Source organism: Planktotalea frisia (genome assembly GCF_001890925.1).
GTDB classification, from domain to species: Bacteria; Pseudomonadota; Alphaproteobacteria; order Rhodobacterales; family Rhodobacteraceae; genus Planktotalea; species Planktotalea frisia.
The window spans coordinates 1-52,269 of record NZ_MLCB01000064.1 but is presented as its reverse complement, the minus strand read 5'-3'; the positions used below and the strand labels follow the sequence as shown (position 1 = coordinate 52,269).

At 50.1% G+C, this 52,269-nt stretch carries 51 protein-coding genes and 1 tRNA gene; 32 read left to right on the top strand and 20 right to left on the bottom strand.

The genetic code is table 11. From position 1 onward, the window contains the following. Positions 1-136: 136 nt before the first annotated feature. Complete coding sequence (locus PFRI_RS03840) at positions 137-823, bottom strand: hypothetical protein (protein ID WP_072629421.1); 687 nt, start codon at positions 821-823, stop codon at positions 137-139. A 62-nt stretch (positions 824-885) separates the two neighbouring features. Beyond that, positions 886-3,189, bottom strand: a complete 2,304-nt coding sequence (locus PFRI_RS03835) for a DNA topoisomerase IV subunit A (RefSeq protein ID WP_072629420.1) — start codon at positions 3,187-3,189, stop codon at positions 886-888. A gap of 178 nt (positions 3,190-3,367) precedes the next feature. Here PFRI_RS03835 and PFRI_RS03830 point away from each other — a divergent pair, with 178 nt between their 5' ends. From PFRI_RS03830 to PFRI_RS03805, 6 genes are all read left to right on the top strand, one after another. After that, positions 3,368-3,904, top strand: coding sequence for an SH3 domain-containing protein (locus PFRI_RS03830; RefSeq protein ID WP_072629419.1), 537 nt, complete (start codon positions 3,368-3,370; stop codon positions 3,902-3,904). 58 nt (positions 3,905-3,962) lie between these two features. Next, entirely contained in the window at positions 3,963-4,805 is an 843-nt protein-coding gene (locus tag PFRI_RS03825) for an SDR family NAD(P)-dependent oxidoreductase (protein ID WP_072629418.1), read from the top strand. Between the two features lie 59 nt (positions 4,806-4,864). Then, on the top strand, positions 4,865-5,065 hold the full coding sequence (locus PFRI_RS03820; RefSeq protein WP_072629417.1) for a twin transmembrane helix small protein: 201 nt from the start codon (positions 4,865-4,867) through the stop codon (positions 5,063-5,065). A gap of 3 nt (positions 5,066-5,068) precedes the next feature. Then, positions 5,069-5,641 carry a cob(I)yrinic acid a,c-diamide adenosyltransferase gene (locus PFRI_RS03815; RefSeq protein WP_072629416.1) on the top strand — a complete coding sequence of 191 codons (573 nt, stop codon included), beginning with the start codon at positions 5,069-5,071 and terminating at the stop codon, positions 5,639-5,641. A gap of 170 nt (positions 5,642-5,811) precedes the next feature. Beyond that, positions 5,812-6,570, top strand: a complete 759-nt coding sequence (locus tag PFRI_RS03810; RefSeq protein WP_072629415.1) for an electron transfer flavoprotein subunit beta/FixA family protein — start codon at positions 5,812-5,814, stop codon at positions 6,568-6,570. Then, positions 6,570-7,496: an electron transfer flavoprotein subunit alpha/FixB family protein gene (locus PFRI_RS03805; protein WP_072629414.1), complete on the top strand. Its 927-nt coding sequence runs from the start codon at positions 6,570-6,572 to the stop codon at positions 7,494-7,496. Before PFRI_RS03810 ends, PFRI_RS03805 begins: the two co-directional genes overlap by 1 nt. A 58-nt stretch (positions 7,497-7,554) precedes the next feature. On the opposite strand, the gene PFRI_RS03800 is transcribed toward PFRI_RS03805, so the two are convergent. Further along, entirely contained in the window at positions 7,555-8,379 is an 825-nt protein-coding gene (locus PFRI_RS03800; RefSeq protein ID WP_072629413.1) for a DUF6473 family protein, read from the bottom strand. Between the two features lie 154 nt (positions 8,380-8,533). On the opposite strand from PFRI_RS03800, the gene PFRI_RS03795 reads away from it, so the two are divergent. After that, positions 8,534-9,409: a 3-hydroxybutyryl-CoA dehydrogenase gene (locus tag PFRI_RS03795; protein ID WP_072629412.1), complete on the top strand. Its 876-nt coding sequence runs from the start codon at positions 8,534-8,536 to the stop codon at positions 9,407-9,409. A gap of 6 nt (positions 9,410-9,415) precedes the next feature. Here the strand turns inward: PFRI_RS03795 and PFRI_RS03790 are convergent, their stop codons facing one another. The 7 genes from PFRI_RS03790 to PFRI_RS03760 all read right to left on the bottom strand — a co-directional run bounded on the left by PFRI_RS03790 (position 9,416) and on the right by PFRI_RS03760 (position 14,851). Next, positions 9,416-10,270, bottom strand: coding sequence for a lysophospholipid acyltransferase family protein (locus PFRI_RS03790; protein WP_111445456.1), 855 nt, complete (start codon positions 10,268-10,270; stop codon positions 9,416-9,418). Positions 10,271-10,352: 82 nt separating this feature from the next. Beyond that, positions 10,353-10,631 carry an HPr family phosphocarrier protein gene (locus tag PFRI_RS03785; protein ID WP_072629410.1) on the bottom strand — a complete coding sequence of 93 codons (279 nt, stop codon included), beginning with the start codon at positions 10,629-10,631 and terminating at the stop codon, positions 10,353-10,355. 18 nt (positions 10,632-10,649) lie between these two features. Then, entirely contained in the window at positions 10,650-11,042 is a 393-nt protein-coding gene (locus tag PFRI_RS03780; protein ID WP_072629409.1) for a PTS sugar transporter subunit IIA, read from the bottom strand. Positions 11,043-11,079: 37 nt separating this feature from the next. Continuing rightward, on the bottom strand, positions 11,080-11,976 hold the full coding sequence (gene rapZ / locus PFRI_RS03775) for an RNase adapter RapZ (RefSeq protein ID WP_072629408.1): 897 nt from the start codon (positions 11,974-11,976) through the stop codon (positions 11,080-11,082). 15 nt (positions 11,977-11,991) lie between these two features. Continuing rightward, positions 11,992-12,426 (bottom strand): HPr kinase/phosphorylase, encoded by a 435-nt coding sequence (locus tag PFRI_RS03770; RefSeq protein WP_072629407.1) that lies wholly within the window; start codon positions 12,424-12,426, stop codon positions 11,992-11,994. 5 nt (positions 12,427-12,431) lie between these two features. Continuing rightward, entirely contained in the window at positions 12,432-14,150 is a 1,719-nt protein-coding gene (locus PFRI_RS03765; protein WP_072629406.1) for a sensor histidine kinase, read from the bottom strand. After that, positions 14,150-14,851, bottom strand: a complete 702-nt coding sequence (locus tag PFRI_RS03760) for a response regulator transcription factor (protein ID WP_072629405.1) — start codon at positions 14,849-14,851, stop codon at positions 14,150-14,152. The genes PFRI_RS03765 and PFRI_RS03760 overlap by 1 nt, the downstream gene beginning before the upstream one ends. Before the next feature lie 373 nt (positions 14,852-15,224). Here PFRI_RS03760 and PFRI_RS03755 point away from each other — a divergent pair, with 373 nt between their 5' ends. From PFRI_RS03755 to selD, 3 genes are all read left to right on the top strand, one after another. Then, positions 15,225-16,823, top strand: coding sequence for a phosphoenolpyruvate carboxykinase (locus PFRI_RS03755; protein WP_072629404.1), 1,599 nt, complete (start codon positions 15,225-15,227; stop codon positions 16,821-16,823). 101 nt (positions 16,824-16,924) lie between these two features. Continuing rightward, positions 16,925-17,947 (top strand): lipocalin-like domain-containing protein, encoded by a 1,023-nt coding sequence (locus PFRI_RS03750; protein ID WP_245812246.1) that lies wholly within the window; start codon positions 16,925-16,927, stop codon positions 17,945-17,947. Between the two features lie 70 nt (positions 17,948-18,017). Next, positions 18,018-20,183, top strand: coding sequence for a slr1591 family oxidoreductase (gene selD / locus PFRI_RS03745; protein WP_072629402.1), 2,166 nt, complete (start codon positions 18,018-18,020; stop codon positions 20,181-20,183). Here the strand turns inward: selD and mnmH are convergent. Then, on the bottom strand, positions 20,166-21,218 hold the full coding sequence (gene mnmH, locus PFRI_RS03740) for a tRNA 2-selenouridine(34) synthase MnmH (protein WP_072629401.1): 1,053 nt from the start codon (positions 21,216-21,218) through the stop codon (positions 20,166-20,168). The genes selD and mnmH overlap by 18 nt on opposite strands. Positions 21,219-21,287: 69 nt before the next feature. Between mnmH and PFRI_RS03735 the strand changes: the two genes are divergently transcribed. The 6 genes from PFRI_RS03735 to PFRI_RS03710 all read left to right on the top strand — a co-directional run bounded on the left by PFRI_RS03735 (position 21,288) and on the right by PFRI_RS03710 (position 24,510). Next, the gene (locus PFRI_RS03735) at positions 21,288-22,190 is read left to right on the top strand and encodes a carbon-nitrogen hydrolase family protein (protein ID WP_072629400.1); all 903 of its coding nucleotides are present in this window, start codon (positions 21,288-21,290) and stop codon (positions 22,188-22,190) included. 82 nt (positions 22,191-22,272) lie between these two features. Beyond that, positions 22,273-22,491: a translation initiation factor IF-1 gene (gene infA, locus PFRI_RS03730; protein ID WP_009830821.1), complete on the top strand. Its 219-nt coding sequence runs from the start codon at positions 22,273-22,275 to the stop codon at positions 22,489-22,491. A 66-nt stretch (positions 22,492-22,557) separates the two neighbouring features. After that, a complete protein-coding gene (locus PFRI_RS03725) occupies positions 22,558-23,136 on the top strand; it encodes a Maf family protein (protein ID WP_072629399.1) in 579 nt (192 codons plus the stop codon). Then, entirely contained in the window at positions 23,133-24,155 is a 1,023-nt protein-coding gene (locus tag PFRI_RS03720; RefSeq protein WP_072629398.1) for a ribonuclease E/G, read from the top strand. Before PFRI_RS03725 ends, PFRI_RS03720 begins: the two co-directional genes overlap by 4 nt. Beyond that, positions 24,152-24,358, top strand: a complete 207-nt coding sequence (locus tag PFRI_RS03715; protein ID WP_072629397.1) for a DNA gyrase inhibitor YacG — start codon at positions 24,152-24,154, stop codon at positions 24,356-24,358. The genes PFRI_RS03720 and PFRI_RS03715 overlap by 4 nt, the downstream gene beginning before the upstream one ends. A gap of 77 nt (positions 24,359-24,435) precedes the next feature. After that, positions 24,436-24,510 (top strand) — tRNA-Phe (locus tag PFRI_RS03710). Between the two features lie 594 nt (positions 24,511-25,104). On the opposite strand, the gene PFRI_RS03705 is transcribed toward PFRI_RS03710, so the two are convergent. Then, positions 25,105-26,787 (bottom strand): RecQ family ATP-dependent DNA helicase, encoded by a 1,683-nt coding sequence (locus PFRI_RS03705; RefSeq protein ID WP_084649590.1) that lies wholly within the window; start codon positions 26,785-26,787, stop codon positions 25,105-25,107. 566 nt (positions 26,788-27,353) lie between these two features. Between PFRI_RS03705 and PFRI_RS03700 the strand changes: the two genes are divergently transcribed. Both PFRI_RS03700 and rpsU read left to right on the top strand, forming a co-directional pair. After that, positions 27,354-28,580, top strand: a complete 1,227-nt coding sequence (locus PFRI_RS03700; RefSeq protein ID WP_072629396.1) for a tyrosine-type recombinase/integrase — start codon at positions 27,354-27,356, stop codon at positions 28,578-28,580. A gap of 111 nt (positions 28,581-28,691) precedes the next feature. Next, positions 28,692-28,898: a 30S ribosomal protein S21 gene (gene rpsU / locus PFRI_RS03695; protein ID WP_072629395.1), complete on the top strand. Its 207-nt coding sequence runs from the start codon at positions 28,692-28,694 to the stop codon at positions 28,896-28,898. A gap of 22 nt (positions 28,899-28,920) precedes the next feature. Here the strand turns inward: rpsU and PFRI_RS03690 are convergent, their stop codons facing one another. The 8 genes from PFRI_RS03690 to PFRI_RS03655 all read right to left on the bottom strand — a co-directional run bounded on the left by PFRI_RS03690 (position 28,921) and on the right by PFRI_RS03655 (position 34,441). After that, entirely contained in the window at positions 28,921-29,487 is a 567-nt protein-coding gene (locus PFRI_RS03690) for a tyrosine-type recombinase/integrase (RefSeq protein WP_072629394.1), read from the bottom strand. 250 nt (positions 29,488-29,737) lie between these two features. Continuing rightward, entirely contained in the window at positions 29,738-30,244 is a 507-nt protein-coding gene (locus PFRI_RS03685) for a hypothetical protein (protein ID WP_072629393.1), read from the bottom strand. Positions 30,245-30,442: 198 nt separating this feature from the next. Then, complete coding sequence (locus PFRI_RS03680; protein WP_072629392.1) at positions 30,443-30,907, bottom strand: hypothetical protein; 465 nt, start codon at positions 30,905-30,907, stop codon at positions 30,443-30,445. Between the two features lie 413 nt (positions 30,908-31,320). After that, a complete protein-coding gene (locus tag PFRI_RS03675; protein ID WP_072629423.1) occupies positions 31,321-31,947 on the bottom strand; it encodes a hypothetical protein in 627 nt (208 codons plus the stop codon). 228 nt (positions 31,948-32,175) lie between these two features. Then, entirely contained in the window at positions 32,176-32,499 is a 324-nt protein-coding gene (locus tag PFRI_RS03670; protein ID WP_139292088.1) for a hypothetical protein, read from the bottom strand. Between the two features lie 63 nt (positions 32,500-32,562). After that, positions 32,563-32,853 (bottom strand): hypothetical protein, encoded by a 291-nt coding sequence (locus PFRI_RS03665; RefSeq protein WP_072629390.1) that lies wholly within the window; start codon positions 32,851-32,853, stop codon positions 32,563-32,565. Beyond that, the gene (locus tag PFRI_RS03660) at positions 32,853-33,563 is read right to left on the bottom strand and encodes an AAA family ATPase (protein WP_072629389.1); all 711 of its coding nucleotides are present in this window, start codon (positions 33,561-33,563) and stop codon (positions 32,853-32,855) included. The genes PFRI_RS03665 and PFRI_RS03660 overlap by 1 nt, the downstream gene beginning before the upstream one ends. 68 nt (positions 33,564-33,631) lie before the next feature. Then, entirely contained in the window at positions 33,632-34,441 is an 810-nt protein-coding gene (locus PFRI_RS03655) for a hypothetical protein (RefSeq protein ID WP_072629388.1), read from the bottom strand. 133 nt (positions 34,442-34,574) lie between these two features. Here PFRI_RS03655 and PFRI_RS03650 point away from each other — a divergent pair, with 133 nt between their 5' ends. The 14 genes from PFRI_RS03650 (at position 34,575) to PFRI_RS03585 (ending at position 51,793) form a co-directional block, all read left to right on the top strand. After that, positions 34,575-35,480 carry a hypothetical protein gene (locus PFRI_RS03650; RefSeq protein WP_072629387.1) on the top strand — a complete coding sequence of 302 codons (906 nt, stop codon included), beginning with the start codon at positions 34,575-34,577 and terminating at the stop codon, positions 35,478-35,480. A gap of 293 nt (positions 35,481-35,773) precedes the next feature. Further along, positions 35,774-36,100, top strand: coding sequence for a DUF6626 family protein (locus PFRI_RS21265; protein WP_072629386.1), 327 nt, complete (start codon positions 35,774-35,776; stop codon positions 36,098-36,100). Between the two features lie 123 nt (positions 36,101-36,223). Next, complete coding sequence (locus PFRI_RS03640) at positions 36,224-36,583, top strand: hypothetical protein (protein WP_072629385.1); 360 nt, start codon at positions 36,224-36,226, stop codon at positions 36,581-36,583. 218 nt (positions 36,584-36,801) lie between these two features. Next, the gene (locus PFRI_RS03635) at positions 36,802-37,230 is read left to right on the top strand and encodes a hypothetical protein (RefSeq protein WP_072629384.1); all 429 of its coding nucleotides are present in this window, start codon (positions 36,802-36,804) and stop codon (positions 37,228-37,230) included. Further along, on the top strand, positions 37,217-40,492 hold the full coding sequence (locus tag PFRI_RS03630) for a helicase-related protein (protein WP_072629383.1): 3,276 nt from the start codon (positions 37,217-37,219) through the stop codon (positions 40,490-40,492). Before PFRI_RS03635 ends, PFRI_RS03630 begins: the two co-directional genes overlap by 14 nt. Positions 40,493-40,495: 3 nt before the next feature. Further along, on the top strand, positions 40,496-41,170 hold the full coding sequence (locus PFRI_RS03625) for a DUF4391 domain-containing protein (protein ID WP_072629382.1): 675 nt from the start codon (positions 40,496-40,498) through the stop codon (positions 41,168-41,170). A gap of 13 nt (positions 41,171-41,183) precedes the next feature. Next, entirely contained in the window at positions 41,184-43,043 is a 1,860-nt protein-coding gene (locus PFRI_RS03620) for a site-specific DNA-methyltransferase (protein WP_072629381.1), read from the top strand. Between the two features lie 10 nt (positions 43,044-43,053). Further along, the gene (locus tag PFRI_RS03615) at positions 43,054-46,092 is read left to right on the top strand and encodes a type III restriction-modification system endonuclease (RefSeq protein ID WP_072629380.1); all 3,039 of its coding nucleotides are present in this window, start codon (positions 43,054-43,056) and stop codon (positions 46,090-46,092) included. After that, a complete protein-coding gene (locus tag PFRI_RS03610) occupies positions 46,092-47,435 on the top strand; it encodes an ADP-ribosylglycohydrolase family protein (RefSeq protein ID WP_084649587.1) in 1,344 nt (447 codons plus the stop codon). Before PFRI_RS03615 ends, PFRI_RS03610 begins: the two co-directional genes overlap by 1 nt. Before the next feature lie 176 nt (positions 47,436-47,611). Beyond that, entirely contained in the window at positions 47,612-48,013 is a 402-nt protein-coding gene (locus tag PFRI_RS03605) for a hypothetical protein (RefSeq protein ID WP_072629379.1), read from the top strand. Positions 48,014-48,053: 40 nt separating this feature from the next. Beyond that, positions 48,054-48,617 (top strand): hypothetical protein, encoded by a 564-nt coding sequence (locus tag PFRI_RS03600; protein ID WP_139292087.1) that lies wholly within the window; start codon positions 48,054-48,056, stop codon positions 48,615-48,617. Between the two features lie 350 nt (positions 48,618-48,967). Then, positions 48,968-49,258: a hypothetical protein gene (locus tag PFRI_RS03595; RefSeq protein WP_072629377.1), complete on the top strand. Its 291-nt coding sequence runs from the start codon at positions 48,968-48,970 to the stop codon at positions 49,256-49,258. Positions 49,259-49,295: 37 nt separating this feature from the next. Continuing rightward, the gene (locus tag PFRI_RS03590) at positions 49,296-50,906 is read left to right on the top strand and encodes a hypothetical protein (RefSeq protein WP_072629376.1); all 1,611 of its coding nucleotides are present in this window, start codon (positions 49,296-49,298) and stop codon (positions 50,904-50,906) included. A 32-nt stretch (positions 50,907-50,938) separates the two neighbouring features. Continuing rightward, a complete protein-coding gene (locus PFRI_RS03585) occupies positions 50,939-51,793 on the top strand; it encodes an HIRAN domain-containing protein (protein WP_072629375.1) in 855 nt (284 codons plus the stop codon). The last annotated feature ends 476 nt before the right edge of the window (positions 51,794-52,269 follow it).

Here is a 52,269-nt window from a genome sequence, read left to right as displayed (position 1 = left end):
GTGCCGATGTTGACGTGCGGTTTATTGCGTTCAAACTTTTCCTTGCCCATGGTGGAGCCTCACAGATTAGGGGGTTCAAAGCGAACCCGTATTACTCTGCCGCGCACATATTGGCTTCGTGAAAAGAAATCAAGCGTCAGTTCGTCGCCACTTCGTCCACTGCGGTTTCGAGGGTCTCTTCGACGACTGCCTTTGTCTCTTCCACTGTTTCTTCTACGTCCGCGACACTTTCTTCGCTCGTCTCTTCTGGCGTTTCCTCAGCGATTGCAGGCGTTGTATCACCACGTTGTTTAAACCACTTTTCCTGACGATGTTGACGCGTGATCCAACGCTGAATCAGCTTTGCAGCGTTCTCAGACAGTGCCAGCATTTGCTCGTCCGCCGTTTTCGTAAGACCAGAGCCAATCACAGAATCGCCATCGAGATTTTCCAACACAGTAATCTGCTCTGGCTCTTCGTTAAGTTTTACGCCCGCCGCATCGTCCCAAACTGTCAGCTTTAAGATCAACGCAGATTTTGGAGACAGAAGTATAGGGATACCCGGTTGAGCAAGAACGTATCCTTCTAGTGAAACACCAAAATGATAGAGCTGTTCGCCCTCATACCGCGAAAAGCGGTCGCCAATTGCTTTGGTAACTGACGCGATCCAATCCTCATCAGAAGCTTCTCGTGATGCAGGACCCATAACCAGATTGGGTGCAACAACGACGTTATGACCAAGTGCAAATTCACCAATCGGCGCTGGCTTGCCAGAGATATCGTCGATGTTCTCGCAAGCGGCTAGAAACGCAGCAGCGAGCAGAATGATAAAGAATCGAAACATGAAGAACCCCTTTGGCAGCCGCGCAGTGCTAGCGCAGCGCGCACGCAAGTTCAATCAATCCGCTAATTAAAGCGATTGTCGCGCGGGAAACCGCGTGGTGCCATGCGGCCAGAGCCAGCACGCTTGCCCAGCCATTCGGCCAATTCCAGCTCTGTGCGCGTACGACCTGCAGGATCGAGCCACGACAAACCCTCTGCCATTGTGAAAGTCGTCACATCCGACATGCCGCCATCTTTGTACTTTTGCAAACGCACGCCCTTGCCCCGACCCATTTCAGGCAGCTCATCCAGCAGGAATACAAGAACTTTTCGATTCTCACCCACGACAGCCACACTATCGCCACCAACCGGTTTACAGACCCGCGCACGCGTGTCGCCGCGTACGTTCAGCACCTGTTTGCCAGAGCGCGTTTGCGCAACGACATCATCCTCAGGCACCACAAAGCCGTCCCCCGCAGAGGAGGCAACAAGCAGCTTGCGGCCCGCTTTGTGGATAAAGAGATCGACAATCTCGGCCTCATTGGGCAGATCAACAATCAAGCGAAGCGGTTCGCCCATGCCGCGCCCACCAGGAAGGTTGGCCGCGGAAACGGTGTAGAAACGTCCATTTGAGCCGAATGCGAGCAAGCGATCTGTGGTTTCCGCATGAAACACAAAACGCGGACCATCGCCGTCTTTGAACTTCAATTCGCGCGTCAAATCAATGTGACCCGTCATCGCGCGGATCCAGCCCATTTCAGAGCAAACAACTGTGATCGGCTCACGATCTATCATTGCCTCTAACGGAACCTCTTCGACTTCGCCGGCTTCGGCGAAGACAGAGCGGCGCGCGCCAGCGGGATGATCTTTACCAAACTGCTTTTTGGTTTCGCGGATTTGCTCTGCAATGCGGTTCCACTGCAGATCACCGCTGTTCAGCAAGTCGTCGAGACCTGCGCGCTCTTCCATCAGCGCATCGCGCTCGCGCTTCAGCTCCATCTCTTCAAGGCGACGCAAAGAGCGCAGGCGCATGTTGAGAATGGCTTCCGCTTGAACTTCCGTCAGCTCACCTTCGCCTTCAGGCGGGCCAACGTAGTCTTTCTCGCTCATCGCGCGCACAAATGTACGGCCCCAATCTTCACGCATTAGCGCAGCTTTGGGATCGTCATCATAGCGGATGATATCAATCACGCGGTCCAGATTGAGGAAGGCAATAATCAAGCCCTCTAAGACCTCAAGACGGTGGTCAATCTTTTCCATGCGGTAGGTGGAACGGCGGATCAACACATCGCGGCGATGATCAAGGAAGGCACGCAGCACTTCCTTCATTGAGCAAACTTTTGGCGTTAAACCGTCGATCAGCACGTTCATGTTAAGAGAGAAACGCACTTCAAGATCGGAACTGCGATAAAGCATGTTCATCAAAATCTCGGGCTCAACATTCTTGGAGCGTGGTTCAAGCACAATGCGCACATCTTCCGCACTCTCGTCGCGGATATCGCCAAGGATCGGGATTTTCTTGTTCTGGATCAGCTCCGCGATCTTTTCGATCAGCTTGGATTTCTGAACCTGATAGGGAATTTCGGTGACAACAACCTGCCATTGTCCACGCCCAAGGTCTTCAACCTCATACTTACAGCGAAGACGGAACGAGCCGCGACCTGTGCGATAGGCTTCGACGATATTTTCCCTAGGCTCAACAATTGTACCGCCCGTCGGAAAGTCTGGACCCGGAACAAAGTTCATCAACGTCTCATCGCGCGCATCGGGCGTTTTGATCAAATGCAGGCACGCGTCACACAGCTCGGCAATGTTATGCGGCGGGATGTTCGTCGCCATACCCACAGCGATACCGCTAGAGCCATTTGCCAATAGGTTCGGGAAGCTCGCAGGCATGACCACAGGCTCTGTAAGCGTGCCATCATAATTTTCGCGAAAATCAACAGCATTTTCAGCGAGACCTTCGATCAACGCTTCGGCGGCAGACGTCATGCGCGCTTCAGTGTAGCGCGCAGCCGCAGGGTTATCGCCGTCGATGTTGCCGAAGTTACCCTGCCCGTCCACAAGCGGATATCGAACGTTGAAGTCCTGCGCGAGACGCGCCATCGCATCGTAGATGGCAGCATCACCATGCGGGTGATAATTGCCCATCACGTCGCCAGAAATCTTCGCGGACTTACGAAACCCACCAGTTGAAGAGAGTTTGAGCTCGCGCATCGCAAAAAGAATGCGGCGATGAACAGGTTTCAAACCGTCGCGCGCATCGGGCAAAGCACGGTGCATAATCGTTGAGAGCGCGTAGGTCAGATAGCGGTCACCAAGAGCGCGGCGCAAAGGCTCACTCAGGTCTGGGACCAACGGATCAATGTTTTTGGTATCGTCGCTCATAGAAGTGCTTCTAGCCGTCCCGATTCACAGCGGCAAGATGCGAAGCGCTTCAAGAATGTGGATTTGTATTCGTGCAACGGGGAAACAATTTATTTTTTAACCCCTCACACGGGTTTGGAATCAGGTATAAGGATACCCAACAGGCGTGTGAAGCGCCGGGTATGTTTCCGGGGGGATCATGGGTAAGATCATTGTCATCACATTCGCATTTATGGCGTTTGCGTTTTATGAGTTAAGTGGCGGCTGCGAATTCGTTGCTATTGCAGATGAAAAGCGCGCAGCGCTCGCGATTGAACAGGCCGAAGAACAACGGCTGATTGCACAGACCAAAGCCGAGCGTCTCAAGACGCAGCCAGAAGCACAAGTCGTGCTTGCCAGTGCAACAGTTTCAACTTCGGGTACAGTTGTTCAAGAGAACGCTGCCACAACCCCTTTAGTTGAAGAAGAAAAAATCGAAGCTGTGACCGAGGTCGCCGCAGTCTTGGAGACCGTGGTCGAAGAAGAACCCGCCGCAGATATGCGCAAGGTCACAGCCGCACGCGTGAACATGCGTCAGGGTCCGGGCCAGAACTTTAGCGTCGTCGCAAAGCTGAACAACGGCGATGAAGTCGAAATTTTACAAGATCCCGGCGATGGTTGGGTCAAGTTGAAAGTCATGGATAGTGGCCGTATCGGCTGGATGGCTGATTTCTTGCTCACGGCATCAAACATCTAATTTGCGAACCTCGTTTCGCGTGATAAGCCCGCCCTGATCTTCAGCGGCGGGTTTTTTCATGCAAAAGACAAACACACAGAAAACCATCCTCATCACAGGGTGTTCCAGCGGTATCGGCTATGACGCTGCGCATGGCATGCGCAAAGCCGGATGGCGCGTTTTCGCGTCTTGCCGCAAGCAAGAGGATTGCGCGCGTTTGCAAAGCGAAGGGTTCGAATGCCCGTTGATCGATTACTCCGACGCCGAAACAATCACTTCCGGCCTTGCAAGCGTTCTTGAAGCGACGGGCGGCACACTTGATGCGGTTTTTAACAATGGGGCCTACGCCCTGCCCGGTGCGGTGGAGGATTTGCCGCGTGATGGCCTTCGCGAGATTTTCGAATGCAATCTGTTTGGTGTTCATGATCTAACACGCGCGGTAATCCCAGTGATGCGGGCGCAGGGGCATGGGCGGATAATCAATTGTTCGTCTGTATTAGGCATCGTCACCATGAAGTGGCGCGGAGCTTATTCTGCGACGAAATTCGCAATGGAAGGTCTTAGCGATACTTTGCGCATAGAAATGCGCGATACGGACATTGAGATCATTTTGATCGAACCTGGCCCAGTGACGTCCGACATTCGCGTCAATTCCATCCCGCATTTTGAACGTTGGATCGACTGGAAGAACTCCGCACGCCGCGACCAGTATGAAAGCGCGCTCATCGACCGCCTCTATACCAGTTCCGGCCCTGATCCGTTTGAACTGCCCGCAAGTGCGGTCACGCAAAAACTGCTCCATGCTTGCATCGCCGCGCGTCCTAAGCCACGCTATTATGTGACCAAAGCGACCTATATCATGGGTACCCTCAGACGTCTGTTCAGCACACGTATGCTCGATTGGTTCGTTTCAAAAGCATAAAGCACTCGCTTTTTGCGGCTACACCCCTAGATAGACATCAAAGCCAGTGAGGACTGAATATGGCAAGTGATCCGCTCTTTATTATCATGATCATCGCAATGCTCGCGGTTGTCGGCATTCTTATGGTCGGCATCGGTGGATTTGCGAAAGGCGGCGAATTTAATCGCAAGCACGCCAACCGCATCATGCGGTACCGCATCTACGCGCAATTCGTGGCGGTTATTCTGATCCTCGCAGTCGTATACTTTACAAGGGGTTAAACCATGGTCGTTCTCAATAAAATCTACACAAAGACTGGCGATGCTGGTGAAACAGCGCTTGGCAATGGCGCGCGCGTCGCCAAGCATTCCATGCGCGTAAACGCCTATGGTACAGTGGATGAAACCAACGCCACCGTGGGCCTTGCGCGTCAGCACGCGAGCGGTGATATGGATGCAATGCTGGGTATGATCCAGAACGATCTATTCGATCTTGGTGCTGATCTGTGTCGCCCTGACATGGAGAAAGACAAAGACGCCGAATATGCGCCACTGCGGATGACAGACACACAGGTTGCCCGACTAGAAAGCGAGATCGACGTGATGAACGCCGATCTTGAGCCGCTGCGTAGCTTTATTTTGCCAGGTGGCTCTGCGCTGGCGGCACAAATGCATCTGTGCCGTACGGTCTCGCGCCGTGCAGAACGGTTGTCGGTCGAACTTGCCACGACGGAATCGGTCAACCCTGCGGCAGTGAAATATTTGAACCGGCTCTCTGATTGGTTCTTTGTCGCAGGTCGTGTTGTCAACAATGGCGGCAAAGACGACGTTCTTTGGGTTCCCGGGGCAAACCGTTAACCCGTTTTCGTCCTTACTGATTGACTTCATGAAAAAATCAGCCATTTTTTCACAAACGCGACGTCATGCCTTAAGAGCGCGTCGGTTTTGGTCTGTTGATTCTTCGCACACCTGCGTATTCAGGCCGTGTAATTTTGCGCCTCGGCGCATCCAAAAGGGAGCTTCCGCCAATGAAGGTCATCGTACCTGTCAAACGCGTGATTGATTATAACGTGAAAGTTCGCGTCAAAGCGGATGGAAGCGGTGTTGATCTCGCCAACGTGAAAATGTCCATGAACCCGTTCGACGAGATTGCTGTCGAACAGGCGATCCGCCTCAAAGAGGCTGGCAAAGCGGACGAAGTGATCGCAGTTTCTGTCGGCGTGAAGCAGGCGCAGGAAACTTTGCGCACTGCTTTGGCGATGGGCGCAGATCGCGCTATCCTCGTGATTGCATCAGATGACGTTCACACAGATATCGAGCCGCTTACAGTTGCGAAAATCCTCAAGGGGATTATCGACGAAGAGCAGCCGGGCCTCGTACTTTGCGGCAAGCAAGCGATCGACAATGACATGAACGCAACGGGCCAGATGCTCTCTGCTCTTATGGGTTGGTCACAAGCGACATTCGCCTCCGAGCTCGACATCGACGGCGACAGCGCAACAGTGACGCGCGAAGTTGACGGCGGCTTGCAGACAATCAAAGTAAACATGCCGACGGTTGTCACAGTTGATTTGCGTTTGAACGAGCCACGTTATGCATCCCTGCCAAACATCATGAAGGCTAAGAAAAAGCCTTTGGATGAAAAGACGGCAGCGGATTACGGCGTCGATGCATCGCCACGCTTGGAAATCGTAAACACGGTTGAGCCAGCGGCACGTGCAGCAGGCATTAAGGTCGGTTCTGTTGATGAACTGATCGAGAAACTCAAAGAAGCGGGAGCTGTATAATGGCTGTTCTCTTACTTGCAGAAGTGACCGACGGCGAATTGGCGCTGGACGCGACGGCGAAAGCGGTAACAGCGGCAGGGGCGTTGGGCGATGTAACTGTGCTTGCCACAGGCGCAACCTGCGCTGATGCAGCAGCAGAAGCGGCAAAGATTGACGGCGTTGCAAAAGTGCTCTGCGCCGAAGATCCAATCTACGGCAAGCGTTTGGCAGAGCCGGTCGCAGACTTGATCGTATCGCTTGCGGGCGATTATGAGCACATCGTGGCACCCGCGACGACAGATGCCAAAAACATCATGCCCCGCGTTGCGGCCTTGCTTGATGTGATGGTGATGTCTGATGTGACGGCTGTTGTTGACGGCTCCACGTTTGAGCGTCCAATCTACGCGGGCAACGCCATGCAAACGGTTAAATCATCTGACGCCAAGAAGGTTATTACCTTCCGTGGCGCGACGTTTGATGCGGCCGGCATGGGCGGTTCTGCGTCTGTCGAAAACATCGGTGCGGCGGCTGATCCAGCGCTTAGCTCTTGGGTCGAAGACAAGGTCGCAACATCTGATCGTCCAGAACTCACATCTGCGGGTGTGGTTGTCTCTGGTGGTCGCGGTGTTGGCTCTGAGGATGATTTCAAAATCATCGAAGCGCTAGCTGACAAGCTGAACGCAGCCGTTGGCGCATCACGCGCGGCGGTTGATAGCGGTTACGCACCAAACGACTGGCAGGTTGGTCAAACTGGCAAAGTCGTGGCCCCTGATCTTTATGTGGCTGTTGGTATATCCGGTGCGATCCAGCACTTGGCAGGTATGAAAGACTCAAAGATCATCGTTGCGATCAACAAAGACGAAGAAGCGCCAATCTTCCAAGTCGCTGACTTTGGTCTTGTTGCTGATCTCTTCGATGCAGTTCCAGATCTGACGTCTAAGCTCTGAGCTTTTGATCTCTGAAAATAGCGAAGGCCCGCGAATCCCACGCGGGCCTTTTGCGTTTCTACCGCATCATTTGTTCACTGATCTCTTGCAACGCTTGCGCCGCTTGCGCATGTGCGATGGGCCCCATGACTTGCTGAATTGCCTCCGGGCTCATCAAAGTGCCGCGCAATGCATTGGCATCCCTCTCTACCGCCTGAGGACCCGGCACACATTCTACATAAGCTGACGCTTTACCGCGCAACTGCGCAATCATTTTTGCGTCAATCAACATAGGATCTTTCGGATTGCGTACAGCGTTCTTTGGTGGGCGAACCGAGCCGAACCAAAGCAAAATCGTCTTTTCGCCAAGTTGTTCAAGCAGCTCTGCCATGCTTGTCAGCCACTTCTTTTGCAGCTCATCACACAACATTCGATAGCGCTTTTTTGAACATCCATGCAGCGCTGTGAGCATCGCCTTGGTGAAATGAAACTCCGCAAAATCGATCTCTGGGAACATCCGTTTCAACGGCTCACGCGGGGCAACAAAGCGATCATTGCGACGCGGGTGGACTTTGAAATAATGATTCGTCTGATTAAGAGCGCCTATCACTTGGACAATGCGCAAATCTGCTTTTTTCGCTGTTTCCATAACGAATTTATCGCCAAGAATTGCATCAACACCCCCGTTGATCATCCCCAAATTCATCGGTTTTGCAGGCAAAAACTCTGCCAACAGCTTGGGAAATGGGTCTTCAACGAATTTCCCAAATGTTTCCGTCGCACCCAAAAACGCAATGTAGCGCTGTCCAATATCCGTTTTCGGTCCACGAAATGTAATGCGCGATCCATCATAGTTGCATAGCTCATAGTCTATACGATTGAGGCCTTTGCTATCATAGCTCATGCCAATCACCCCTTTATTCACCCAAAGTTAAAATCGCTCAAATCCCTAAACAAATTACTAAACAGTAAACTTAAGACAAACTGGAACGAGTGACCCTTGCGGACGTCTTAACCAAAAGCCTACTATCACCCTATAATTCGCGCAGGAGTGGCACATGGATATCAAACACATAGGAGTCGTTGGCGCAGGCCAGATGGGCAACGGGATCGCACATGTGATGGCCCTCGCAGGCTACGACGTTTTACTCAATGATATCAATGGTGAAGCCCTCGAAGCAGCAATTGCGCGCATCGACAAAAACATAGAACGCCAGGTTTCAAAAGGCGCCGTTAGCGTCCTCGAAAAAGCCGAAGCAATGGCGCGCATCAGCACAACAGTCACGTTAACCGACCTAGGCCCGTGCGATTTAATCATCGAAGCGGCGACAGAGCGCGAAGAAATAAAGCATCAAATTTTCGCAACTCTTTTGCCCCATCTGGCTGAGCATACGATTCTGACGTCGAATACATCTTCGATCTCCATCACACGACTCGCAGCCAAGACCGACCGCCCTGAGCGCTTTATGGGTTTCCACTTCATGAACCCCGTCCCTTTGATGCAGCTCGTTGAGCTTATTCGCGGGATTGCGACGGACCAGCCGACCTATGATGCCTGTCTCGCGGTGGTTGAACGCCTGAACAAAACTGCGGCCTCAGCTGAAGATTTCCCAGCTTTCATCGTTAATCGCATCTTGATGCCGATGATCAACGAAGCGGTCTACACGCTTTATGAAGGCGTGGGCTCCGTTCATTCCATCGACCAATCCTTAAAACTTGGTGCAAATCACCCGATGGGTCCGCTCGAATTGGCCGATTTTATTGGGCTCGATACCTGCCTCGCGATCATGAACGTTTTGCATGACGGCTTGGCTGACACCAAATACCGCCCATGCCCTTTGCTCACCAAATACGTAGAAGCAGGCTGGCTAGGGCGCAAAACGAAGCGCGGGTTTTATGATTATCGCGGTGATGTGCCTGTTCCAACACGTTAATCGCGGCTACTTCTTACCAAGGCTCATCGTTTGCTCACGCAGCCACGCCATGAAGCCACGTGGATTGCCGGACCATTTTTTGATCTCGTCAGCATCAAAGGGCGCGCCAACAACAGGCTTTTGCGGCTTACCGCAAGCGTGCATCACCTCATGAATGAGCAAACCTTGACGCAAGGTCGCAGAAAGGCGGTTGGCAATCTGGTAGGTCCGACTGTTTTGACCAGGGAAGTGGACTGGCACCACAGTCGCACCTGAACGGTGTATCATCTTCGCAGTAAACGGGTTCCACTGCTTTTCAATCGCGGGACCAAACCAAGTTTGCGAACATGCAACAACACCAGATGGAAACAGCACCAGCACACCATCATTGGCAAGATGATCCATCGCAAGGCGACGCATCTCAAGGCTTTGCTCGCGCGCGTCTTCTTCGTGCGGAAATGGCACTGGGATCATAAATTCTTCGATCTCGCTCACACCCGTCAAAAGCGAGCGTGTGAGAATGCGATAATCCGTACGTACGCGACCAATCAGTTCGGCCAAAATCATGCCATCCACCAGACCATGCGGGTGGTTCGCCACAATAATCACAGGGCCAGTCTTGGGAATATGCGCAATTTGTTCATCTGGTGTGAGCAGCTCAATCCCCATATGATAGAGCGCCTGAGACCAGAACACTTGACCCTCTGCAGCACCATCTCGCTCAAAACGGCGGACCAAACGAATGAGAGGGATTTTTCCGGTCAACCACTCCATCACGCGGATCGTGTTAGCTTTACATGGGTTTGTGAACGTATTTGCGTAGGACAGCTTGCGCTTGTCATAGGTCGCAGGTTCGCTCGCTCCGGCGTCGGGCGTCGTCATTACTGCGGGTCTCTGCGCTCTCTCAACCATAGCTTTGGCCAGTTCCTTGTCATTTCAATCCCAGCAGAACTCTCCGTTTCTACTACACGTCTTCGCCGAATCTGTCCGACACCAACGCTTCCAATGCATCAGCCAATGCGATCGCGTCAGGTCCACGCGTCTCTACGTTGATACTTGTTCCTTTGGAAGCTGCCAACATCAAAAGCCCCATAATACTGTCACCCGTTGCGTTCATCCCCTCGCGACTGACATCTGCGCTTGCTTCAAACCCTTCCGTCACTTCAACAAATTTGGCCGACGCACGCGCGTGCAAGCCCTTTTCATTGATGATATTTAGAGTGCGTTGAACGGTCTCAGACATGAAAATAATACCTTTAATTCAAACGTTTGAATAGTTTTGACTATCAATATATTTGCGCCCCGCATCTAGAGACAAACGCACAGCTTCAGCAAGCGGCAGGTCTCTGGACTTAGCGAGTTTCACCAACATCGGCAGATTTGCGCCATAAAGAATACGTCGCCCACTCACACGGCAAGCCCGCAAAGACAAGTTCGAGGGCGAGCCACCAAAAAGATCAGTGACCATGACAACACCTGCGCCAGCATCCACCGATTCCGCCGCCGCACAGATTTCGGCCTCTTTCACAGTGCGATCGTGATCTGGCAAAATAGCAATCGCTTCGATGCCGCTTTGCGCGCCCACCACATGCTCAATCGCTGCGCGATACTCCCGCGCAAGCCCACCATGAGCAACGATCACAATTCCAATCACTGAAGCACCTTGCCGATCTTTCCTAGTTGCAAGTGAGTCATAGAGCACTGCCAAATTCGCGCTGCAATTCCCTATGCCTACATGACACTTGCCACCCCGTTTGTGCAAGCATCTGCGACGTTGCTTCCGTTAAGGTAACTGAGCGATGCCGCCCGCCGGTGCATCCGAATGCAATCGTGAAATGCGACTTACCTTCTTCTTGGTAAGCAGGCAGCAGCGTGTCACAGAGATCTTTGATGTGCTGAAAAAAGGCGGGGTAGCGCAGGTCTTGGGACACATATTCGGCAACAGCCGGATCAAGACCGGTCATTAGGCGCAGCTCTGGCTCCCAATGCGGATTACGCAAAAAACGGCAATCCAGCACCATATCGGCAGAGCGCGGCAGACCCCGTTTATAAGAAAAGGAATGCAGCGAAACCGAGAGTTTTTGCTCAATTTCGAGCGAGAAAAGCCGTGATACTTCAGCGCGCATGTCGTGTGGACTAAGTTCAGTGCTATCAATCAATATGCTCGCACGCTGACGTATGCTTTCCAACATCTGCTTTTCGCGCGCTATGCCACGCAAGGGATCATCCGCGCCAGCCATAGGATGCCGGCGACGTGTTTCAGAGAAGCGGCGCAGCAAAACGTTGTCCGAGCAGTCAATGAAAAGCACATCAAAATCATATGCTCTGCGCGCGCTCAATTCTTCAATCGCGTCCATTAACGCAGCAGTTGAAAACTCTCGATTGCGCGTATCTAACCCCAATGCGAGAGGTTTTTCATGAGCAGGCCCCTGCATCAAACGCGGCAAAAGCGACAACGGTAGGTTATCGATTGCCTCATAACCAAGGTCTTCCAGCGCATTGATCGCAGTAGAGCGACCCGCGCCAGAGGGCCCGGTCACAAGAATGAGCCGTTGTTTTACAGGGCTAATCGATAGGTCTGCGCTCATTAAATGGGATCTCACTCAAACTCGAAGCAGCTTTGAACCTTTAAGGTATTGCAAAAGGGCGAAAGGCAAAACACCAATGTCGGCTTTGTGAAAAAAAGGGAGCGTGACACCGCAAAGCGTAGTTGTTTTATGTTCCGGCAGGCGCTTTTGTTCTGTCTGGTCTAGGTCCACGACACAAACAATCACAGCGTTTACGATAAATGGTGTCTGCAAAATTCCAAATCCACGCGCTTCGATTTGGCCTTGGATCGCTAAGGGGCAACGTGCGACGAGTTGATCCCCTTGCTTGTGCAATTCAGTGCGATCGTCGGCGACAAGATCGCAACCAAGCGCCATCAAATGTAACGCCAGACTAGTTTTACCTGACCCCGGTTTGCCAATAATCATGACGCCGCTACCAGCCCATGCAACTACTGTTGCATGGTGCTGAATTTTTGCGTCATCAAGCATTAGGTTTAGATAGGAAGGCCAACAACGAAACGCGCACCAAGTGGCTCAGACGTTACGTCAGCGGCTGTCGGGCGGATATTTTCAGCCCAAATGACACCGCCATGCGCTTCAACGATTTGCTTAGAAATCGCGAGGCCAAGGCCGGAATTATTGCCAAATTGTCCCTCTGGACGCTCAGAATAAAACCGCTTGAACACTTTGCTCAAAGCCTGCTCTGGAATGCCCGGCCCTGTGTCTTCGACAACGACGAGCACACGGTTTTCCCGCTGGCGCGCCCAAACGCGGATTGCATCACCTTCTTCACAGAAACTCGTCGCGTTCGTGATCAGATTGACAAAGACCTGCGCAAGACGTCCTTCCAGACCAGAAATCATGATCGGCTCAGAAGGCAAATCAGCGATAAATTCGATGCCGTCGTCACTGGCTTGCTGACCCAAATACTCTGTCAAATTGCCAACCATATGGAGCAAATCAAAGCGTTCTTCTTCTTCTTTCACCAACTCACTATCAAGACGCGACGCATTGGATATGTCGCTCACGAGGCGGTCCAAACGACGCACGTCATGTTCAATCACTTGCAACAGTTTTTCGCGTTGATCTTCGCGCTTGGCAACACGCATCGTTCCGACAGCGGACCGTAAAGACGCCAAAGGGTTTTTGATTTCGTGCGCAACATCTGCTGCAAACTGTTCGTTGCTATCGATGCGATCATAAAGCGCTGCAACCATGCCCCTGAGCGCACCAGAAAGACGGCCAATTTCGTCGGGACGTGCCGTCAAATCGGGAATACGGATCCGGGATGGGCTCACTTTGCCACTATGATTGCGGCGCCCAACTTCAGCAGCCATCGCGAGGTCAGAGAGCGGGTTAGAAATTGTCGACGCAAGGACCAAGCTCAATCCGATAGAGACAAGAGTAGCGATAAGGAACATTTGCAGGACGCGCTCGCGCTCGCTTTTCACCAACATGTCAATTTCGCCTGACGCACTTGCAAGCGCCACCACACCAACGCTTTGACCCGCAGTCATAATCGGGGTCGTTACAATGAAAATTGCGCCGCCTTCGGGGTTCAACCCTTTACCAACGACTGTTTCACCGCTGGCAGATTTGCCCACAAGATCACGTAACTGTTCTTCTAGCGGGGGAATTTGAACAGGTGTGTCACTTATGAATGGCGATGTAGTAAGAGACCAAAACTTTGACAACGCATCGACGATGAGCGTTTTACTCTGACTTTCACCCAGTTCCGTACCTAGGTTCGCAGTGCTGCCAGTTGCATTCGCAACGAGCCCGCCTTCAGAGCCAAAAACAAAAACTTGGACAGAATTTCGTAAATCGAGCGCTGCCAAGGTCGCTGAAATCTGCTCGTCTGCAGCAGCCAAGGTTTGGCCATCGCTCATTTCTATTTGTGCTTCGAAAACATCTGCGACCAGCTCTACTTCGCCAACCAATGAGGCTGCGCGCTGTGAAGCAAGACTGTCACGCGATGAGTTCAGGTAGAGGATACCTGCCACCAAGATATTCAAAGCTATCAGGTTAAAGGTAATGATTTTCCGCGTCAGCGCACTCCGCTTGAGCGAAAAAAACCCACGGCGATTACGCTGGTCACGCACCTCTTTGTCAACGGTGCTGTCCGGAGAGACCCAATCGTCGCCCAGAACTACATCGACTTCTTGACGTGCGCGTGGCGCGCGCGCCGACGTTATGCGTTCTGCGAGGGCCATTACTCTTCGTTGTACCTGTAACCGATGCCGTAGAGCGTTTCGATTGCCGAAAACTCTGTGTCTACGGTACGCATCTTTTTGCGCAGACGCTTGATGTGGCTATCGATGGTGCGGTCATCCACGTAAACTTGATCGTCATAAGCGACATCCATCAACTGATCGCGGCTTTTCACAAAACCAGGGCGTTGAGCAAGCGCTTGGAGCAACAAGAATTCTGTCACGGTCAACGTAACATCCTTGCCCTTCCACTTCACTACATGGCGCAATGGATCCATCGTCAGATCACCGCGCTCAATGACTTTGTTTTCGTCAGTTTCCGCAACAACGACACCTGCTTCTGCATCTTGGCGACGCAACAAGGCACGAATACGCTCGACCAGCAAACGTTGAGAGAAAGGCTTTTTGACGTAGTCATCTGCACCCATACGCAGACCCAAGACTTCGTCAATCTCATCATCTTTGGAGGTCAGAAAGATAACCGGCATTGACGTTTTCTGGCGCAAGCGTTGAAGCAAGTCCATTCCATCCATGCGCGGCATTTTGATATCAAGAACGGCCATATCAGGCAGCTTGCGATTGAACGCATCTAGCGCTGATTGACCGTCGTTATAGGTTTCAACCTCAAAGCCTTCGGCCTCGAGAGTCATAAAGACCGACGTCAGGATATTCCTGTCGTCGTCCACCAATGCGATTTTGGACATGCCTGCTTCCTTATACTGCTCAATTGCCAGTTTATTTTTTTCACTATGACTCGCGTGTTTCTCGTTTCAGATCAATCCCCAACTGCGAATCAGCTACAGATGCGTGACTTATTTGGCACCTAAAACCCTTATTTTCTGCTGAACAACATAGATTTTGTATCTTCAATTTTAAGCAACCCCACCAGATGTAGACATGATTGCGCTAAACTCATGTTGGTTGCGCTAACTGTGCCAAAGCGTCCTGTTCACGCGTGAAATCATCATGTTAAGAGGAAATACCACGACATGTTTCGATCGTGATCAGCCGTCCACCGCGCAAGTGGCAGGCTGCAAACTAAAATAGGCCGCAAACGCATGGCCACAGGAGTTTAATATGACAACTGGACGGGTGAACCCTTCTTTCAAGCTCGAAGATCAAGGCATCACGGAGCTTGGGTCAGTCTATTATAATCTGATGGAGCCTGCGTTAATCCAAGCCGCCCTTGAAAAGGGCGAAGGTGAGCTCGGCAATGGCGGTGCGTTTCTTGTAACCACAGGCAAGTTCACAGGCCGCTCTCCAAAAGACAAACACGTGGTTAAAACACCCGATGTTGTCGACACGATCTGGTGGGAAAACAACGCAGAGATGAGCCCTGAAGGTTTCGAAGCGCTGCACGCGGATATGCTAAAGCACATGAAGGGTCGCGACTATTTCGTACAAGACCTTGTTGGCGGCGCCGATCCAAAGCACGCGATTGATGTGCGTGTTGTGACCGAACTTGCTTGGCACGGTTTGTTCATCCGCACGATGCTGCGCCGTCCTGAGCGCGACGCGCTTGATGATTTCACCGCTGATTTCACCGTCATCAACTGCCCAAGCTTCCTCGCAGATCCCAAGCGTCATAATTGTCGCTCTGAGACGGTGATCGCGATGAACTTCGAGAAGAAACTCATCCTGATCGGCGGCACGGAATACGCGGGCGAGAACAAAAAATCTGTCTTCTCGTTGCTAAACTACTTGCTGCCGGACAAAGGCATCATGCCGATGCATTGCTCTGCGAACCACGCCAATGGCAACCCGGTTGATACGGCAGTTTTCTTTGGCCTATCCGGGACAGGCAAAACGACGCTTTCCGCTGATCCTGCGCGCACGCTGATCGGCGATGACGAGCATGGCTGGTCTGATCGTGGCACGTTCAACTTTGAGGGCGGTTGCTACGCCAAAACTATCAACCTTAGCCCAGAGGCCGAACCGGAAATCTACGAAACCACAACGAAGTTCGGCACAGTGATCGAGAACATGGTCTATGACCCAGAAACCAAAGAGCTGGATTTCGAGGACGATAGCCTGACTGCGAACATGCGCTGCGCGTATCCGCTGCACTACATCTCTAACGCGTCCAAGACAGCGCTTGGCGGCCACCCCAAGAACATCATCATGCTGACCTGCGATGCATTCGGTGTTTTGCCCCCCATTTCGCGTCTCACACCTGCGCAGGCGATGTATCACTTCTTGTCTGGTTTCACCTCCAAAGTTGCAGGCACAGAGCGCGGCGTGACCGAGCCTGAGCCGACGTTCTCCACTTGCTTTGGTGCGCCCTTCATGCCGCGTCGCCCAGAAGTCTATGGCAACCTGCTCAAAGAAAAGATCGCAGAGCACGGTGCAACGTGCTGGCTTGTGAACACAGGCTGGACAGGCGGCGCATATGGCACAGGATCGCGCATGCCGATCCGTGCGACACGTGCTTTGTTAACAGCTGCACTTGATGGCTCTTTGGCTGATGCGACCTTCCGCAAGGATGCAAACTTTGGGTTTGACGTACCAGTCGCAGCCCCCGGTGTCGCAGAGGTTCTTTTGGATCCGCGCCGCACATGGGACAATCCAGAAGCCTATGATCGCCAAGCCACAAAGCTTGTGAACATGTTTGCGGAAAACTTCCAGCAATACCTTCCCTACATTGATGCGGACGTGAAAGCGGCAGCGATCAGCTAAACCCCTTTCAAATGATCAAAAGCAACGCCTCTGATAACCTCAGGGGCGTTTCTTTTTGTCCAATGCGCATTAAGTAACGTCTTATGAAATGGCTTCTTCTCATGTTATTACTGCCCAGCGCTGCGATCGCGCAGGGATTCGCAGGTCTTGGCACCGATATCGACGGTTTTGCGACACCTGAGCGCGGTCAGGCCCTGACTTTCCCCAAAGACCACGGCGCGCATAATGACTACCGCATCGAATGGTGGTATTTGACCGCAAATCTTGAGGGGCCCGACGGCACGTCCTATGGCCTGCAATGGACATTGTTTCGAAGTGCTTTGACCCCGACTGAGGGCGAGGGCTGGAACAGCGCGCAGCTTTGGATGGGGCACGCCGCCATTACTACGCCCAGCGCGCATTACGTCACAGAGCGTTTAGGGCGCGGCGGAATCGGGCAAGCCGGTGTGAAGGTTGATGAACGTTTCGAGGCTTGGATCGACGACTGGTATTTACGCGGTTCAACTGATTTTAATGAGATGGAGTTGCGCGCTGTTGGGCCAGACTTCGGCTATGATATGACCCTCTCTGCGCAAGGCCCTTTGGTGTTACAAGGAGACGCGGGCTATTCGGTTAAATCAGCCGCTGGCCAAGCAAGCTATTACTACTCGCAACCATTCTATGACATCGCTGGAACCCTCGCCTTGCCAGAGGGGGACATCGCCGTAACGGGCCACGCGTGGTTAGATCGCGAGTGGTCCTCACAACCGCTTGCAAGCGATCAAACGGGATGGGATTGGTTCTCTCTCAGCTTTGACAGCGGCGCTAGGATGATGGGGTTTGTATTGCGCTCCAACGAAACAGCGCCCTACACATCTGCGACGTGGATAGACGCTGACGGCACTGCGACACCTATGCCAAATGGTGCGTTTCAAGCACAGGAAATTAATCGAACTGATGTTGCCGGGCGCAGCGTGCCAACCACTTGGGCCGTGCAACTGCCCGAAAAGGGCGTTGATCTGACTGTAAGTGCGCTCAATCCGCAGGCTTGGATGACCACCTCTGTGCCCTATTGGGAAGGACCGATTACCATCGAAGGGTCCCACGCGGGCACAGGGTATCTCGAAATGACAGGATACGAGTGACATAAACCCTCGCAAGACTGTGACGCTCTGTATGCTGGCCCTGCTCGCGCCTTGGGTGTAGCAAGCGCTCATGAATACTGCATTTCCCCTGACCCGCGACCTCGTCCTGATTGGCGGCGGTCACGCCCACGCACTCGTTTTGAAAATGTGGGCGATGAAGCCGCTTGCCGGCGCGCGCCTGACGGTCATCAATCCAGCACCGAGCGCGCCTTATAGCGGCATGCTTCCCGGCTTTGTGGCCGGACACTACACCAGCGACGAACTCTACATTGACCTCATCCGCATCGCCCGCGCGGCAGGTGCGCGGATTATTTTGGGCAAGGCAGCGCATATTGACCGCGCGAAAAAGCAAGTGATCGTGCCGGATCGTGCACCAATTGGTTATGATGTCTGCTCTATTGATATAGGTATCACCTCGGGCATGCCCGAGCTTGAGGGTTTCACCGAACACGCCGTACCCGCCAAGCCGCTCGATGATTTCGCGCGCATATGGGAAGGGTTTTGCCAAGAGACCGGCCCAGCGCAAGTGGCCGTTCTCGGCGCGGGCGTCGCTGGTGCAGAAGTGGCAATGGCTGCGGCGCATCGTTTGCAGCATTTGGGCCGCGCGGCGGACGTGACGCTGATTGATCGCTCTAAAGCGCTCAGTCGCTTGGGAACACAAGCGCGATCAAAAGTGCTCAAAAGCCTGAATGAGCTAAACGTGACATTGTTGGAGCACGCCAATGTCCTGCGCGTTGAGGCTGATCAAGTCGTCGTCGCGGACCGCGACCCAATCCCTGCGAAAATGACACTAGGTGCGGCAGGAACGCGTGCTTATGAGTGGCTCTCCAACATCGGCCTCGCGATGGAGCAAGGCTACATCAAGGTTTTGCCCTCGCTGCAAAGTGAAACCGACTCAGACATCTTTGCCGTCGGCGATTGCGCGCATCTGACCCACGCCCCCCGTCCTAAGGCTGGTGTGTTCGCCGTGCGCGAAGCGCCGATCCTTTTTCATAACCTGCGCGCCGCTTTGAGTGGCGGGGCGATGCAGAACTACCACCCCCAGTCAGATTACCTGAAGCTCGTCTCCCTTGGTGGAAAAATTGCTCTGGCAGAAAAGTTGGGCGTCGCAATTTCTGGTGGCGCTATGTGGAGATGGAAGGATCAGATAGACCGCAAATTCATGGATCAATTCGACGCTTTGAAACCAATGGGCGCGCTTGAATTACCTGAAGAGTTTGCCAGCGGCGTTGAAGCACACGCGGGTCCGATTTGCGCTGGATGCGGCTCGAAGGTTGGACGGGGTGCTTTGGCGCGTTCGGCTTTGCATCAAACAGGTGCACAGCGCGACGATGTTGTGACGTTGAAAGGCGACGATGCCGCTTTGTTGCAAATGGGCGATGTAAAACAGGTATTAAGCACAGATCATTTACGTGCATTTACGGATGATCCCGTTTTGATGACCCGTATCGCTGCCGTGCATGCGTTGGGCGACATTTGGTCAATGGGCGCAAAACCGCAAAGCGCAATGGTGAGCCTAATCCTGCCGCGCATGAGCACTGCGCTACAAGAACGCACGCTTGATGAAATCATGCATACTGCGAGTGACGTTATGGGGGAGGCAGGCGCGCAAATTATTGGTGGCCACACGAGTATGGGGGCCGAGTTCACGATTGGCTTTAGCGTCACGGGCCTTGCGAGCGATACCCCCATTACGCTCGGCGGCGCTCAAGTCGGCGATGTCCTAGTGCTTACGAAACCTATTGGAACAGGCGTTCTGCTTGCTGCTGAAATGCAGATCAAAGCACGCGGTGCGGATGTGGCGGCAGCGTATGCCAGCATGGCGCGCGGCGTAGCTATAGATGCTCTGAGTTTGAGCACAGCCCAAGCGATGACAGATGTGACAGGCTTTGGACTTGCGGGCCATCTCGCTAATATTTGTCGCGCTTCTGGCGTTGGCGCTGAGTTGAATGTTCGCGATGTGCCGCTATTGAACGGGGCCTTGGCAATGAGTGAAACAGGTGTGCAATCGAGTCTCTATCCCGACAACCTCTCCGACGCTTTGACGATGATGAACGCTCCGCAAACTGCGCGCGGTCGCTTAATGCTTGATCCTCAAACTGCGGGTGGCTTGCTCGCCGCACTGTCACAAGCGGATGCAAAAGTTGCCATAGCAACAATGAAAGAGCGTGGTATTGACGCCATTCAGATCGGCAAGATCGTTGACGGCCCAGTTGCGCTAAACCTGATCGAGTAGATCCCTTACGCGCGAAGCAAGTTGCACAATATTGGTGGGCTCAAGCCCATCAGTCTGCAACGTTGCAAGCACAGTGTTGTCGCGCCCTTCACGGGAACGCTCGTACCCGCGATCATAGTGGTGTTCCATCAATTCTGCCGCGAGTTGCTCATGCTTACCGACACGTAAATACTCTAGCCAGTGCTCAACCCGTTGGTGACTGCACAGCGCGCGCAATTTATCGAGCCGCTTCGCCATGCGAGCCGGATCTTCAAGCACGTCCGCATAGTCACGCGTCAGAAACTTCGCGCGCGCATCAAGGCTGGCTGCAATGTCAATCCGGGGCGCTGCGCGCATGGTTTTCCATACAGATGCAGGAATCAGACGTTCGCCAATCTTGCTGCTCTCTGCTTCCGCCACGATAGGTTTGGTTGGATCAAGCGGCATCAGTGCCTGCGCGAGGCGGGTTTCAAACATCTTCTGGCTTGGTTGTTCATCGCGCATCGCACCAAGCAACGACCCACGATGGTTCGCCAGCCCTTCCAGATCTAACATCTGCGCGCCTTGTTCTTTCAGCGCATGCAAAATCGCAGTTTTGCCCGACCCTGTATTCCCATCAAGCAACACAAACCGATGTGGCAAAGCATCCTCATAGAGCATTCGAACGACTTGGCTGCGATAACTGCGATAGCCACCCTCCAACACATCCGTGCGCCAGCCAATCTGAGAAAGGATCGACGCGAAACTGCCAGAACGCTGGCCCCCGCGCCAACAATAGACCAGCGGTTGCCAGCCACCCTCTTTGTCAGCCAACTCCGTCTCGATGTGCTTCGCAGCGTTACGCGCGACGATTGCAGCGCCGAGCTTGCGGGCGAGAAACGGGCTTTGCTGCACGTAGATCGTGCCGATCTTGGCACGCTCTTCATTGCTCATCACAGGGAGGTTGATCGCGCCCGACACATGATCCTCTGCGAACTCTGCGGGCGAGCGCACGTCGATCACCGTATCAAACGTTGAGAGCGCATCTTGGCGCAAATGATCGAGCGTAAATCCCATAGCGCTGCCTAACCTGCTTTGCATTTGGGCGAAAGGGCGGCAGAGTGTTGCAGCAAGAGGAGATCATCAATGAAGATTGCAACTGCTGCTTACCCGCTCGATTGGTTTGATGACTGGGCTGCGTTCGAGAGCAAAGCGCGCGCTTGGGTAAGCAATGCAGCCGATCAGGGTGCCGAGTTGTTGGTTTTCCCCGAATACGGCGCAATGGAATTAAGCACGCTCGCGGGGCGCAATGTCTCAATGGACTTGGAGCAATCTTTGCATGCCGTGTCCGAGCGTGTGCCACAATCGGATGCGTTTTACACCAAACTCGCTGCTGAATTCGGCGTTCATATTCTGACCCCTTCTGCCCCTGTCTTTGATACTGATGTGCACCCTGACCGGCCGGTCAACCGCACACGGTTGATTGCGCCCAATGGCAAAAGCGCAGTGCAGGACAAACAGATTATGACGATGTTCGAGCGTGACCCATGGGACGTTGCTACAGGCAGCGCGCCTTTGACGCTGTTTGATACAGACCTCGGCAAGATCGGCGTACTCATATGCTATGACAGCGAGTTCCCCTTGCTTGGTCGCGCGCTTGTCGAAGCCGGTGTTGAATATCTGCTCATGCCGTCCTGTACAGAAGCACTCGCTGGCTATTGGCGCGTGCGCCTTGGTGCCATGTCGCGCGCCCTAGAGGGCCAATGCGTGAGCGTCATGGCCTCGCTTGTTGGCAGCGTCGATTGGTCCACCTCTGTGACAGAGACAACTGGCATGGGCGGCATTTACGGCCCTCCTGACACTGGCTTCCCAAGCGACGGCGTCATTGCGACAGGCGAAATCGGCAAAGCCGGCTGGACATTTGCGGACGTCCCGCGCGAGACAATTGCGCATGTGCGTGCCGATGGTGTGGTGCGAAATGCGACCCATTGGAGCGAAAAAGAGGGCAACAGCAGTGCCCTGCCCGTCACATATTGCGATCTGCGTTGAATACACCTTGAAATCTTGGAAAAATGGCTCCATTTAAGCGCCAATTCCGCAGACTCGCGGATCAGGTAACAATGGAGATACCATGGCCAAGGAAGATACGCTCGAATTTCCCGGTGTCGTAAAGGAACTCCTGCCGAACGCGACATTCTTGGTCGAGCTAGAAAATGGCCATACGATCATCGCGCACACGGCAGGCAAGATGCGCAAGAACCGCATCCGTGTTCTGGCAGGCGACAAGGTTCAGGTCGAAATGACCCCTTATGACCTCTCGAAAGGTCGTATTAACTATCGCTTCAAGTAACTTGAACGCGACGACGATCAGACGAATGAAACCGGTCCTTTGGGCCGGTTTTGCTTTGAGGGACCTATGAAACTTATTCTTGGAAGCGGATCACCACGGCGGCTGGAATTGCTCGCGCAGATCGGTCTAACCCCCGACGAAATCCGCGCACCTGACATTGACGAAACCCCGACAAAAGCGGAACAGCCCCGCCCTTACTGCGCGCGCATGGCACGTGAAAAGGTGGCAGCGGTGCCAATCAAACACGGTGAGATTGTGCTTTGCGCTGACACCACCGTCGCATTGGGTCGCCGCATTATGGGCAAACCCGCTGATGCGGGGCAAGCGGCTGAATTTCTGCTCGCCCTCTCTGGTCGTCGTCACCGCGTGATCACGGCAGTCGCTATCAAAAAGGGCGATCAGGTGTGGGAGCGCGATGTTGTCACCAACGTCAAAATGAAGCGTCTCTCGGACGTGGAACTCAACAGCTACCTCGCAACAAACGACTGGCAGGGCAAAGCAGGCGGCTATGCTATCCAAGGCCCCGCTTCCGCCTTTATCCCATGGATCAGCGGCAGCTTTAGCGCTGTTGTGGGCCTACCTCTCGCCGAAAGCGCGGCGTTGCTCGCCGCCGCCGGATACCCTATTTACGGAGACCGCTCATGAAGGGTCGCTCAATTATACTTGATCACATCAACGGCCGCGAAGCAGCGGCGCTGATGGTGGATGGTCAGCTTGATGACATCCTTATCGCCTCTGACGCCCCTGCCCCTGGCACAATCTACCGCGCCATCGCGGATCGCCCTGTCAAAGGGCAAGGTGGCATGTTCCTCAAGACCCCCGATGGCAACGCATTCTTGCGCCTGATCAAGGGCATGGCCCCGGGTGATGAGTTGCTTGTGCAGGTCACGGGCTATTCCGAGGACGGCAAAGCAATCCCCGTGACCCACCGCGTATTGTTCAAATCGCGCTATGTGATCGTCACTCCGAACGCGCCCGGCATCAATGTGTCGCGCTCTATCCGCGATGAAGAACGCCGCGAAGAGATCCTCGCCGTCGTGCACGACACCGTCGAAGATGTGCCCCATGGAATTATCCTGCGATCCTCCTGCGCGGAGGCGAGTGACGAAGACATTGCTGAAGATTTGCTCTCTATGCTGACCCTCGCCGATCAGGTTTTGAACGACTCTGGCACAGGTGCAGAAACACTGACCGAAGGGGATGGCCCGCATTTGCTTGCATGGCGCGATTGGGTCGAGCCCGCCGATGTGATCACCGATGAAGGAAGCTTTGAAACACACGGCGTCATGGATGCGCTTGAGGCCTTAGAAAGTCCCCGCACAGAACTTGGCGGCGGTGCCTACGCCTACGTTGAGCCCACGCGCGCCCTTGTGGCCGTCGACGTGAACACAGGCAATGACACCTCTATGACTGCTGGTACCAAAGCAAATTTCGCACTCGCCAAAGCCCTACCACGCGCCTTGCGTGTACGTGGATTGGGTGGGCAGATCGTGCTTGATCTCGCACCGATGCCTAAGAAAGATCGCCGTGGATTTGAAAGTGCTCTCAAAGCGGCTCTGCGTGCGGATGGTATCGAGACGAACCTTGTCGGCTGGACCCCTCTGGGGCACGTAGAACTACAACGCAAACGCGCGCGCCTGACTTTGTCGGAGCTGCTGGAATGAGCTGCCCTGTTTGTGAAAAAGAGACCGTCGCTGCTTACAAGCCCTTTTGTTCCAAACGTTGCGCAGATGTAGATTTAGCGAAATGGCTGAACGGCTCTTATGCGCTGCCGTCGAGTGACCCTGACGATGCAGAGGCCTTGTTTGAAGCAATGGAACAGGCTCATTCGCAGCCTGATGACCCTTTGGACGAAAAACTGCATTAATAGATGCGGTTAGGTCTGGACAGTCCCTCCCGCGCGTCCTAAAACGCCCGCACCCAAGCGATGTTTTCGCGTCCCGTGCCCGGGTAGCTCAGGGGTAGAGCAGTGGATTGAAAATCCTCGTGTCGGTGGTTCGATTCCGCCCCTGGGCACCATTTTTAACAACAAAAACAATGGTTTAGCCGAGTGCAATACGCGCTTAAGTTGTGTAATTCAAAAACACACCTTAAACACACTTTTTGCCGTGTTGCTGACTATTTTTAGGGCGGATTCGCTGTGTTGAACACGGTGTTGGCTAGTGCTGTGTTGCAAACACTGTGTTGGCAGAGTTTTGGGCGGACATGGCTGGGAACACACAGACGATGCATTCTTTGGCGCACCCTGCCGTAGCGTTGAAATTTAAATTACCACATAACAAATTCTAAGAACGATGCTTCTAATCCGACAGCCACCTTACTAAATTACTTCTTCAACAGCTAATTAACCAAATATTCACTGCTCGCTACAGTAAGGATAATCTGGGCAACTGCCAACGGCTCCGACATATGGGCCAGCCAACACAAGCCACGCAAATACACAAATAGCAAGAAAGGTAACTATAACGAGAGTGAACAGTATTTTGTAGATAAGCTGCATCTCTTGTGATGCTCTACGCATAAATCTAAACATTTAGTACTTTCTATGCACTGTGATAATTTGCAGTCGAAGTGACCCTAAAACTAGCCTAAGCAATGTGGAGTGGTTCAATTCTAAAGTTCAGCACCCATCTTGTTTACAACATCTCTCGCAAAATTTGTTGCAGAGCTACTGTGTCTTTTCCTCCAGCATCCGTCACAACAAAAGTGACGCTGTTCACGTTTTTGCCGCGTAGAAAACGCTAGGTTCAAGAAGAATTTACTAAGACGCGGGATTGGTTTTTGTGCTGATCCAAGTTCTTCGAGCAAAAGTTGATTGAAACAGCGATCACGCTGATTAGAAAATATCTTTATCTTTTCTATAGAATTTTTTGCCTTTCTCAATGCTACAATTTTTGATTGCTCATGAATTTTGCTACTTTCTACAGATTTTTCAGCCATGAATTTTAGGAGTTTGTCATCATCTTTTTTGGTAAGCACTATAGCGAGGCTTTGCTTGCCATCCCTTCCTGCACGGCCAAACTCTTGCGCATAATCCTCAACGCTGGATGGGTGATGCCAATGGATAACTATCCTAACATCAGGAATATCCATCCCCATGCCAAAAGCGTTGGTACAGATTACGCAGCTGCTTCTATCGCCATGCTCATCATGCAGTCCTTGGGTAATCAATTCGCGTTCCATGGGAGCCAGCTTGCCATGGAAAAATTTTACTTCAATTTCTTGTTTTGTTAGAAGTTCGCGTACTTCTTGTCCAAGCTTAATAGTCGGAACGAACACGAGAGTCTTTCCTGAAGATCTATGCCGCATTTCTCTGTGCAGTTCAGCAATTAGCTTAGCTCGCTTAGCGTTATCATGCATCTGGAGCCGAGCTAAAGCTATATTCTTTCGATCTAAGTCTTCGACAAATACCTTAGCATTCTCTGCGTTCAATGATCGCAGAATTTCTTTTCGTGTTTCTGAATTGGCAGTAGCGGTAAATGCTAAAACTTGAGGGTTGCCAAGTTGCTCACGATATATGCCTAAATTACCGTATTCCGTTCGAAATGCAGAACCCCATTTATCGATGCAATGAGCCTCGTCAATTATCAAATACTTGGGTGGGTTATCCAAAAGGATTTTCAGTTCATCCTTACGCTTACGGCTCGGCGCAAATCGTTCAGGTGCGAGGTAAATAAGTTTAAATATCCCTTTGCCGAGAAGCGATAGGCGCTTCCGCATTTCGTCGTTAGAAATATCACTGTTTAGGAAAGTAGCTGGAAAACTATGGCGCAATAAACTAATGACCTGATCCGCCATTAACGCTTTTAAAGGTGAGACGACGATTGAGTGGGAACGAGCAAGAAGCGCCGGAACTTGGAAACACAAACTTTTTCCGCTTCCCGTTGGGCTGATCAAGAGCACGTCTTCACCACTCAAAGCTGCGACAATTGGTTCTAGTTGGTTCGGGCGCAAACGTTTCACCCCCATATATCGCAGGGCGACACCTAGCCGATCAGAGTTAAATCTCTTCAGATCGTCTCCACCAAATAATTTTGCTAGCTTAACTGCGGTCGCTTGAAGAAACTTCGTACTAAGGCCAACGTGCAAGTTTGCATGCTTGGTTGCATGGCATGCGCTGCACAATGAGATTAGATTTTCATCAATATCCTGACCACCAAGGGCCCTTGGTAGTTTGTGATGAACATGCGCATTTCGACCACTGATATCCTTACTGCACTCACAGCACTTCCATTTATCTCTGCCTAATATTGCAAGGCGTATCCTTCTCCATTCTGGTCTGAAATAATATGACATCTCTCTGGGCTAGTTCATCTCGCATGTGATTGCAGCAATAACTTTTGGGCCCCTAACCAAAGCGATTCCACTGCTACCACAGAAAGATTCCCAATATTCTCCTGGACTATCAAATTCCCAAATTTCGTCCAAAGATGTTATTTGGTCGTTAAACAATGACCATTCAGTTCCGAGATTGAAGAAGCCTGATCCCAGTTCCACTATCAAAGCCTGCCGAGCCGCTTCTGACAAATCACAGGATGCTCTTGGCACCACACACTCAGTTAGCCAATCCACTGGTAGCATTATGTATCCATTGCCATTTGAACATTCCAAAAGGTGCTGCTGCGTTAAGATTTGAGTTTGTATTGGTCCTTCATCTCTTGCAAGGCTTGGGTGCCAATCTGTAGATTCAAGAGCCGCGTAAGCCATAATCTGATGAGTGTTAACCTCCAATCGTTCCGAGGACTTTGCCCCAATCCTTGGCCGTGTGTACAGCTCGCAGTATTTGGTGAAGCTCAATTAAAAACACACTTTGGTAGACTTGTCCGTGCACCCTGCCGTAGTGTTGTAGTGAGGAGCATGACATGCGGCAGCTGCGTGAAGACACACATCTGATACTAGACGGCGAGGTGCGTGTGTATCAGCGTGAGCGCAGCAAGCGTTGGCAGGCATCGTTTAATATCGATGGACACACTATTCGCATCAGCACTGGCAAGCGTGATTTGGCTGAGGCCAAAGAGTATGCCCGTGACACGTTTCTTGAGTACAAGTTCCGACACAAAAACGATCTGCCCATTGTCACCAAGAAGTTCTCTGATGTGGCTAAGCTGGCCATTGCCGATATGCACAAGCAGCTGGACGCTGGTTTAGGGCGTAAGGTGTTCGCAGATTACATCGTGTGTATTGAGCGCTACCTAATCCCCTTCTTTGGGGCGCAGTTCGTGACCACCATCGATTATGAGAAGGTGCAGCAGTTCTATGAGTGGCGTCGCGAGAAGATGGGCCGTGAGCCAAAGGCTAGTACGCTCAACACGCATAACTCAGCCATGAACCGTGTGTTTGAAGAAGCTGTGGCGCGAGGGTTTCTGGCACATAAGAATGTACCGCTGCTGGTGAACAAGGGTGAGAAAAGCGAACGGCGCCCTGACTTTACCCGTGAAGAATACGCGACATTGATCCGCAAGATGCCAAGCTGGATCACCAAGGGTAAAACCGGCAAGCCCACAGACATGCGCCATTTGATGCGCGACTACGTATTGATCATGGCCAATACGGGCATGCGGCACGGCACAGAGGCGCTGAACCTACAGTGGAAGCATGTGACCCTGTTTGAAGAAAAAGACCTGCAATACTTAGAGATGAGCGTGTCAGGTAAAACTGGGCGCAGGGATATCATCTGCCGCAGTGGCACCATCAACTATCTCAAGCGCATCCATGAGCGCAGTGAAGATATACGACACATACAATTTGAAGACTTGCTCAAGCAACGTGTGGATCTGCCTGTGTTCAGGCTGCCTGATGGCACTGTCTCTAAGAACATCCACCAGACCTTCCGCAAGTTCCTCACCGATACAGAGCTGATCACATGCCCGCGTACAGGACAGAACAGGACGCTGTATAGCCTACGTCACACCTATGCGACCTTTGCCCTACTCAACGATGGCATGGATATCCACGCGCTTGCTGTGCAGATGGGCACGTCGATTGGCATGATTGAGCGGCACTACAGTCATTTGACGCCCCGTTTGAAAAAAGACATGCTCACAGGCAAGCGGTATGAGCTATCGCGGGATGAGTTTGAGGAGAAGTAAGTGCTATAAATCTTGCCTTTAGCGCTCTTTATCTTGCGAATAATCTGTTTGATCTGACCTAAATTTACTGCAATGTCGTCCAATCAATTTTCCAACTAATGCAGAGATCAAATGGAAGTCAGTGTACGCGACAACAACGTCGATCAAGCTTTACGGGCGCTCAAAAAGAAACTTCAGCGCGAGGGCGTCTTTCGCGAGATTAAACTCAAGCAACATTTTGAAAAGCCATCAGAACGCAAGGCACGTGAGAAAAAGGAAGGCATTAGCCGTCAGCGCAAGCTTGCTCGGAAAAAAGCGCAGCGCGAAGGAATGTTGTAATATTTAAAGTAGAGGCGGGTCTTTACAACAACTCTACCGCCTCACTCAACTGCTCAGCGTTTACGTCAATGTAGCGCTGAGTGGTGCTGATATGCGAATGCCCCGCCAGTTCAGCTAATAGCCTCACCCCTACCCCCTTATTTGCCAGCCGTGTGATGTAAGTGCGGCGACCGCTGTGGCTTGATGCATCTTTGAGCCCAACTGCTTTGTAGATGTCGAGGAACAGCTGACACATGGTGTTGGCTGAGAAGTGTCCACCCTTTTGGCTCTCAAACAATGCATGATGCGGCTTGGCTGTGCGGATCGACGCGCTGTACTCCAGCAGTGCTTTTCGCAAGCGCTGATTGAGATACACCGTGCGTGTGTGCCCACCTTTGCTTTGCTCCGCTGACAGGATGAACTGTGTGCGTACGTTGCCTGCTTCATCAAACACATTGCCCACGGTCAGCGCGGCAATCTCCTTGGCCCGCAGCCCTGCGTAAAAGCTCACCAGTATGATGGTCTCGTCGCGTGTTGGATGACGACGGCTGCGGCAGTACTGTATAACCCGGCGCAGCTGAGCCTCGTTCAATGTCTGTGCTTGGCGCATGTGCTAATCCCCTCAAAACCTAAGCCTTTGTGTGCTTTGAGTATAAAGTCTGAGATATTGGTTGGACGACCGGAAATGGCACCAAATGGTCTGTCAATGAATTCAATGGCTTAAGCAAAAACCTCATACAATGCTGATTGTATGAGGTTTCAATAGTTCAGTTCAGATCGCATAATTGAGTTCGGCCGGGAAGCTCTTAACCTAATGTCGCATCGAGTTGGGCATGTGCTTATAGAGTTTTTATGGAAGATTAATCCATTTCGTCCCCATCTCCAAAGGGATTTGGTCCTAGTCCCATATCGTAAAGGAACTCGCTCCAATTTGAATTATCGGATGGCTCAAAGTTAGGGCCATCATCAAATGCACCCTGTCCCGTATCTTCAAAAAACATGGCTACAGGGATGCGGTCATGCGGATCGTCAGCAATACAATCCTTATTGACTGCCCAAATTACATCAATCTTTATATTTGCCTCTGCCTGCATGTGTAGGAGTAGTTTGGTGTGAAAGAGATTATGCTCCGCAATATCCAACGCCCAGGGATCTACTAGAGAAGCTAGAATATTCAAATCTTCTTCAGCTGTGATATTATATTCAGATATTACTTGAATTCTGCATCTAGCGCCGAATTCAAGCTCAAGCTGCTTGGTTAGAGGAAAGCCAGGGGATAAAGTATCAGTTATCTCATCACGAAAATCTTCATAATCGTCGTCATCGTATAGGTTTGGTCGTTTGAGAAGTTCCGGGTAACTTGTCATTCCTGTGCGCCCTGCAAGTTGATCATTCAGTGGCAAAGGTTAGAAGGCCGCTACCACAAATGTCCAGACATTGTAGCTTTTCAATTAAGGCTCTTTAAGTATTTGTAGTAAATTCCTCATGTGGCCGCACGCGCGGCAAGGGTATGAGCATGCTGTGCGGATCTTAAACTTAAGACTCAGAGGTCGTTTAACTTTGGGTCAATTTGGAAGTCTGGTGGACGCCCGCGCCGCCCCTGGCTTTAGGCGTGGTTGCCGCTCTGCTACTCGAGTGATGGCTGTGTCTAGTTCCCCTGCCGCCGCTGCATTGAGGAAGACATCAAGCACACCAGCCACCTCAGCCAATGACTTCACAAACACCGCATTGTTGGTGCCATCAGCTGTGATAACACGCGCGCCATAACGGCACTGCACATACCAGCCGCCATCTTGTTCAAAGAACCATGGACGTATGCGACGATGAGTTTTGACCAGCACACGTTCACCCATGTCATTGGTCATCCACTTTTGTCGTTCAACGCGGTGGTCTTCTTTCTTGAGTGCGGCTGCATGTACCAGCTTTTGTTCTTTGAGGCCTGCTATGAGTTTGTCACGTCGCGCTATAATGGGATCGCGCTTGGTGCTGCGATCCACTGTCTTGAATGTAAGCTTTGAGAGATGTGTCATGTGCGCTCCTTGCTGTCTGTTTACAGCTTAAGCGTATGTTCAAATGAGACACTGGACGACCGAAAATACAGTCAAGTATCTGATTTTATGTGATAATATTAGATTACAGGTGATTGCGCATATACGTGCAGCATTAGTCACATATGTTTGTGCTCAATGATCGGCATATAGAGAGCAGCGTACACACCGAAGCTACGCCCATAAAAAAAGCGTCTAACGGTTTGCTCCGCTGACGCTGTGTATGTTGTAATACTTCAACTGTGTTTGACCCTCTTCGTTTAAGCGTTTGTTGATGTTCTGTGTTTGAACCTTTGTTAGTTCGAACAACAGCTCGTTAACAAGGATGTGCCAAGACCTGTGTCTTTGGCATCTGTGTTGTTCAAACTGCTCAAGTATTTGCTGTGCGAAGGGGCTTAGCCACGCTCCACGATCTGCAAATCACCGCTTGCCTCATATCGTGCCTTTTGTGTCCATAATGCCTGTTGTGCTTGCCTAAGCCAGAGTGGGCTGGCTGCCCGTGTAATGCGATATGTCTGTTGTGCATGTGCATACTGCACCATCGTATCGGACAATGTTTTGTCCCAACACAATTCGTCTAGCAGTGTCTCGCTGCCTATGCGCCAATACTCGTGGGTGACGTAACTGGCCACAGCTGCACGGTCTTGTGCTGGCATGATCCAGTTCTTAGCCAGCGGCGCTGTTTGACCATGATGCTGCGCCCACACTGCATTTAGTAAACAACACATGTGTTCTGTGTCCTGCAATGGGCTCGGCATTACGAAGTGAACATGGAAGTTCTCGTTGTCTGATCCCTCATGCGCAAAGCACCACCGTGGTACCCGCAGGTTCTGACGCTCAGCGCCTTTGCCGTAGATAATGCGGTCGACTTTATTCCAGTAGCTGCGAAGGAGCTTATTGGCAGTCTCACGGCCAATAGTCCTGCCGTTCACAAACTTAAGCGTGCCGAACACATTCCAGTTTTGGGCCAGAAGGTGCTCGCTAAGTGCCTGTCGTTCCTGTTTGCGCTGTTCAAATCCCATTGTGGTTCTCCGCATGTATTTATCAACGAAGAAGGAAAAGGCGGCGAAACAGGAACAACACTTGGTTCCCATAACCAAGCTCGTGTTGTGTTCACACAGCAAGTGCCGACACTGTGTTACCGACTATGTTCGAGACACAGTGTTGGAAGAGTTTTGGATAAACACAGTTGGGAACATAAAAAAGCCGCCAGCACGAATGCTGACGGCGATGTCGCTAAAGCAATGAGCCTAGGCGTCAAAATCTCTGTCGCGCTCTGGATCGGGCAGACCCGCAAGTTCACAAAGATATTTGCGCTGCTGATCTGGCTCCAACTGCGACCACTGCCATCGGAACGCAGAATATTCTTGATCTGACATTTGCGCGAGAGCACTGCTTTCGACGGCATGTTTCAATTCTGCTTCAGCAAGTTCATGCAGCATCGGAAACGGGCTAAAGCCATCGTACCAATCTTGCAGCTGATCGATCTGTTCTTGCCGTTCCAACGCCCTCACAACACGCTCGTTAGCCAGCTGATCAACGTTAAACAAACGCAACATAGTGTCCCTATACATGGTTTTCTCCTGATGATTTGAAAGTGGGATAGTGCCGCCGCGTTAAGGCCGCGACACTTGTGATCAGCAGCGCTCAGATATCATGAGAACAAGGTTCATTTGCTGCTCTGGCTTAAGGCTTTGCCAAACTGCTTTGAAACGATCTGACTTCGCGTCAGATAGATATTCATCAGACTTACGCATGATCAAATCTGATATGACTGTCATTGGTGGTGTGATGCCGCTTACATCGAGCTCAAAGACCGAAGCGCAATCTTCTAACATGTCCCAGCAGTAGAATTGCTTTAACACACGAGAAACTTCATCATCCATCAGCTGCTGGATGTACCCAATTTCAACTTCTAACGTTTCCATTACTGCTCTCCTGCATTGCTAGTGATTTGCGGCGAGGATTGCACAGGCATTGATGGCAGTGTTGTGAGCTGTGCCATCATCCGTTTAAGGCGCAGCACATAGTCCTCTATCCAATCGTCAAGTGTGCGGCCACTGCCCTCAAAACCTTGCAACAACCCTAGAGCTTGCGTTGGAGTAACGGGAATACCCTCAGCACCTAGCACGGCGACCACACGCGGCACCCATTGCTGCACACTTGGATACTCAACGAACAGCGGCCGAAACCGATCTTTAAGGGGTCCATCTACTAAGTGGAGATTGTTGGTCGTCGCAATAACCATGCCCATTTCAAACCGATCAATGAACGCGCGGAGCTTGTGCTGCATTGGCAGGGTAAACTGGTCGATTTCATCGAAGACAGAACAGCCAGAGTTTGCGCCCATTGATAGCTGCCAATTCCACTGGGTTAGAACAGGCTCAAAAGTGTTGTGCGCAGCTTGATAGGCCTTGGCGTTCCAAATGTCGGTCAAGCCCGTTTGTCCCAAGATTGCCATGCGTTGGTTGAGGACAAGCTGAGCAGACACCGACTTGCCAGTGCCTCTTGGGCCATGCAGCAAGAGGTGCTTGTCGCGCTGATTATGTGCATAGTCATTCAGTGTTTGCTCTACCGCAGCGTCTGCGTAAACCACATCTGCAAGGGTTTGAGGGCGATGTTTTTTATCGAACTTCATCGTCGTTCCTTTCATAAATTTGGGGGAATGCGTAGGCAGCAACCATGCTGCCTACTTGCTGCCAGTGGTTAAGCGGGAGCCATTTCTGTCATGGGTGCAGCGACATGCGCTTGTGGCTGAAAGCCTGTGTTGAGCAGCTCTTGTGCGAGACTTTCTGCATTCTCAGCACGCTGTTCTGCGTCGTGCTTTGTGACGCTCTGCTCTGCAGTCTGTGCAGCACGGTCTTTGAGTGCTTTGCCAGCAATTGTGAGTACCGTATTTACGGCTGTGACATTGCTTGTGCCAAACACAATAGAGCCTGAGCCATCCTCGTTTTTGCGTACAAGTGCCAAGCTGTAGCGAGCACCATCGACAGGCTGAAGAGTGTCAGACATGATCACGTCACTAATCGCCGTCTCGCCCACTAGTGCTGCATCAGCATAATCACGAGCACGTTTAGCCTTGTCTGCGCCTGTCTCGCCGTCTTTGTTTTGCCGACGCAGCTCGTCAATACCGTGATTGTCAGCGATAAACTGGGGTAGCTGTTCTCCAGTGATACCCCCTTCCGCAGCAACTGTGAGAACACGAGCGTAAGTATATGCTCGATTTTCGATCTTCTTCTCGCGCCCCTTGCCCACGAACACGAGCCGCACAATCTTCAGCGCCAAGCTTGTGCTGCTGTTGTGCTGAATACTGTAAGTGTCCAACAGGTCTGTAACGGCTTTGCTAAGTCCAACGTTGCTGCGAACTTTTAGAAACAGCTCCAATGTGTTGCCAAGTAATGTGTAGAGCTCCGCATTGCTTGCAGCGTAAGTGCCTTGTTCCCATTTTTGGCGCTGAGCGATCAGCTCGTCGACGATGTTGCTGAGTTTGAACTTGTTTTCTGTAGCGTTGGTCATGTGAATATCTCCTGTGTTGACCGCGACTGGCTTGATTGCCGTGTCGATGATTAAGTTTTACCATTGCTCAACTCATTGGGATATTTACTGCGCATAATTGACATTTAGCGGATAATGTTGTTCCAATTTATCCATGCAAAATGAACGCAAACACTATGACAGCCCACGCTCCACAGACTTTCGCAAGGATGGCGTATGGGCTGCGAACCTCGGTTTCTATCTTTTGTGGATGGAATACTTGGCAATCAGCCCAAGCTATGAACTGGCGCGGCGGTTTCGTGCGAACAACTTGAGTGAACAAGAGCTGGACACACTGCCTGCTGACTTTGAGGACGTACTGGCGGTCTATGACGACTTAGGCGACGTGCAACGGGTTCGCTTCTTAGATTGGTGGAGCGAGCGAGCATTGCCTGTGTTTGGTTACAAAGGCAGCAAGCCGCGTGTGCGCAAAGTCGATGTGCTGCGCAGCGACAGACACCGTAAAGCTGCATCCCGCCTACAAGACTTCATTGAAGATGATTGGACAGAGCAAGGTCAGCCCAATGCCATGGTAGTGAGTATCCCCGTTGGCCTGAGCAAGGCGCAGATCACACGACAGCTGAGCAAACTTATCGATAACTCGCTCAAGGAGCGCCGTGTTTTACCAGAACCAGTTGCAAAATACCCTTTGCTGGGCACACGACAGCGCAAGGATACGCTGTTTCGGTATCTGTATGTTGTGTGGGTACGCAGTGCTATGCCGCGTCAATCCCTGTGGCGTGTTGGAGCACGGGCAAAGGTCAGCGATACCTATAGCCGTGAACTAGACCCAAAAGTACGGATACCACGCGGTGAACTTACATATGATCGCTCAGTATTATCCGCACTCACAAGCCGTGCTTGGAGCAGAGGTATTGCGCTGGCAGAGAATGCTGCACGGGGACGGTTTCCCAGTTATGACAAAGTGGAGCATGGATTGGAGCCAAACCTAAATGACAGCTGGACGCTGATCTCTAGCCGTCGTCGCTGGAAGAAAAAGCTTGGGCGCAGCGAGCGCTAGGAACTGCGTTACGACATTAGGCACACACAATTGTGTTGGAACCACTGTGTTGTCGGTTTGTGGTTGCAACATAGTGGTTGTCCCACAGTCCCTAAAAAATTCCCACAACACAGTCTTGTACCGAAGTATCGCAAGACGTTTCCAAAACACAGTCTCTCGCCACAGTGTCGCAAGAACTTGTCACAACACAGCTTCAGGCTTGTGTGTTGAGCGACACTATCCACCCTCATGTTTGCTCCAACACCACTGTGTTTTGATAAATACTTGCGAGACCAAAACATTGGGAGAATTGGATGAGCATAAGACTATTAGAACACATGCGCGACGAGTTGATCGCAACGGGGATCGTGCAGAACACACCAGAGTTTTGCCGCAGCTGGCTAGGACGCAGTGAGGGTTATATCCGCGTGCTGCGCTATCACAACACAGAACCCAGTGTGGAAACGCTGAGCATTTGTGCAAGCAAGTTAGGATACTATGGCGCTCGACTGGCTGGTAGTGAGCAACATGAGCATCAGATCTGGGCCAAACGTTTATCTGATCTGAAGGCGTTATGTGACGGTGCAATTGCGCGGCAAGCAGAGGCCGTGTGGCGTGCGCCAGAGCGGATGGCAGTATGAACATACATCCGAAATTCCCCCTACAGCCGCAAAAATCTGTGCTGCGGTTTTTTGTAGGGAAGTACTTACAGAAGTTCGGTGGTGATTTTGCATCACCCCAGTCCGTAAAGGTAGGTGTTCCGCATGGATGACCGTGACGAGCTCCGCCAATTGATAGATGTGATTGAGAAGGCATCCAGCAGCGTTCAGTTGGATCAAGCCATTGAAGACATTAAAACTTTCTCCAACACTGCCAGCTTCTTGGCCAATAAGTTAGAGACGAGGCTCAAGGGTGGCGACGTGAAGCCAAAGGGCAAACCAAAGTCGCGGATTGGCAAAGCCATTGCACCACCGCCCATTCCCAAGCCTAACGTGCCGCAGCCACCGACCACTGCAAGCTCTACAGCAAGCGGCATGCCTTCCGCTGCGTCTAGCGCAACATCGCAAGCTGACTATGACAGGCTCAAGCCGCAGGGCAGCCAAGGGACAATATCCAGCAGCTGAGTATTGTGGCGTCATACGCCGTCTGTGTGCGGTCTGTAGGGCCCACTGCACGTCGCCCTGCAGTCAGTGTGGCGAGCAACTAGAGTTACTGCGCTACGCTACGTTTTTGGGTGGAACCGTGCAGATTGCCGCAAACCAATGCTTGTAAATGTTCATTGCTCAAACTGCTGGAAGGCATAGCTTAAATGCCCTAACCTTTCAAAAACGGAGGGAAGTAGTTGGGTGAAATTCCAAGAGACAACTTTGAAGCAAGGCTTGTCGATGCCCCTTTAGCGGCACGAGGGTTCTTTGAAAGTGTGATTGAACACTTCGATAAGCGCAACTCAGTGAAGCTGCATTTCACTGATACGAATAGTGGGGATTTGCGTTTGGCATTGCCGGGCGAAGTCTTAGGGCAAAGGCGCTTGCGTAATTTTGCAACCATGTACTGGCAGACCTCTAAGCACGTTGTGTTCGCTCGTACGTTTCTTTCACCTGACGAGCTGGGCCTCTTTGGTATCTTGGACAGCACTGAAACTGCAAGCAGTGAACCACTCAACAGTGAAGTTCAGATGGGTTCAGAGGTTTGGCGCTATGGTGCACTTACATTCATTCGCGCCCTTGAGGCCGCACATTTTGCTTTTCTGAGTAAACATGAAAATAATTGATAATTCGACTACAATACTTGGCGACGAAATGCGCCAAAACTTAAGACATGGCTCAAAGTTACGCATTGCTGCGTCTTGCTTTTCAATTTACGCGTATGAGGCACTAAAAGCTGAATTAAAGAAAGTTGAAAGTGTTCAGTTTATTTTCACCACGCCTACATTTGTGCCTAGTGAGGTAACTGACAAAATACGAAAAGAACGGCGAGAATTTTTCATTCCTAAAACAGCTCGGGAGAGTAGCGTATACGGAACAGAATTTGAAATTCAGCTACGAAACAAACTAAACCAGAAAGCGATTGCACGTGAGTGTGCTGCATGGGTTCGCAAGAAGGCTAAGTTTAAGTCAAATACGACGAAGTCTGCCATGCAGCAATTTATGCACCTCGACGACGCCGGTGGCTCAAAGGCGTATATGCCGATAAGTGGCTTTACGGCTCCTGATCTTGGCTATCAAAAAGGTGACGCGGTCTCTAACTTTGTCACGGAGTTTGACGAGCTCATGCATACAGGGATGTATCTGCAGCTCTTCAACGAAATTTGGAACGATGAAGACAAGGTACAGGATGTAACTGATTCCATATGTACGTACATAGAGAGCGTTTATCAGGAAAATTCTCCCGAACGAATTTACTTCTTAATACTATACAACATTTTTCATGACTTTCTTGATGAGATTGACGAGGATGTTCTGCCGAACGATTTAACTGGCTACAAAGATAGTCTGGTTTGGAACAAGCTGTTCAACTATCAAAAAGATGCTGCAACAGGGATCATCAATAAACTTGAAACCCATAATGGCTGTATTCTTGCTGACAGTGTCGGACTAGGCAAAACTTTCACAGCCTTGGCTGTCGTCAAGTATTATGAACTGCGCAATCGCGCCGTGCTAGTTCTGTGCCCTAAGAAGCTAGCCGACAATTGGCGCAACTATAATACGAACCTTAAGACCAATATTTTTGCTGGTGACAGGTTCAACTATGACGTGCTCTGTCATACCGACCTGTCACGAACGAGTGGTGAAAGCTTTGGCATCCCGTTGAACCGTATCAATTGGGGAAACTATGATCTTGTGGTCATCGACGAGAGCCACAACTTCCGCAACAATGATGTTTTTAAGGATCGTGAAACACGTTATCAGAAGCTAATGAACAAAGTCATTCGAGACGGCGTAAAAACAAAAGTTCTCATGCTTTCTGCTACGCCGGTAAACAACCGTTTTAATGATCTCAGAAACCAACTTGCTCTGGCTTACGAAGGTCAATCTGAAACCCTTAGCAAGAATTTGAAAAGCAAAAATAGCGTCGAAGAAATTTTTAGACGTGCGCAGGCTGCATTCAACAATTGGGCTGATTTGCCACCAGACGAGCGGACATCAGCATCGATTCTCAAGACGCTCGATTTTGATTTTTTTGAACTTCTGGATGCGGTCACGATTGCGCGATCTCGCAAACATATCCAAACTTTCTACGACACCACCGACATTGGGCAGTTTCCCACGCGGCTCAAGCCGAAATCATTTCATAGTCCTATCACTCACCGTGAAGATGTAATTGGTTTCAACGATATTTTTTCTCAACTATCGGTTCTGAAGCTCGCTGTTTACGCTCCGATCAGCTACATACTGCCCAGTCGCTTGGCCAAATATGAAGAGATGTATGACACTGCTGTAGATGGTGGTCGAGGCAAGTTAAGGCAACTTGACCGTGAGCGTAGCCTTCAGGCGCTTATGACAACGAATTTACTGAAGCGACTTGAAAGCTCAGTTGAGGCGTTTCGATTGACGTTGAAATCGCTTGCTGGAAATATTCAACGTACCTTGGACGCGATTGGTGACTTCGAACAAGCGGGAAGAGACATTGATTTTGCAGATTTAAGTTCAGACCTTGATGTAATTGCAGGTGAAGATGACGAACTCACAGGGTTTGATGAGTTTACTGTCGGTAAGAAGGTCAAGATCAGCCTTGCAGATATGGACCTACCGTCATGGAAACATGAGCTAGCAGCTGACAAGTTCTTGATCGACGAGCTGATCGTATCAATGGAGCTGGTCAAGCCAACAGATGATGCAAAGCTTCAACATTTGAAAGAGTTGATTGAAAGCAAGATCGACAGTCCCCTTAATCCTGGGAACAAGAAGGTAATCATCTTCACCGCGTTTGCCGATACGGCAAACTATCTCTATGAAAATTTAGCCCCAGCCTTCCTTAGTGAGCGCAGCCTTCATACTGGCAGAGTAACGGGTTCTAGCTCACCGCAAACAACACTTAAGAAAAACTATGACTTCCAATCCGTGCTAACACTTTTTGCTCCAAGGGCAAAAGAGAAGCAGCTTGTACTGCCAGAAGAGCCTTCTGAAATTGACATCCTGATTGGTACTGATTGCATTTCAGAGGGCCAAAACCTCCAAGATTGCGATTTCTTGATCAATTACGACATTCACTGGAACCCTGTTCGAGTGATCCAGCGCTTTGGCCGGATTGACCGCATTGGATCGCCAAACAGTCAAATTCAATTGGTCAACTATTGGCCTGATATCTCACTTGATCAGTACATAAATCTGAAAGAACGGGTCGAAAATCGCATGGTGATTACTGACATCACAGCAACAGGCGACGACAACGTTCTCAGCGCTAAAAGTACCGACATTGCGTACCGCAAGGATCAGCTGAAGCGCCTTCAGGAAGAAGTTATTGAGCTTGAAGATGTGAAAACAGGCGTATCCATAACAGACCTTGGCTTGAACGATTTTCGTATGGACCTGCTCAACTACGTGAAGGAGCATGGCGATCTTTCTAAGATGCCAAATGGTCAGCATGCCGTGGTCGCAGCGCAACCAGAACGCGGACTGAAGCCTGGAGTGATCTTTGCGCTGAAGAACGTTCACAACACTGTTAACGTCAATCAACAGAACCGCTTACACCCATATTACATCACCTACATCGACAATGATGGTGAAGTCATTGCAGATCACACCGAGGTGAAACGATTGCTCGATTTGATCCGTAGTAGCTGCAAAGGACAACACCAACCAATCGATGCCGTGTGTAGGTTGTTTAATGAACAAACTGACGACGGTCGGCATATGGAACACCAGTCTGGGCTGCTTAGCGCAGCTATCCGCTCCATGATCGAAGTAAAGGAAGAAAAGGATATCGATAGTCTGTTCGGTGGAGGGCGCACATCCGCGCTTGTTCACACTATTGCAGGGCTTGATGACTTTGAGCTTATTGCCTTCCTTGTCGTTCAAAATATGGAAGGTTGAAACGTGCTGTTTGCTTATCCCAAGTCCGCCCAGTTTGGACGTGTAATCCCTAAGTCAAAGATTTACGAACACGCAGGCGCGAATACTGCTTTGAAAGATTTGTTCATAGCTCAAGTTGATCAGATTGTTTGGAAGTACAAGCTGGCACCTGAAACGACTAATCTGCCTGCGGCGAAGTCCATCACTGAAATTCAAGTCTTCGCCATAAGCTTGAAGCTGGCGACGCTGCACTCAGACGTCTTGCGGGCCATAGACCGTGCTATTCCATTCCCCTTGATCTTTGAAGTAGCACACGGAAGCCGCAGTCATACGATTGCTGCATTCAAACGGCCCAGCGAGGTTGATGGGTCAAAGTGGGTGGTGAGTGACTACTTTAAGTCTGAATGGACACCATCGGATACCCCGCGCACACCTTTGCCGGTAGCCTTGGACTTAGCCTCTCTGTACGACAAGGTATTGACCGCTCTAATGCCCGTGCAGCCCTTGGTTGAAGATAATATTCAAGCCCGCGTGGACCGAATGGAAGCAATCAAGAGTAAAGAGCTTGAGGTTGGGCGTATCAAGGGCCAACTGTCACGCGAGAAACAGTATAATAAAAAGGTCAGCATCAACGTTGCGTTGCGTTTAGCAAAACAAGAGTTGGCGCAGCTGAAAGCAGCTGACCTTTCAAACGATTAAGAGGATTACGGCAATGGACAAATTGAAAATGCACAGCCCTGACTTGACGCAAGACAACATTGCCAAAATTCGTGAGCTCTTCCCCAGTTGCGTTACCGAGGCGGCTGACGAAAACGGCAAGCTGCGACTGGCAATTGACTTTGATCAGCTGCGCCAAGAGCTGTCGGACAGCATCGTTGATGGCCCGCAAGAACGCTATAATCTAAACTGGCCGGGCAAGCGTGAGGCCTTGACCAACGCAAACTCCCCCATCGCCAAAACGCTGCGCCCTGTGCGCGAGGAAAGTGTGGATTTCGACACTACGCAAAACCTGTTCATCGAAGGTGACAATCTTGAGGCATTGAAGTTGCTGCAAGAGACGTACCTTGGCAAGGTCAAGATGATCTATATCGATCCGCCGTATAATACGGGGAATGACTTTATCTATAATGACGATTTCAAAGAAAATACTACAGATTACCTACGAAAATCTAATCAACTGGGCACTAACGATGAAAGGTTAGTAGCAAATCCTTCCAGCAATGGGCGTTTCCATTCGGATTGGCTTTCAATGATGTATCCAAGACTAAAGCTTGCTAGAAATCTATTGTGCGATGATGGAATATTATTCATTTCGATAAGTGATGTTGAGCAGGCAAATCTTAGAAAGGTTTGTGAAGATGTCTTTGGGTTTGACAACGTAATCGCTCAGATTACTTGGAAAGCTCGAGTAAAGCCAGTGAACATTGGCGAAGCCAAGTATCGCCCCCAAAGAGAAATAGAATATGTCTTGGTCGTTCAGAAGACGCCTGCACCTCGGACTTTTTATCCACTTCTAACCGGTGGCCAGCGTAGCTATCCGCATGATGACAATGGCCGCAAGTACAGGCTGACGACAATTCTAAAGTCAAACAGAGGAGCTAATCACCGATCGACAATGAGCTTCTCGCTTGGTGATTACGCACCACCTGAAGGTCAGCGGTGGCAAGCCGGGGAGGAAGTAATTAAGCATTTGTATTCTGATGGATACATAGAGTTCCGCGATGGAGTTCCGTTCAAGAGATATTATGAAGATGAGGAAGGTGCTGAGCACGATCCGTTTTATTGCTTTATGGATGGCGATTTGTCGTCTACATCAGAGGCTGGTAAGAACCATCTAAACGAAATACTTGGTAGTAATCATAACTTTGACACAGTGAAGCCTGTCCAGCTGCTACGAACGCTAATACAGTCGTGTACCTCACCCACTGAAGGCCATATCGTCCTCGATTTTTTTGCTGGATCTGGAACAACAGCAGAAGCACTAATTGGATTAAATGCTGAAGATGCTGGCCGACGCAGGTTTCTACTGGTTCAAATTGCTGAACCAAATGGGCTCAAGGGATCAAAGTCGGATTATGATATTGTATCAGACATTACCAAGGAAAGAATACGGCGTGCTGGAAAGAGAATTCTTGCAGGTAATTTTTCACCGGAGTGGAACAAGGATATCGGCTTCCGTTCATTGAAAATCGATACGCCTAACATGGTCGATGTACAAAATACGCCGGACGCTACCAACCAAGCTGACCTGCTGGCCAACGTGGACAGCATCAAGCAAGGCCGCACATCAGAAGACCTATTGTTCCAAGTGCTAGTGGACTGGGGCGTAGACCTTGCCCTGCCGATCCGAAGCGAAACTGTGCAGGGCAAAAGAGTGTTTTTTGTCGACGAAAATGCACTCGTTGCCTGCTTCGACACAGGCGTCACCGAGGAGCTGGTCACAGAACTAGCAGCGCATGAACCCTTGCGTGTGGTCTTCCGTGATACTGGCTTTGCTTCAGACGCTGTGAAGATCAACGTTCAACAAATATTTAAGCAATTGTCGCCCATGACCGACGTCAAAGCGATTTGAGGGCGCGGGTATGAAACTGAAGTTCAAGGTCCAAGCCTATCAAACGAACGCAGTTGAGGCTGTGGTAGACTGTTTCGCAGGGCAACCGCGTAGTGATGGTATCAGCTATCGTATTGATCCGGGCCGTTCAAAACAGATCACGGCAGAAGAGGCTGGCTTCAAGAACGCCGATCTTCAAATACCAAAATCTGAGGTATTGAAGAACATCCAAGCTGTGCAGCGCCACCAGAACTTGCCGATATCAGATAAGCTGATCTCAAGCGCAGGCTGCGATTACAACTTAGACATCGAGATGGAGACGGGCACGGGCAAGACCTACTGCTATGTCAAAACCATGTTCGAGATGCACAAGCGATACGGCTGGTCCAAGTTCATTATCATGGTGCCAAGCATCGCTATCCGCGAAGGTGTCCAAAAGTCGCTACAAATCACGGCAGAGCATTTCACCGAAACCTACGGCAAGAAAGCCCGCTTTTTCACCTATAACTCCAAACGGCTGCACGAGCTGGAGAGCTTTTCCAGCGATGCAGGTATCAACGTTATGGTGATCAACACCCAAGCATTTGCAGCTAAGGGTAAGGATCAACTACGTATATACATGGAATTAGACGACTTTCAGTCCCGGCGACCAATTGACGTTATTTCACGCAACCGGCCAATCCTTATTCTCGACGAACCACAAAAGATGGAAGGGAAGGCAACATCAAAGGCGTTGGAAGAATTCAACCCTCTGATGATCCTACGCTACTCTGCCACTCATAAAACGCAGCACAACAAAATCCATCGTCTGGATGCACTTGACGCCTTCAACCAGAAACTTGTTAAGAAAATTGCTGTGCGCGGCATTCAAACACGCGGTCTGGCTGGGGCTGCCCCGTACATGTATCTCGAAGGCATTGAAGTCTCACAGAAAGCGCCTGTCGCCCGCATCGAGATGGAAGTTAAGCTGGCAAACGGGGATATTAAGCGCCAACTTAAGCGTCTTGAATTCGGTCGCGACCTGTTGAGTGTTTCTAATGGCCTTCAAGCCTACAACGGTTTCACAATCTCACAGATCGACGCAAACGAGGATACCGTCGAATTTACTAAAGGATTTGAACTTCGCGCAGGAGAGGCCACGCAAGACATTTCTGAAGAGCATATGCGGCGCATCCAAATTCGAGAAACGATCCGCGCTCACTTTGAAAAAGAGCAAACACTATTTACCAAGGGGATAAAGGTTTTGTCACTGTTCTTCATCGACACAGTGTCTCGGTACCGTGACTATGACACAGAGGACACTAAAGGCCATTACGCCCAAGTGTTCGAAGAAGAATATGAAATTCTTAGAGATGAGTACCTGTTAAAGCTGCCGTTGGAGCATCAGGATTATCGAGCGTTTCTTGAGCGTGATGAAGTAAGCAAGGTGCATGAAGGCTACTTCTCTATCGACAAGAAAAACCGTCTAGTTGATCCAAGCGTCAAGAAAACTGGAGATGAAAAGGGGCTTGCGACAGATGAAGATGCCTATGATCTGATCCTGCGCAACAAGGAACGGTTGCTGTCGCAGAATGAGCCTGTTCGCTTTATTTTTTCACACTCTGCGCTGCGCGAAGGCTGGGACAACCCAAACGTCTTTACAATGTGTATGCTCAAACACAGCGACAACACAATTTCTAGGCGTCAAGAAGTGGGACGTGGGCTCCGGCTCAGCGTCGACCAAACTGGTGACCGTATGGATCATCCTTCAATGGTGCATGACATCAATGTACTGACTGTTGTGGCAAGCGAAAGCTACAAGGACTTTGTCGCAAACCTGCAGAAGGAGATTTCTGAAGCACTGGCTTCTCGTCCGCGCAAGGCCAACGAAGCGTATTTCAAGGAAAAGGTACTGCGCACCGAGCACGGTGATGTGTCTGTCACCCCTGAAATGGCTTCTCAGATTGAATTTTACCTCATTCAAAACGGTTATGTTGATCACCAGCGTCAAGTGGTCGAGGCGTATCACACAGCCAAAACAGAGGAAGCGCTTGCACCCTTGCCTGATACGCTCGTGCAGTACGCTCCGCAGGTGTTTGAGCTTGTAGACAGTGTTTTCAGCGCAGATGCACTTTCACGTATTGTAGACGATGGGCGTAAACCCAAAACAAACCCGCTGAATGATAATTTCGAAAAAAAGGCGTTTAAAGAGCTTTGGGAGCGCATCAACCAAAAGGCTGTTTACCGTGTAGATTTCGATAGTGACGAGTTAGTGGAGAAGTGCGTTGCCGCTTTGAACAAAGAGCTGAACGTGACGCCTCTGCAATACACAGTACAAGTGGGATCACAGGGTGACAGCTTGACTGCTGAACAGCTTTCAGACGGCAAGGGCTTCAAGGTCAAAGATACTCGTATCGAGCATGGCCAATCTGCCTTCTCCAGCGTCAAGTATGACCTGCTACAAGAAGTGTCTGAAAATGCTCAGCTTACCCGGCAGACCGTAGCTAGAATGCTATCCAGCATGGAAAAAGCAGTCTTTGACCAGTTTAAGAAGAACCCTGAGCAGTTCATCTCAGAAGCTAGCAGATTGATCAAAGAGCAAAAGGCTACCGTAATCATCGAACGCCTTACCTACGATACAGTCGAAGATCGGCACGATATCGGCATTTTCACAGCAGCACAGACTGGAAACGATTTTTCAAAAGCAACCGATAAATTGACCAAGCATGTGTTTGATCATGCAATCGTGGACAGCAATGTTGAGCGTGAGTTTGTGGCTGAGCTGGACACCAGTTCGGAGGTGGTCGTGTATGCCAAGTTGCCACGCGACTTCCTGATCCCTACACCAGTTGGCGACTACAATCCTGACTGGGCCATTTCGTTTGAAGAGGGCTCGGTGCGTCACATCTACTTCGTTGCAGAGACCAAGGGCAGCATGTCTTCAATGAAGCTGCGTCCAGAAGAGCTGACCAAGATCGAGTGCGCTCGCAAATTTTTTGCGGAGATTAGCAAGGCAGATTTGCCCAACAATGTCCGCTATGACGTTGTGGACAGCTACAGCAAGTTGATGGACTTGGTAGCGAGGCAGTGATGGATCTGAAATTCAAAATGTTCCATGAAGCAAACGCTAAACTTGCCGACGGCTTTAGTCGGAGTGATTTGCTTTCAATTTCCGATGAAGACTTCGAAAGAAAGCACGGTTTTATTCAATGGGCGTTCCCCACGATCAAGGATACTCGGCAGTTTTCAAACGCACCTGTATTAGACTTACCCTCAGCTTGTTGGCTGTCAGAAAGACAGGACGTCACCGATTTCCTTGAGGCAATGACAGTAAGGTTTTTGGAGTTTCTTGCAGCCAATGATCATTGGAAATCACGTTACAATCACAACCACCTACGGATAAGCCGAGCGATCGAAAGCTTAAGGGTCTTGCATAGCTGGGAACTGTCGAATTGGTTCTACAATAAAGTTGTCGAGTTAGCCGGTCCCAGCTTTGAAAATATGGAGGCATCTAATGAGTATTGGTCCACTTACGCCTCTCAAATTCACGACAGGATCGCTGGAGCTTTTGTCGGCTTAGCTATTGGAGATGCATTAGGCGCACCCGTTGAGTTCTCGCCAAGAGGCACCTTTGAACCAGTAACTGGATATCGAGAGGGTGGTCGCTTTAAGTTACCAGCTGGTGCATGGACGGACGACACAGCCATGGCTCTTTGCATGGCACAAGTGCTGATTAGCAACAATGGTTTAGAGCCAGGGCAACTATTAGAAAGCTTTTGTGATTGGGCTGAGAATGGCTCAAACACGAGTACTGGCGTTGCCGTCGGTATCGGTCAAAACACACTACGGGTACTCGGTGACTACAGGCGTAACGGATACCACGAGGCTTTGCCATTCGGTTCTAAAAACGACGGCAACGGTTCAGTGATGAGGCTCGCGCCTGTAACTTGCTATGCTTACGCTGATCCCGCGCAAGCAATTCAACTAGCCAGCCAACAATCTAAAGCAACACATGCATCCCGCCCTGCTGATGAGAGCTGCCAGCTTGTAGCTGAGTTATTATGTGGTCTCATTAACGGCCACAAATTTGACGAACTTTGGCAGGTAGCCTCTGAAAGAAATTGGGGTTCCGCAGTGGGCTCTCTCTTCGAGCACAGCTACAGCGAATTAAACTCTGACAACGTTTTTGCGGGTGGTTATGTCATAGACACCCTACATTCAGCTCTATGGTCGTTATTACAATCCGACAACTTTGAAGCAGCAGTTATCAAAGCAGTTAACCTGGGAGATGATGCAGACACGGTAGGGGCAGTTGTAGGGCAGCTTGCAGGTGCGATGTATGGTTATGCCTCTGTACCTGCACATTTTAAAAACACCCTTATAGATGAACGAAAGCTCTACGTTACTTCTCAGTTTTTAAGCTCATCATCGTGATGGCAAAAAGTCTACTAATCTCGATGGTTAACCACAATTAAACTTAATGCTTGTCGTCAGAACGCACACAGAATGGCCTTTCGCTTAAAACCATAGTTGGGCTACTCTGAAGACACTGCATCAAAATGGTGACGCCGTTGAATCGAATTTGGCATACTAAAAAATGCACAGAATGCATGAGCGATTTCCCAGTACACAAAGACTGGCAGACCCAACCTTCGCAATGCGGCCCATGTCGATTAATTGCACAAAAATATGTAGATGCTGTAGAGTATTTGCTTAAAGAGAGTGCTTCCAACGCATCTCGTGAAACAAGACAAGCGTTATTGGAGCTAGTGCAAGAAGCAGGTGCAATTTACCAGAAAAAGAAACTTGATGGTGAAGATCCGAGGAGAGCATGGCACTCGGTAGAACGTAAACTGGCGCATACTATTTGGTCTGACAAGAATTTGCGTAAATTGGTGCTTCTAACGATTAAGGAACTGAAATTTCAGGCGCGCGGCGACGCAAGAGCGGATAAACGTAATCAAAACCGGTCTGCACGACTGTTAAATGGAACTAGGCGCTGGAGTGGTTGAAGCAGAGACTAAATTTACACTATAGGGACACTCAATTTAAATGCCAAAGCCACTTAAATTTCGAGGCAGTCATATAATAAAGACAACGATACTTTGCCTGGGCTTCATGACAGTCGCAGGTCCAAGCATCGCCGAGGAGCCTGAGATTGATTACCTTCAGTCTTATGGTGAATGGTCGCTATTTATTGATGACAATGACTGCTGGTTAGCAAGCAACCCTAGAGACCAAAATGGTGAGACGGACATCAACACCTTTTACTATGTCACCTTTCACAACAACGAACCTCGACCAAACAATTCTGTATTTTTTAGCGTACCAGATTCAGACGCAGGTTCACTCATACTTCAATCGCCAACTCGTTCTTATGATTTTAGCATCTACGGGGATACGGCATATCCAAATGCGGAAAATGAGCTCACGATATTGAAAGAACTGCTCATAGCAAACACCTTCAAACTATACATTTCGACACTAGAGTACGGCCGACGTGAACTTTACCTGTCATCTAAAGGCTTCAAGAATGCTTACAATTCAATCAGCAAGCAATGTGAATTCTTTCCAGCAGGCGATCTGACGACTATAAGCGGCCACGATCCCGCATAGATTAACTTATGAAGGCATGGCTATAAACGTAGTGACCTTCACTTAGGGACCTTTGCATTCGTCCACCTGTCCTACCAAACAGATGGACGAAAAACTTTACCAGCAACAATTGTGTTAAGATCCGCCAACCCACTTGGAGCTTGCGCTTCCGGCGGTTTTGGCGGTTTTGGCGTGTGAAATCCAGAAGATATTTATCACGCAACAGAAAAACCATATACTAACGGACAACACGCTGGACAATAACCCATAAATAAAAAGACTATAAATCAAAATTATTAGACAAACAAAAAGATAATAAATCCGTGATATAGGGATAAAATTTTGGCAAATTTTGCTCAGGAGGACAAAATATGCTAAACACAATACAAACAAAAAATACGACGAGAATGTCAAAACATGCCTCGATCAGAGCACAACAACGCGGCGTCAAATTATCGGCAATTGAGGTGGTTTTTGACTATGGAGACATTGAAACCAATGCTGGTTCAGGAAGCTACAAGCTTAAAATATCCAGAGAGCTCCTTGATGGCTTGGTACAAACCAAAATCATTGGCCGCCAACTCGCAGAAACTTGCCAAAGACTTACGCTGGTAGTGTCCGGTAAATCAATCGTCACATGTTACCGCGCCAGGCTCCACTAAAGCCAAAGCTCTAAACCCGCACACCAAGGAGAGAACCATGCCCAGTGACACCTTTCAGAAAAAATTCTGGCGGCCAACAAAAGCCCAAATTGAGCTTGAGCACAAATTAAAGGAATGCAAGAGGGCAAGTCAGGCAGACAAAGCCACCTTGTCGCGCAACTTGGGCGCACTCGCAGAAAAAATTAATCCAACTGATCCAAGGGCTGCGATGAAACAGATTATTGCGCTATCCGGGTTGAGAGGCACAGTGCAGGAAAAACCTAAAAGATATTTTCAATTTGATGGGGACAAAGAGCCCAAAGAGGGATTTGCGGCTGAAGGGCTTAAATATACACGTTTAGCTGAAGCTGCAGGCGAACTCACCTGCACAATAAAGCGAAGCGATTATAAAGAGAAAGCTCGCTTTGAGGCGATACAAAAATTAGCCGAGGGAACTAGCTTTACTCCAGTTGCCCAGAATAATTTTCCAGAAAATGAGGCGCTAAAAGCTATAATAGAAGAGTATTCTACTCGGGTTGCTCAGGCTATCGCAGAACGGTCTGATCTACAAAACTTATGGGCGTCATTGAGAAGTACGCCGATCAGCATAACCAGCCACTACATAGATGACGACGTCCAATCCTCAACATGGGGATCAGCAGCAGATGTACCCAACGAAGTACTTACCAACAAACGTCTGAAATATAGATTTTCCCCCAATGATGCCCCGGAGTATGCGCGCTATGAGGTTTGGAGTGAGCCATCAGTAGAATTAGGGCATATTTCAATTTCACATAAAGTTAGACTCTTCACCATTCCCAATAGCAAGCGGCAGCTGTTTGCATCGGCACTGCACGGCGGTGAAGCAGACCTTCCTGTACTACGACGACTGAACTCTTGGTTCAAAAGCATTGGCTATAGTGAAAGGGACTATTCGCTTTCTGAAGATGACAAGTCAGAAGAAGGCAGCTGGCAAAATTACAATATTTGCTTCGTCTACAAGGTATACATCAACGCTAAAGAGCAAAGCGACGGCACAATACATCTTGGAATGAAATTAGAAACCCTCCCCCAAGGCGAATATGACTCGCACGATCAAACACTATCATTTTTATCAAGTAACCCTTACGGCGCTGCAAAGGCGGTTGAGAATTATTGCCTGAGACAGGAAGCAGGTCCAGTAGGTTTAGAGTGTATACTCCAACCAGATCTAAACGGAGATTATGATTTTGAAGATTATGATAATCTTGTTTTTATACAGACATTCTTTGATCGAGCTCTTGACGGCACTGCTCTCGAACCCGTCGCATTTGCAGACAACAGCTGGCAAACGTTCAACAGCAATTTTTGGATTGAGGATATTGAACTTGAAGAGTTCCAATCCCTGCAAGGATTGGATGTCGAGATTTCAGATCCTCGCGCTCAAAAATTACTATATGGAACTGACCGCATAAAGTTTTACCCCTCAATTGCACAATCAGAGTCCACTGCGGGAGCTGCAAGGAGAGGTAGCATAGCTGCTAGTATACTGCATAATTTGGACCACGCAGATGATGAAAATTTGATTAGCAATAAATTGCTAAAAGTCAGTCAAGTAACGGCAGACTCAGGCTTAAATTTCATTAACTCTATGATTGAGAAGCATCGTTCTTCATTAACCAGAATATAGTATAAATAAGTAAATGATATTTGTAGGTATCTATGAACAGAACAACAAACATTAAAGTCGCTGGAACATATTACTATCAAGGGCCAAACCTCTTTAAATCAGGCCTCATGAGAGAGAATTCTAATCTTACACTCATGCCTGAGCCCAACAATCCACACGACAAAAATGCGGTTGCAGTTTACTTTCAAACACACAAAATTGGGCACTTGAACCGTGATGTTGCCAGCAAATATCAAGCACTTCTATTTTCAAATAAAGTAAGCCGTATCACGATTTCGAAGTGCTGCTTGAGCAATTCAGGATCCTCTTTAGACTTACATTTAGCGATACATTACGAAGCGGAGCATACCTCAATCAATGATTGCTTAAGCTGCAAAACAATACCTAACAAAGCGGGTGTGTACGAAATTCGTTATAGGAACGAACCTTGTTACGTCGGATCAACTTCGAACCTACAAAAGAGGTGCCGACAACACTCTCAAACGCTTCAGAGGGGGTCGCACCACAATTCAGAGCTACAGAACAAGTTCAACAACACAGCTGGTGAAGGCCTTACATTCAAAGTGATCAAGATTGCACAAAGCCCAGAAGTTGCCTTTTCTGTTGAAGCCTCACACATAAAGGCTTTGCTACTGAAGAATACAAAACTTTTAAACAAGACCGCTGATGGGAAAGGCCACGCAGGTGGCACCCAGACTGGCCAGGCAGTGTATCTACAAAAGCGCAAACCTGCACAGATTATCAAAATCCGTACAAATGCCCAAACCAGTATAGAAAGGCCAGTGCAGCCCAAGATACCATCCGATCCCCCAAGCACTGCACCGACGGTAAGTAAAGTAATGATAATTACTTTGACACTTTTGATTTTGGTTTGGATCTTTGCGTAATTTTGGTGAAAATATACTTCACTTCACAGCTTTAGATTGGTGTGTCCCGCACACTGTCGCCAACACAGTGTTCAACACAGCGTTTCCGCCCTACCCTACAAATGACACCAAAAACACACTCGTACACACACCAAAAATATCACCGCACAAGCTATTGTTTATAAACGTTTAATTTGCGCCACCTCCATTGAAAATCCTCGTGTCGGTGGTTCGATTCCGCCCCTGGGCACCATTTTACTGCATTAAGTATATGTTTTAAGTGTATAAATGGTATTTTGCGTATTTTTCATCCACCTAAATATCCCCTTTCCGCCCATTGCTTAACACTCCGATATGCGCCTATCGAAGAGTTGAATCTCATTGGTTACAGAGAAATCACACCGATCAGCTCAAACGAGAGCTTTCGGCCCTTTTGTATGTGCCGGCTGCTGTTCGCAAATGATTTCTGGCATGTTCTCGGAAGTCGCTCATATGTA

What these genes read in the sequence shown, in the direction of transcription:
- PFRI_RS03840 (WP_072629421.1), bottom strand. Translation starts at nt 823, where the DNA reads ATGTTTCGATTCTTTATCATTCTGCTCGCTGCTGCGTTTCTAGCCGCT.
- PFRI_RS03835 (WP_072629420.1), bottom strand. Translation starts at nt 3,189, where the DNA reads ATGAGCGACGATACCAAAAACATTGATCCGTTGGTCCCAGACCTGAGT.
- PFRI_RS03830 (WP_072629419.1), top strand. Translation starts at nt 3,368, where the DNA reads ATGGGTAAGATCATTGTCATCACATTCGCATTTATGGCGTTTGCGTTT.
- PFRI_RS03825 (WP_072629418.1), top strand. Translation starts at nt 3,963, where the DNA reads ATGCAAAAGACAAACACACAGAAAACCATCCTCATCACAGGGTGTTCC.
- PFRI_RS03820 (WP_072629417.1), top strand. Translation starts at nt 4,865, where the DNA reads ATGGCAAGTGATCCGCTCTTTATTATCATGATCATCGCAATGCTCGCG.
- PFRI_RS03815 (WP_072629416.1), top strand. Translation starts at nt 5,069, where the DNA reads ATGGTCGTTCTCAATAAAATCTACACAAAGACTGGCGATGCTGGTGAA.
- PFRI_RS03810 (WP_072629415.1), top strand. Translation starts at nt 5,812, where the DNA reads ATGAAGGTCATCGTACCTGTCAAACGCGTGATTGATTATAACGTGAAA.
- PFRI_RS03805 (WP_072629414.1), top strand. Translation starts at nt 6,570, where the DNA reads ATGGCTGTTCTCTTACTTGCAGAAGTGACCGACGGCGAATTGGCGCTG.
- PFRI_RS03800 (WP_072629413.1), bottom strand. Translation starts at nt 8,379, where the DNA reads ATGAGCTATGATAGCAAAGGCCTCAATCGTATAGACTATGAGCTATGC.
- PFRI_RS03795 (WP_072629412.1), top strand. Translation starts at nt 8,534, where the DNA reads ATGGATATCAAACACATAGGAGTCGTTGGCGCAGGCCAGATGGGCAAC.
- PFRI_RS03790 (WP_111445456.1), bottom strand. Translation starts at nt 10,270, where the DNA reads ATGACGACGCCCGACGCCGGAGCGAGCGAACCTGCGACCTATGACAAG.
- PFRI_RS03785 (WP_072629410.1), bottom strand. Translation starts at nt 10,631, where the DNA reads ATGTCTGAGACCGTTCAACGCACTCTAAATATCATCAATGAAAAGGGC.
- rapZ (WP_072629408.1), bottom strand. Translation starts at nt 11,976, where the DNA reads ATGAGCGCAGACCTATCGATTAGCCCTGTAAAACAACGGCTCATTCTT.
- PFRI_RS03770 (WP_072629407.1), bottom strand. Translation starts at nt 12,426, where the DNA reads ATGCTTGATGACGCAAAAATTCAGCACCATGCAACAGTAGTTGCATGG.
- PFRI_RS03765 (WP_072629406.1), bottom strand. Translation starts at nt 14,150, where the DNA reads ATGGCCCTCGCAGAACGCATAACGTCGGCGCGCGCGCCACGCGCACGT.
- PFRI_RS03760 (WP_072629405.1), bottom strand. Translation starts at nt 14,851, where the DNA reads ATGTCCAAAATCGCATTGGTGGACGACGACAGGAATATCCTGACGTCG.
- PFRI_RS03755 (WP_072629404.1), top strand. Translation starts at nt 15,225, where the DNA reads ATGACAACTGGACGGGTGAACCCTTCTTTCAAGCTCGAAGATCAAGGC.
- PFRI_RS03750 (WP_245812246.1), top strand. Translation starts at nt 16,925, where the DNA reads ATGTTATTACTGCCCAGCGCTGCGATCGCGCAGGGATTCGCAGGTCTT.
- selD (WP_072629402.1), top strand. Translation starts at nt 18,018, where the DNA reads ATGAATACTGCATTTCCCCTGACCCGCGACCTCGTCCTGATTGGCGGC.
- mnmH (WP_072629401.1), bottom strand. Translation starts at nt 21,218, where the DNA reads ATGGGATTTACGCTCGATCATTTGCGCCAAGATGCGCTCTCAACGTTT.
- PFRI_RS03735 (WP_072629400.1), top strand. Translation starts at nt 21,288, where the DNA reads ATGAAGATTGCAACTGCTGCTTACCCGCTCGATTGGTTTGATGACTGG.
- infA (WP_009830821.1), top strand. Translation starts at nt 22,273, where the DNA reads ATGGCCAAGGAAGATACGCTCGAATTTCCCGGTGTCGTAAAGGAACTC.
- PFRI_RS03725 (WP_072629399.1), top strand. Translation starts at nt 22,558, where the DNA reads ATGAAACTTATTCTTGGAAGCGGATCACCACGGCGGCTGGAATTGCTC.
- PFRI_RS03720 (WP_072629398.1), top strand. Translation starts at nt 23,133, where the DNA reads ATGAAGGGTCGCTCAATTATACTTGATCACATCAACGGCCGCGAAGCA.
- PFRI_RS03715 (WP_072629397.1), top strand. Translation starts at nt 24,152, where the DNA reads ATGAGCTGCCCTGTTTGTGAAAAAGAGACCGTCGCTGCTTACAAGCCC.
- PFRI_RS03705 (WP_084649590.1), bottom strand. Translation starts at nt 26,787, where the DNA reads ATGTCATATTATTTCAGACCAGAATGGAGAAGGATACGCCTTGCAATA.
- PFRI_RS03700 (WP_072629396.1), top strand. Translation starts at nt 27,354, where the DNA reads ATGCGGCAGCTGCGTGAAGACACACATCTGATACTAGACGGCGAGGTG.
- rpsU (WP_072629395.1), top strand. Translation starts at nt 28,692, where the DNA reads ATGGAAGTCAGTGTACGCGACAACAACGTCGATCAAGCTTTACGGGCG.
- PFRI_RS03690 (WP_072629394.1), bottom strand. Translation starts at nt 29,487, where the DNA reads ATGCGCCAAGCACAGACATTGAACGAGGCTCAGCTGCGCCGGGTTATA.
- PFRI_RS03685 (WP_072629393.1), bottom strand. Translation starts at nt 30,244, where the DNA reads ATGACAAGTTACCCGGAACTTCTCAAACGACCAAACCTATACGATGAC.
- PFRI_RS03680 (WP_072629392.1), bottom strand. Translation starts at nt 30,907, where the DNA reads ATGACACATCTCTCAAAGCTTACATTCAAGACAGTGGATCGCAGCACC.
- PFRI_RS03675 (WP_072629423.1), bottom strand. Translation starts at nt 31,947, where the DNA reads ATGGGATTTGAACAGCGCAAACAGGAACGACAGGCACTTAGCGAGCAC.
- PFRI_RS03670 (WP_139292088.1), bottom strand. Translation starts at nt 32,499, where the DNA reads ATGTATAGGGACACTATGTTGCGTTTGTTTAACGTTGATCAGCTGGCT.
- PFRI_RS03665 (WP_072629390.1), bottom strand. Translation starts at nt 32,853, where the DNA reads ATGGAAACGTTAGAAGTTGAAATTGGGTACATCCAGCAGCTGATGGAT.
- PFRI_RS03660 (WP_072629389.1), bottom strand. Translation starts at nt 33,563, where the DNA reads ATGAAGTTCGATAAAAAACATCGCCCTCAAACCCTTGCAGATGTGGTT.
- PFRI_RS03655 (WP_072629388.1), bottom strand. Translation starts at nt 34,441, where the DNA reads ATGACCAACGCTACAGAAAACAAGTTCAAACTCAGCAACATCGTCGAC.
- PFRI_RS03650 (WP_072629387.1), top strand. Translation starts at nt 34,575, where the DNA reads ATGCAAAATGAACGCAAACACTATGACAGCCCACGCTCCACAGACTTT.
- PFRI_RS21265 (WP_072629386.1), top strand. Translation starts at nt 35,774, where the DNA reads ATGAGCATAAGACTATTAGAACACATGCGCGACGAGTTGATCGCAACG.
- PFRI_RS03640 (WP_072629385.1), top strand. Translation starts at nt 36,224, where the DNA reads ATGGATGACCGTGACGAGCTCCGCCAATTGATAGATGTGATTGAGAAG.
- PFRI_RS03630 (WP_072629383.1), top strand. Translation starts at nt 37,217, where the DNA reads ATGAAAATAATTGATAATTCGACTACAATACTTGGCGACGAAATGCGC.
- PFRI_RS03620 (WP_072629381.1), top strand. Translation starts at nt 41,184, where the DNA reads ATGGACAAATTGAAAATGCACAGCCCTGACTTGACGCAAGACAACATT.
- PFRI_RS03615 (WP_072629380.1), top strand. Translation starts at nt 43,054, where the DNA reads ATGAAACTGAAGTTCAAGGTCCAAGCCTATCAAACGAACGCAGTTGAG.
- PFRI_RS03610 (WP_084649587.1), top strand. Translation starts at nt 46,092, where the DNA reads ATGGATCTGAAATTCAAAATGTTCCATGAAGCAAACGCTAAACTTGCC.
- PFRI_RS03605 (WP_072629379.1), top strand. Translation starts at nt 47,612, where the DNA reads ATGAGCGATTTCCCAGTACACAAAGACTGGCAGACCCAACCTTCGCAA.
- PFRI_RS03600 (WP_139292087.1), top strand. Translation starts at nt 48,054, where the DNA reads ATGCCAAAGCCACTTAAATTTCGAGGCAGTCATATAATAAAGACAACG.
- PFRI_RS03595 (WP_072629377.1), top strand. Translation starts at nt 48,968, where the DNA reads ATGCTAAACACAATACAAACAAAAAATACGACGAGAATGTCAAAACAT.
- PFRI_RS03590 (WP_072629376.1), top strand. Translation starts at nt 49,296, where the DNA reads ATGCCCAGTGACACCTTTCAGAAAAAATTCTGGCGGCCAACAAAAGCC.
- PFRI_RS03585 (WP_072629375.1), top strand. Translation starts at nt 50,939, where the DNA reads ATGAACAGAACAACAAACATTAAAGTCGCTGGAACATATTACTATCAA.